Below are 57,671 nucleotides of genomic sequence, written 5' to 3'. Positions count from 1 at the left end.
TTGAGCGAGCATCCTTTTCAAGTTTGGATGAAGATTCAGGCTGAGCTCTTTCTCATGCACCATCAGGGCTCCGGCCGGATATTCAGGAGCTACGTGGGTGGGGCCACTGGTGTCACCGCCTTACTCGGGGTCGTGTTGTCGGTGGGGTCGAGCATGGCCTTGACCACGGCGCGAGTGCGGGTCGCGGCGAAGGCCTGCTCCCACTCGGTCAGGGCGAACACGCTCGCCAGCGGTCGAGGGTCGAATGCGCCGCGGGCCAGCAGCGCCAGCGCGGCGTCCCAGCTGGACCACGACGACGACAGGGAGAACGCGATGTCGGCGGCCCGGTTCATCGCCAGCCCCCACGGGACGCGTATCGGCTCGGGGCCGGGGACCCCGAGCACACACATCCGGCCCTGGCGGCGCAGCGCACCGATGCCCTCAGCGATGGCCTCGGCCGCCCCGCTGGTCTCCACCACCAGGTCCATTCCGCGCCCACCGGTGCGGGCGTAGGCGGTGTCGGGAACGTCGCAGCGGCTGGAGTCCCAGACCTCAACACCGAGATCGGCGGCCAGCGCGAGTCGGCCGGCCGAGGACGGGCGGCCGACAAGCACGACCTGGCCCGCGCCGACCGCGGTGGCGGTGAGCGCGGCCAGGATGCCGATCGGGCCCGGCCCGAGCACCAGCACGGTCCCGCCGGGGGGCACCGGGGTGCGCTCGAACGCGGTGATCACGATCGACAGCGGCTCGACCAGCCCAGCGGCGACGTCGTCGACGGTCTCGGGCACCCGGTGCAGCAGGTCCGCCGGGACCGTGACCTGCTCGGCGAACCCGCCGTCGATGCCCCAGCCCGGGGACCGTTTTTCCGAGCACAGGTGCGCCAGGCCACGCCGGCACAGGTGGCACCGCCCGCACGCTAGCGAGTGAGGCTCGCACACCACCCGCTGGCCCACCGTCCAGCCGGCGACTCCGTCACCGAGTTCGCGGATCGTCCCGGTGAATTCGTGCCCCAGTGTGACCGGCGGCCAACTGGCGAACTCGTCGGCCACGATGTGCAGGTCGGTGCCGCAAATCCCGGCTAGCCGCACGTCCAGCACCACCCAGCCGGGCCGCGGCCGCGGCGTGGGCACCCGCTCGAGGACCAGAGCGTGGACGCCCCTCGCAGGCTTGCGCAGCGCTCTCATCGTCTGCGCGGTCTTCGGGTCGGCGCTCATGACATGCCCTGCACGAGGACCTTCACCCCGACACCGCGCCGCAGCTCGGCTAACGCCCCCGGCGCCTGGTCGAGGGCGACCGTGCGGGTCAGGAATGGTTCGGGATCGAACCGGCCGGAGACGATCAGCTCGGTGGCCACCGCGATGTCCTGACGGGAATACACCCGGGTTCCCACCACGGACAGCTCAGCGAAGGTGACCGCCTGCAGGTCGAGTGCGGGTGGGTTGCCGTAAACCCCCACTACGACCACGGTCCCGCCGGGCACGGCCACGTCGGTGACCACAGCGGCCACGGCGGGGTGCGCGGCGGCGTCAAACACCACCTCGGCGCGCAGCCCGACCGCGTCCGCGACCGTCTGAATACCCAGCGAGGCGGCGAACTCGCGGCGGGTGGGTACCGGCTCGGCGAGCACGACCTGCCCGGCGCCGGCGTTGCGCGCGCACAGTGCGACCGCGACGCCGATCGGGCCGCCACCGATAACCACCACGTCCTGGCCCAGCTGCAGCCCGGAGCGACGCACGGCGCGCACCGCGACCGCGAGCGGCTCGGCGAAGGCGAGGTGCCGCAGATCGACCGGAGAGGTGACCGGGATCAGCCGGTCGGCGTCGACCGCGACCAGGCGGGTCGCCCCGCCGGGGACATCGATCCCCACCAGCCGCAGCCGCTCACAGGTCTGCGAGCGCCCGGCCCGGCAGGCACGGCACGCCCCACAGGCGATCAGCGGATCGACCACCACCGCGGTGCCGGCCGCCAGCCCGGCAACAGGCTCCGCCACGGTGCCGGCGATCTCGTGGCCGATCACCAGCCCGGGCTTGGCTCGGGGATGCTCGCCGGCGCAGATGTGCAGGTCGGTCCCGCACAGCCCGGTGTAGCCGACCTCGACGAGCGCCTGGCCTGGGCCGGGCGTGGGTTCGGGAACGTCGGCGATGGCGACCTCGCTGCCGCCAGCCCAGGTCAGTGCCATCATCGGGGCACCTCCGTCGGACTCGCCTCGGTCACGCCGCCGACCACGGGGCTATTCACTGGGCAGCGCGGTGACCGGCCGGCCAGCACCCGTACCGCCTCACGGGCAACCTCCGTCTTGAGCCGCACGAACGACTCCTCGGAGTACCAGGCGGCATGCGGGGACAGCACCACCCGCTCGTGCCGGGCCAACGCGTCGCGGACGGCAGGGTCGATGGGTTCGCTGTCGAGCACGTCCAGTGCGGCCCCGGCGATCTGGCCGGCATCAAGCGCGGCCAGCAGCGCCGGTGTGTCGACCAGGCCGCCGCGGGCGGTGTTCACCAGCACCGCGGAGTCCCGCATGGACGCCAGCGCCCGGGCGTCGATAAGCCGCGCAGAGCGGGAGTCCAGGGTGGCGTGCAGCGAAATCACATCGCTGGACGCGAGCAACTCGTCCAGGCCGACCCGGATGATCGGCGTACCAGCCAGGGACCGGTCCTGCATGGCCTCGAAGCCGAGCACCCGCATCCCGAACGCGGCGGCGCGGGCGGCTACGGCCTGGCCGATCGTGCCGCATCCGACGACGCCGAAGGTGCGGGTGTCCAGCCGATGCAGCGGCCGGGCGACCTGGTAATCCCAGACGCCGGCGCGAACCGAGCGGTCGTATCCGGTGACGCCGCGCAGCAGCGCCATGGCCAGGGCCATCGTGTGGTCGGCGACCTCAGTGGTGCCGTAGTCGGGCACGTTCGCCACCCACACCCCACGGCGGGTGGCGGCGTCCACGTCGACGGTCTCCACGCCGACGCCGTAGCGGACCACGAGGCGTACGTCGGGCAGGGCGTCGAGCACCTCGGCGGTGATCGGGGCGTACTGGTTGACCAGGACTTGGGCCCCGCCACATTGTGCGATCACGTCCTCGGCGGTGCGGCACTGCGCGCGGCGCAGCCCGATTCCGGCGGGGTCGAGCACGCTGTGCTCTGGGTCGAGGTTGGGGTGGTCGGAGTCGGTGACCACCACTGGCGCGCTGAGGTTCTGGTCGGTCATGCCTGGCTCCCGCCAATCCGGTGCGGACGCAGCGCGTCGAAGTCGAGGGTCAGCCCGTGTCCGGGCCGATCCGGCGCAACAGCCACCCCGTCGACGATCTCCAGCGGCTCGGCCAGGTAGCTGTCGAGTCCGAACCCGTGGGCCTCCATGTAGCTGCGGTTGGGCGTGGCGGCCATCAAATGCACGGTCAGGTCATGCGCGCCGTGCGAGGTCAGCGGCAGGTTGTGCGCTTCCGCCAGCGCCGCGACCTTGCGGAACACCGTCACCCCGCCGATGTTGCACACGTCCGGTTCCGGGAAGCTCACCGCCCCCGCGTCGATGAGCTGCGCGAACTCGTAGAGCGTGTGCAGGTTCTCCCCGTTGGCCACCGCCAGCCCGCCGGCGCGCAACACCCGGGCGTTGCCGGCCACGTCGTCGGGAATGGTCGGCTCCTCCAGCCAGACCAGGTCGAATTCCGCTAGCGCGCGGGCGACCTTGATCGCCTGGTCCACGGTCCAGCCCATGTTGGCGTCGACCATTAGCGGGAACTCGTCGCCGAGGTGTTCGCGCATCCGCGCCACCCGCTCGACGTCCTCACGCCAGTGCGGCCGACCAACCTTCATCTTGATAGCGCGAAACCCGGCCTTGCAGAACCGATCGGCCTGCGCAAGCAGCTCCTCGACCGGGAACTCCAGGTCGATGCCTCCGGCATACACGGGTACCCGCGGGTCGTAGCCGCCCAGGTACCGCCACAGCGGCTGCTTCGCCCGCCGGGCCCGCAGGTCCCACAGCGCGATGTCCACCGCGGAAATCGCGGAAGTAGCGTGCCCGCCGCGGCCCGCGTAATGCAGCCCCCACCACATCCGCTGCCAGATCTGCTCGGTACGGTCTACGTCCGCGCCACGCACCAGCGGCGCCAGATAACGGTCCACCAGCACCGCGAACGCCTCGGCACCCGAGTTGACCGCGTAGGTGTAACCCACCCCGGACGCTCCGTCGGAGTCCTCGACCCGCACCGTCACCAGCTCGAAATGGGTCATCTCCCCGTGCTTGGCATCGGTCAGCACCACCGGCAGCGGCACCCGGTAGAAGTCTGTCCGGATCGCAGTCACCTTCGCCATGCGCCACTCCCGTTTAGAAAATCGGTTTTCTGACGCAGACAGTGCCTCCTTCCCGACGTCGAGTCAACCCCTGACATCGAAAAATTCCCACCGGAAACCGGTTTCCTGCTAGGATTACCGCAGCCTAAACGCGGGGGGTTCTTTTGCCGGCACAAGATGGAGCCAGCGGACGCGACCAGCGAGTGCGGCTGATCGACGTCGCGACCGCCTCCGGAGTGACCAAGTCGGTGGCCTCGCGGGTACTCAACAACGACCCCACCCTCAACGTGCGCCCCGAGACCCACCAGCGAGTCTGGGACACCGCCGCCAAGCTCGGCTACCGCCCACACGCCGGAGCCCGGGCCCTGGCCGGCGCCGAGGCCCGCGCACTGGCCCTGCTCATCCCCGACCTGACCAACCCCGTCTACTCGCGAATCATCCGCGGTGCCTACCGGCAGGCTCGCCGGCACGGGTATGTCGTCCTGCTCGCCGAGGACACCACCGACGATCAGGCCGGCAAGTCGTTCACCGAACTGGTCGAGACCGGCCGCGTCGACGGGTTGCTCATCGCCTCCGCCCGCCCTCACCACCCGCTGATCGGATCCCTGGCGCGGGTTCCGCACGTGTTCGTCAACCGCGAAGTTCCCGGATCTGGTCGTAACGTGGGCATGGACCTCGCCGCGGCCAGTGCCACCGCGGTACGCCACCTACACCAGCTCGGCCACCACGTCATCGGCATGGTCAGCGGGCCAGTCGACCTCGAGCCGGCCCGGGCCCGCTACGCGGGATTCGTCGATCAGATGCGCGCACTTGGTCTCGACCCCGGTCTGGTCGAGCGGGGCGAATTCAGTGAGGCGGGCGGCGCCGACGCCGCCGCCCGGCTACTTAGGGCGCACCCCGGTATCACCGCGCTCTACACCAGCACCCTCAGCCAGGCCGTTGGCGCCATGCATGCGGTGCGCACCGCCGGACGGCGGATGCCCGAGGACCTGTCGATCATCGCCTACGACGACTTACCCCTCGCTGACTACCTCGCGCCCCCACTGACCACCATCGGCATGCCCCTGCAAGCCCTCGGCGCCGCCGCCGTCGACGCCGTCCTCGACCAACTCGCCGGCCGGCCAACCGCCGACCGCACCATCGACACCCAGCCCGTCGTCATCGAACGCGCCTCGACCATGCCCCACGCCGGGATGGACGGCGCATAACCTGGATCGCACAGCCGGGCCGGTTGGAAGGCGACCAGCCCGGCCAGCAGATCCTGCTGGCCGGGCTGCCAAAGAGAAACCCCGCGACGACCTTGCCGCCTGCTCAGACCTGCATGAGTACGCCGGAATCAATTACCCATTCCGCACCTGTAACTTGGCTTGCCAATGGAGAGACAAGATAGGCAATCACGCGAGCGACGTCCTCGGGTTCGCTTACCCGTTTCGACAGTTGCGGACGAACCGAAGTGGCCATGTAGTCGACAATGCCAGCAAATTCGATCCCGCGGAGTTTTGCCACTTTCTCCCCGAAACCGCCGGGGCTTTCATAGATTGCCGTCCTGGTCAATCCAGGAGTGACCACGTTTGATCTGACTCCTTTGCCGGTGAACTCGGCGGCCAAGGTTTTTGACAGGGACAACAGTGCCAGCTTGGCTGCCGCGTAGTCGGGATTCAGCATTGTCCCCAAATGCGCAGAAGAGCTGGATACATTGACGATCGCGCTGTTACCAGATGCGAGGAGTGCCGGTAGTGCGGCTCTGCTCATGCGCCGCGCGGCATGGAAGTTCAAGTCGAACATGTCTAGCCACTGTTCCTCGGTGATGTCGAGGAAGCCGCTTCGGAGGTCCAACCCACCGGCGTTGTTGACCAATCCATCGAGGCGGCCGTGGCGTTCCAGTACTGTTTCGACGATGCGATCACTTGCTTGCGGGTCGGTCACATCGGCGATGACGTGATCGATCTGTCGATCCGGGTCGCTCGGCCCCGGGTTGCGGCTCACGCCAACAACCGTGGCTCCCTCCACTGCGAGCAGTTCGGCAGTTGCCCGTCCGATGCCGGCAGATGCCCCAGTCACGAGTATTACTCGATCCTTCAGTTCAAGGTCCATTTGCCTGCTCTCAAGATGTGACGAGATAGGAACGTGGGTGGATGGTTCCGCGAGGACCGGATTCGGCACAGTGTCTGCGCGTGTCCACGAGCGCGGAGACCAGCACCCCGCTCACCCAGAGGATCGCTGGCTGGGTAAACCTGTCACAGGAGGTTTCTGCCCCCAGGCTGCGATGCTCGCGATGCACAGGTCATCGAACGAGGGGCTCTCGATCTGGTCGGCAAAAGCCGCGAGCTCGGTTGCGGTGATCCCGAAGTCTGTATTCAGGTCGGCCGCGATGTGTTCGGCAGTCAGCCGCCACGCGCGGCCCATCGGAGTGGCTCCAACACCGTGACTCGAGGCGTGGACACCAGTGTGGACCAGCCCGTTCGCGCGCAACTGAGACGGGAACGCTCGCGACCATTCGTAGTCGCTTCCCATTCGCTTGGTGGCGATCGACAGCACGGCCTTGCTGACCCTGCGGTACAACTCATTTGGCGATGAATCGAACGGGAACGGCCCGGTGTCCTCCAGAAGGAGCCAGCCACCTGGGGCCAGCCAGCGGACGGCCTTGGCGAGCACGGCGTCACGCTCTTCGAGGTGCTCGAACACAAACCTGGAATGAATCAGATTGAAGGTGCCCGCGGGGAAATCATCGACAGTCGCATCGTGCTCGATAGTCTGCAAATTCTGAATAGCACCCCCATTAGCATTAGGTGACTCGCCGACCGATAGGGTTGAAATCTTCAACTTTCCTGGTACTTCGGCAGTACACCACAGCGGGGCGAACGAGGGAAAAAGGCAGAATGGTTGCCCGTTCGACTCGATCCATGCCCGTCCGCGAGATCACCGCGCACGGCCTCGTCGAGGCTTCACGGCCCTGCGTGACCTCGCCGATCGGGCTCGGAAAGCCGTTCTCGCCGACGATTTGATCGGCTACCTCGGCATCGACCGACAGCTCCACCTGGCCCTGCTGGCGCACCTCGGCCACCCTCGGCTGGTGGATATCGTCGGCCAACCCCGCGACCAGACACGGCTCTGCGGTCTCGACCGTTTGGTCGGCACACAGGTACCGGTGGCATCCATCCGGGAACACGACGAACTCCTCGACGCCGTCGAAGCGGACCGGACCGAAGACGCGGTCGAAGTCATGAGGCGACACCTCAAGCATGCGCGTGGGCTCTGGGCAGGCCGGGCCGAGTCCAAGTCCGACGGCTGAAACAACGCCGTCACACCTCGGCAGGGTTCGTTGCGGCTCGTGCGCGCCGCCGACGGCCCGGTCCTCGGACCGCACCTGGTCGGCGAGCGCGTCGGCGAACTCGTCGGCGAAGCCCAGCTAATCTACAATTCGTGCACGCTCGCCCCCACCCAGACCGAAGCCCTCGGCGAGGCCCACCTCGCCCTGGCAAACCGCTGCACGCGCACGGCTGACCAGCCCGTAGATCACCTGCGTACTTGCGGCCGGTTTCTCACGAGCCGCCGAGCTAGGCTGGAACAGCTATGACCGACGTGTCCGCGCCGCGCTTGCAGGGAAAATGGCCGACCGAGCTCACCAGCTTCGTCGGCCGGCGCAAAGAGCTGAGCCAGGTCAGGCAGGCGCTGTCCTCCTCCCGGCTGGTCAGCCTGACCGGCGTGGGCGGCGTGGGCAAGACCAGGCTGGCCTCGCGCGCCGCGTGGAACATGCGGCGAGCCTTCCCCGACGGTGTCTGGCTGGTCGAACTCGCGGGCCTGGAAGACGAGGGGCTCGTTCCACAAGCGATCGTGTCCGCACTTGGCATTCACGATCAGTCCACACGCTGGACCGCCGAGACAGTAGCCGAGCATGTCGCGGACCGGCGTCTGCTGCTGGTGCTCGATAACTGCGAACATGTGCTTCATACCTGCGCGCTCACCGCGGCGGCCCTGCTCGAACGATGTCCTGAACTGCGGATCCTGGTCACCAGCCGTCAGGCACTCGGCATCGCCGGCGAGTCCATCCTGCCGGTCTCCGCCCTGCAATGCCCGGATGCCGACAGCGATGTTAGGCCCAGTGCGTTGGCCGGTTACGAAGCTATCGCGCTGTTTTCGGATCGTGCGAAAGCCGTCCTGCCGGACTTCGTCCTCGATGACCGCAACGGACATGTCGCCTCCGGCATCTGCCGACGACTGGACGGCATTCCCCTGGCAATCGAACTGGCGGCGGTGAGCCTGAAAGTGCTGTCCCCCGAGCAGGTCCTGCGACGGCTGGACGACCGGTTCAGCCTGCTCACCACCGGCAACAGGGCCGCGCTGCCGCGACATCAGACACTGCGCGCCCTGATCGAATGGAGTTGCGATCTGTGCTCCGGCAACGAGAAGGAGCTGTGGGCACGTACCTCTGTCTTCGCCGACAGCTTCGATCTCGACGGTGCCGAGGCGGTCTGCGCGGACGAAAACCTGACCCAAGCCGAGGTTCTAGACGCACTGGCAGGACTGGTGGACAAGTCGATCCTCTTCCGCGATGACCGTGGCGGCCAGGCCCGGTACCGGCTGCTGGAGATTATCCGGCAGTATGGCCGCGACATGCTGCGACATTCCGGCCAGGAGACGCCGGTTCGCCAACGGCACCGGGACTGGTGCCTGAACCTGGCCGAGCAGATGCAGCAGCACTGGTTCGGTCCCGATCAAGCCCGTTGGTTTGCACGCCTGCGAACCGAACACGCCAACATTCGCACCGCACTCGAATTCTGTCTGAACGAGCCGACAGGTACCGTCGCCGGAACGCGCATCGCCGACGCCCTCCACGACTACTGGCGCGTGAGCGGACTCACCAGTGAAGGCCGCCGCTGGTGCGACCGAATCCTTCAGCATGGCACCCAGAAAGACGGCTACCGGCTGCGTTTGCTTATTAGTGCCAGCTACCTCGCCCTTCTGCAAAGCGATGTTCCCGCAGCATCCACTCTCATCAGCGAGGCCCGCACGCTCACTGCCGATCACGACGCGGATACGGCCGCACTGCTCCGGGTTACCGAAGCCCTCAGGGCGGCACTGCAAGGCGATTTCTCAAATTCGATTAAGCTCTGTGAAGAAGTGATCCCCCGGCTGCGGTTTTCCGGGAATCTGCCCTGGTTTTCCACCGACCTAGTCGTCCTCGGCACCAGCGCTTCGCTGCACGGCGACTCAGAACGCGTCACCGCCGCATATGAGGAACTTCTCGCGCTCTCACGCAAATACGGCGAAAGCTGGCGCTGCTCCTACGCCCTCTGGGGCCTCGGCGTCGAGGCCTGGCGCCAAGGCCAGCCACAACAAGCCGCCACACTCGCCCGCGAAAGCCTCGACCTCCTGCAGGAATTCAACGACCACCACTGCACCGGACTGTGCGCCGAAACGCTCGCATGGGTAGCCACAAGCGAAAACCGTCACGACGATGCCGCCCAACTGTTCGGCACCGCCGAAACCATCCGCCGCGAAGCCGGCGCACCACTGCTGACCTTCTTCAGCCACTACCACGACGAATGCGAACAACGGACCCGCCACGCTCTCGGCGACGACCAGTACCGTCACCGCTACGCCCAAGGAGCGGACGTCAGCCTCGAACAAGCCATCGCGTACGCCCGCGGCAAACCGCCACGCACCGAGTCCGCTCCCCGGCAAGAGCCGCGCGCACGCCTCAGCCGACGCGAGCGGGAAATCGCCGAACTCGTGCGCCAAGGAATGAGCAACAAGCAAATCGCCAGCAACCTGGTCATTTCCCAGCGCACCGCCGAAGCCCACGTCGAGAACATTCTCGTCAAACTCGGCTTCACCTCACGCTCCCAAATCGCAGCCTGGGCCACCGAGCATGACAACACCCCGCACGCCAGCTAAGGCCTGTTTCGAAAGTGGTTTGCGTAGCGGTGCGGGTAGCGGAACCTCAGAGGCCTTCTCGCGCATGTGTTCCCGACATCATGAATGCCAATTCACCGCGTCGGGGCTGTCCTCGCCGAGAGCACTTCGGCGGGCACAGCCCCTGAGAACCCGCGGCTGTGCCCGTTGAGTCCCACACCGCAAGCGGCTGCCGCCGCTTATAAAACAAGCTAATTAGTGCCGAGGGCGGAATTGACCTCATGGTCACCCTGCCTCGGTAGCCCCCTCGGTGACCAGAGCGAGCACTCGAGTGTTCGCCGAGACGTGCCGGGGCCTCCGTCGGCGCGCCTACCCGCAGCGAGCGCAGCAGGCAAGCCGCGTCGGTGGGTTCTCGGGCAGCTCTCCGTCCGGGAGCTGTGCTTCGATCTCACCGAACAATGTGGCGTAGCCGTCGATCACCGTACGGGGCACTTGTTCGTAGCCCGGCCGAGCACCGCGCGGGTGAGGTTGGAGTGACAGTGGAAATCGAAGTCCTCCCCGGTGACCAACCGGTTGACGTACGGGTCGCACCGGGCGCCGAGTAGGTCGTGCACGCGGCCACCGTGCTCATCCGGGCCGTAGCCCTCGAGGCTGTCCCCTGTGATGGTGAGCAGTGGCCGCAGGTAAGGCAGCGTGGACCAGATACGGTCGTAGGTGGATACGTGCGCACGCTGCAACTGGCGGGTCCGCGACGCCCACATCCGCTCACTCGGGTTGTGCCGGTGCCACACGTTGAGTTCGCCGACCCGCGGGCCGTCGACGGCAACGATCCGGCAGACAGCGCCAGCCGGTACTTCCAGGCCCGCCCGGAGCACGGCGGAATGATAAACGACTCGACCTGGATCCGCTGATCCGGTGAGGCGTTGCCGATGCGCCCGGAGGTCCCGGTCGGCAGCGAACGTGGTGTTCGCACCGGGCTGGTATGCGGCAGGGTAGGTGACCGTGGTGCCCAGGCCCACGGCGGTGGCCCGGATTGCGGTGGGAAGAGCTCGTTGGGATAGATCCATTGCAGGATCGTCGGACCGCCGATGGCGAGCGCGTAGAGCACGAACAGCGTCACGATCACCGGGGTCGGAGCGGTGGGCATCAGGCCGAGGAGCAGCAGCGCGACGGTGGCCACAGCGAACGGCCAGATCAGCAATGTTCGCCGGTTGAGCCGGTTGGCCACCAGTGTTGCGATCATGCAGCCGACCAGGAAGAACACGCCTATGGCGGCCGAGCCGAGGTTGGCCTGCCTCGGGTCGTCGAGATTGAGCGCGCTGAGCAGAGCGGGGCCGAAGGCGTAGATGGCGCAGACGGGCCAGAGCGAGCAGGCCCAGAACACCGCGACGAAGACGGTCCGACGCAGGTAGCCCTTGGAGATCAAACCGCGCAGGCTGGTTTGGCCGGTTCGGCGGGCAACTCGTCCAGCTCCGCGTCCGGTCCGAGTGCTTTGCGCAGCGCCGGCCTTGGCTTCCTCGGTGCGCCCCTTGGACAGCAGCCAGCGGGGCGACTCGGGTGTGCCGAAGCAGGCCACCATCAGCACGGCTGCGGGGATCGCGGGAGACAGCAGCATCCACCGCCAGGCGTCCGGGCCGAGCTGGAGAAGCGCCTCGCCGACCAGGTACGCGATGGTGTTGCCTGCCGCCCACATGGTCGTCAGCCAGCCGAAGCGGTGCAGGACCAACGACCGTGAGCGTTTTTCGGTGCTACGGCGCCCAAAATCACTCACGGCCAGGTGGCGACCTCCGCCGCGGCGGCGCGTGGGGTCGGTAGCGGAAAGTCGCGGCCGCCGCCATCCTGGCCCTGCTGGACCGGTTGGAGCTGCCGCAGGTCGTCCTGGGCGGATGCTCGATGGGCGGCTCCGTCGCGATGGCGGTGCCGCGGGCCGCGCCGCAACAGGTCGCGCGTCTGCTTCTCGTCGACACCAGGGCTGTCGCCGACAACGACGAGAGCGTGCCCACCGCCTCAAGGTCGCGGATGCGGAACGCGAGGGCACCGCGCGCTGGCTCGCGGAGAGCACCCTGCCGAACCTGCTGGGAAGCACGACGCGCGAAACGACGGCCAGAGGTCGTCGCCAGCGTCCGAGTCCCTGTGCAGGCGGGAACAACGTGAACACCCTCCCGCAACAGGTCAACGTCGTGCCGGCAGCGGCAACCCTGACAGTCGACCTGCGCGCCCCGGAGGAGGCGGTGCTCGCGAAGGCCGAAAGCGCAATCCGCCATTTCGCCGAAGACGTCGCCCTGGCCTACGGCTGCGAGCTGACCACCTGCGAGCGAATGTCCCGAACCGCGCCCGCGACGTTCGATCCGGCCGTGGTGGACCGGGTGGCCGACCGGGTCGAGGCTCGCGGCCTGCCAGGGGCGCAGGCTCTGGTCCGGCGCCGGGCACGACGCGCAGCAACTCGCCACGATCTGCCCGACCGCGATGGTGTTCGTCGTAGCCAACGTGACGGTATCTCGCACTCCCCCGACGAGTGGTCACTGCCCGAGGACTGCACCCTCGGCGTACAGCTCATGGCCAAGGTGGCAATCGGCCTGCTCAACGACTGACCGGAAGCCACACGATCACCCAGTGCCTTCCGGGCACGGCATCACCCACGATCGGTGGTCACCCGGGGTGGGCGCAATTTCTCGCGAAATTGCACCCACCCCGGGTGAACGGATGCTGCGATGCGGACTCCTGCCGCCAGCGGCATCGTTCTCGGGGAGGAGGTTGGCTAGCGTGGTTGCTGGGTTGTCGTTGGTGGCGGGTTGGGAGGCTGTCGGATGCGGGACGCGGTCGTGGTGCGGCATGCGCCCATCGCCCAGGATTTCGACGAGTCCGCGGTCCTCGACGGAGCGTTGGACTGGCTCGGCGTGCATCTGGTGTGGTTCGAACCGGACACCTGGGACGCGTATTTCCCGCCCCGCGCGTTTCCCGGCACCACGATCCTGGAACTGCTGTTGTTGTGCCGGTCGTTGCGTCGAGGGCCGCAGGCCGCGCACCACGACGAGTTCGTCGAGGCGGCACTGGACATCGCGGATCGGGTCGTGCACCACGAGGAGTTCCGCACCGATCTGTCCCAAGTGGACATCCAGTTTCCGTACCGGCTCTGGCTACTCGGCCTGATGCATCGGCTGGGCCGAAGCCCGCGGGAGCCGCTCGCCGCGGCGCAAAAGCTGGTCGATGCCCTGGACGGCGATCCCGGCAGCGACATCGGTTCGGCGCGCGGTCGTCTCGAAGTGGGTTACGCCCTGGAGCTGTGCGAACTCCGCCATGCCATGCCGGAACGGGCCGAGCTCTACGGCGCGTGCGGCGTGGCCGATCTCGATCCGGCGTCCGTCACCGAGGAAGACGCCTACGAATTCACCCACATCCTGTTCCACGCCACCGACATGGCCGCGCGGAGTTTGCCCTTCCGTGACGCCGCCGAGCGGGACAAGCTGGCCGCGGCGGTGCACAGCATGCTGGCCGGTTTCCTGGCCGCCGAGCACTTCGACCTGACGGCCGAGTTGTTGCTGTGCGCGGAGATCGTGGGCATCTCCGACGCCGGGGTCGCTGCGCGAGCGGGCGCCGATCTGCGGCAAGCGGATTCTCGGCAGCGACGCCCCCAGCCACTCCCGCATATACCCAGTGGGTTGCCGCCTCTGCGCTGCCGCACACACCCACTCCCCGTAAGCCCCGGTGCGGGTGCCGTCAGTCCGCCCCCGACCGGTACCCGCACCGGAACCACGCCCCGAAACAACCGCCCGAACACGGCTATTGCGGCGCAAAGCCGCTCACAAGTTCGGTCCGGTGCTGTAGCCGCCGATCCCCTTCGAGGCAACGGACCGCGCCTGGCCAAGGCGCGACAACCCCGTACCGCTGCCTTGGCCAGGCATCCAAACCTGTCTGCCTGGGCCGCGGTGGACAACCGGTGGGTGACCAGGACCGTGGTGCGGCCCGGCGAGAGCCGGTCGTACGCGGCGAGCACTGCGGCCTCGGTCGCCTGGTCCAGCGCGGCGGTGGGTTCGTCCAGCAGCAGGATGTCCGGCCGCACCAGGGCGGCGCGGGCCAGCGCGATGAGCTGGCGCTGCCCGGTGGACACGCGCTGGCCGCGTTCGCCGACCTGGAACCGGAATCCGCCGGGCAGCGCGGCGACCACGTCCAGCGCGCCGACCTCCCGCACCGCCGCGGTCACCTCGGCGTCGCTGGCGCCGGGGCGGCCGTAGCGCACGTTTGCCGCCACGTCCCCGCTGAACAGGTGCGGCTCCTGCGGGACGAGACCGAGGCGGCCCCGGTAGTCGGTCATGTCGTACTCCCGCAGTTCGATCCCGTCGACGGTGATCGAGCCCTCGCTAGGGTCGTACATCCTGGCCAGTAGCTTCACCACTGTGGACTTCCCCGATCCGGTCGCGCCGACCAGCGCGATCCGCTCCCCCGGCCGCATCCGGAGATCCAGCCCGGACACGGCCGGGGCGGCCGAGCCCGGATAGCGGTAGCCACGCCGCGCAGGTCGATCTCGCCGCGCAACCGCCGTGGCACCGGGACGGCCTCCGGCGCCTGCGGCACCGAGGTCGGCGTGTCCAGCAGCTCGCCGACCCGCCGCACGCCGACCTTGGCCCGCTGATAGCTGTCGAACGCCATGGACAGCTGTTGGAACGGCGCGAAGAACAGCGTGAGGTAGAGCAGGAACGCGATCAGCACCCCCGGCGTCAGCGTGCCGGCGACGACGCCCGGATGGCCTTATGAGCCCTTATGATCTGACGAGTTGTCCCGTCAACGGTCTTGCACCTGCGGGAAAGATGGAGCGCACCTGGTGCCGCAGGACGAGGTCCGGGGCGGGAAACGTTGGTTGGCCGCCTCATTGGTTTTCTGACATCGGCGTGCTCACCGCACGTCACAGCGGTGACCGACGACCACCGAGACCGGGCCGTCCAGCGGCTCTGCGGAGCAATTCGTGAAGCCGACGTCGGTCATCCAGTCCACGCAGTCCGCGCCGCTGTAGTCGAAGCCACCCGGGCTCTCTAGCAGCATGTGCAGGCTGGTCAGCAGGCCGAATGTGTTGGTGCGCCGGTCGTCGTCGATCATCGACTCATACACCACCACCGCGCCGCCGGGGGGTAGCGCCTCGTATGCCTTCTTTAGCAGCATGCGCTTGGTGGCGAGGTCCCAGTCGTGCAGCACGCGGCCGAAGACGATGACCTCCGCGGACGGCAGTGGGTCGGTGAAGAAGCTGCCGGACACGAAGCGCATCCGCCCGGACAAGCCGGTGCGCTCCACGGTGCGGTCGAAGTTCGGCTGGACGGCCGGGCGGTCGAAACCGGTGCCGGACAGGTGTGGATGCGCGGTGAGGACCGTGTTGAGCAGGATGCCCTCGGCGCAGCCGATGTCGGCCACGAGCCGTATTTCTGCCACGGGAAGGCCCTGGCCAGGGCCTGGGAGGCGGCCAACGACCCGCCGGTCATCGCCTTCTGGAAGCGGCTCGCGAGTTCGGGGGCGGCGTAGAGGACGTCGAAGGGGTCGCCGTCGTCGGCGCTGAGGTTGTTCTGTGGCTCGCCGGTGCGCAGGGCCTCGGTGAGGTTGCTCCAGGACCGGTACCACTGTTCCTGGGCCATCTCCAGCAGGCCACCGATGTAGGTGTCCTTGGCCTGATCGAGGTAGCGGTCGGTGTCGGGGGTGTTGGCATAGACGCCGTATGTGCGCTCTAGCAGACCAAGGGCAACCTGGCTGTCGAAGAAGTCGCGGGCCCCGCGCGGGTGCAGGCCGAGACGTGCGGCCAACGTGGTGGCGTCCGTGGCCCGTCCGCGGCCAACACGGAGTACACCCCCAGCTCCACCGCGGTCAGCAGCACCTTGGCTGGCCAGAAACCGAGGCCGAGCTGCACGATCCGGTCCTGCGCGGTGCCGTTCGTCAGCTGGGGCTCTGTGCGGCTACTTCATCGGGCAGCCCGCCTCAACTCTCGATCAGGCGGTGCAAGAGGACAGTGTCGAAGATGTCCTCCATGCTGGTGGCCTTGCCCTCGCGCAGCGTCCAGGAGTGCACGAACTGGTGCGTCTCGGTGCGGCCGCCACGGGAGGTGATGTGGCGGACGCCGAAGACCACGATCCGGTCGCCGGACTCAATGATTTCGATTGGCTCCAGCCGCATCCCGCTGAGCACGGTGGGCACGTGCGCCAGGAACTCCCTGACACCCGCGTGGCCTTTCTTGGTGCCGCCAAGACCGTAGGTGTCCATCCCTTCGGGGTGTACCCAGGCGACGTCGGGGGCGAGGGTGGCCAGCAGCGCTTCAACGTCGTGGTCGTGGAAGGCCCGGTAGGCGGCCTGAACAGTCTCCACGTTGGTAGGGCTGGTGACCATGGTCGGTGAGCTCCTCGTAAGCAGTCGGGTACGCGGCTGGTGCCGCTGTCGGTAAGCGAGGCCGAAACCGCGGTTGCGGTGCCCGCAAGGTGACGGACACCTGTTCAGCCATCGGAGCCTGCCTGGACCAGTTCGGGGTACATCACCTGGAGGGTGCGGCGGATGCCGTCGCGCCAGCCGATTTCGCATGGCCCGGTCAGCTGACAGCGCAGGGTCGGGTCGAACTGGTAGGTCTCGCGGGTGACCTTGCTGGGCACCAACTGCGCGGTGACGCCGGTCAGTTCCTGCATGTGCCGGATGCAGTCGGTGATGCCCACCGACTCGTCACCGCCCCAGTTGACCAGAGTGGTCTCCACCGTGGCGGCGTCCCACAGCTTCGGCACCTGGCGCACCAGGTCGTCGGTGTAAAGCAGCGAGCACCAGTTCTGGCCCTCGACGGGCACCGGGATCGGCTCGCCGGCCAGCATCCGCTTGAAGTACAACATCGGCACGCCCCCGTAACTGCCAGGGCCGTAGGCGATGTTGAGTCGGGCGACCGTGGTGGGCAGGCCGAGCACCCGGCCGAAGGCGCGTACGGTGCCCTCGGTGGCGATCTTGCCGACCGGGTAAGCGGGCAGCCACTCAGCCTTGCCGTCGATCGGGTCGGTCTCGGTGTAGAGGTGGTCAAGCGTCTGCCGGGCGTAGATCGCACCGGTGGAAACGTACAAGAACGCCTCGGCGGTGCGGCAGTGGGTCATCAGCCGGCCCGCGGCGACCGAGTTGACGGTGACGGCGGCGGTGAAGTCACCGTCCTCGCCGCGGCGGACGGCAGAGTGGATGACATGGGTGAAGTCCTCGGGCAGGCCCTTAAGAGTGTCCGCGCCGAGGTCGTCCATGTCCCAGCGGAAGGTCTTGATCCCGCGGGCGGCGAGTTCGTCGGCGACGCCGAGGGTGCCGAAGCGGCCGAGGCACCAGACCTCGTTGTCCGCAGCGAGCGCTTCGGCGACCGGTCGGGCGACCTGCCCGGTACCGCCGGTGACCAGGATCTTTTTGCCCTGCATTACTTCGCCTCCATGGGGGTTGCGTCTCTTGCACCGGCTCCCTCGCCCATGGCCCGGTCCAGTTCCCGGCGCAGGATCGCCTGGAAGGTGGCCACATGTTGCGGGCCCATGAGGGTGTAGTGCTCGCCAGGGACGTCGATGTAGCGGGTGGGCTCGGTGGTGTAGTCGTCCCACCGACGCAGCTCGTTGGCGAGCCAATCCTCCTTGGTGCCGCGCAGCGGAACCGCGTAGAAGACCGTCATGGAGCGGACGGCACCGCTGGGTTGGTAGCTGCGGCCGAGGTCGGTGAGGCCGTCGGCGAGCTCCGCCCATGCCGCGAACTTCTCGACGGTCAGGTCGAGTTCGGCCAGCCGGTCAGCGGGGGCGATGTCGATGAAGTACTGGAGCTGCTCCTCGCGGCTGAGGCCGCGCAGCCGGGTGGGAAGTTCCAGCGACTGCTTCTTGTTAATCAGCGCCAGGAAGAAGGCGAGGTTGGCGGCGGTCTCGACGAAGTCGAGTTCGTCCATCCGGTATTTGATGTGCGGGGGCAGGTTAAAGCTGCCGACGAAATCCACTCGTTCGCCCTGGGACTCCAGCACTTTGGCGATCTCAAAGGCGACTGCGCCGCCGTAGGAGTAGCCGGCTACCGCGTACGGTCCGCGCGGCTGCTTGGCCCGGATGGCGGTCACGTAGCTGTCCACCATCTCGGCGAAGCTGGTGAAGGGCTTCTCTCCGCGGTTGAAGCCGCGGGCGCGCAGGGCGTAGAAGGGCCGGTCGCCGACGAAGTACTTGGCGAGGTTGACGAAGACCAGCACCTCGCCGACGCCTGGGTGCACGCAGAACAGCGGGGTCTTGGTGCCGCTGGTCTGCATCGGCACGATCGGGTCGTAAGGGAGCTCGTCGCTCCCGCCGACCCGCTCGGCGTCAATGTGGGCGGCCAGCGCGCACACGCTCGGTGCGGTCAGCACCGTGATGATCTGCAGATCGGCGCCAAAGGTCTGGGCGACGTTCAGTCGCAGCCGCAGGATGTCCAGGGAGGTGCCGCCAAGGTCGAAGAAACTCGCGGTGACGGAGATCTTGTCGACCTCGGTGTCGAACATCTCCGCGTAGATCGCGGCGAGCTGCCACTCAGTGTCGGTCCGCGGCGCGGTGTAGCCGCCGAGTTGACGCAACGTCAGCTGCTGCACGGCGGCGACCTGTACGTTGAAGTCGCCGGCCTCCAGGCGCTTGCGCATCAGAGCGCGCTGGATCTTGCCAAGGCTGGTCTTGGGGAAGGACTCGCGCGGCAGTGGCAGCACCAGCGCGGGCCGGAAACCCCAGTGCATGACCACAGTGCTGCGGACCGCGGTCAGCAGCCGGAACAGGCCGGGTTCGTCGTCGGCCAGCACCTCGGGGTGAAAGGCGATCACCAACTGCTCGGTGTCGGCGCCCTCGGCGCGGGTCGGGAACGCCGCGACGTAGGACGCGGCCACGCCGTCGAGCTGTTCAAGGGCGGTCTCGATGTCGTGGCTGTAGTAGTTGACGCCGTTGACGATGACGCTGTCCTTGCTGCGCCCGACCAGGGTGAGCCGGCCTTTGTCGATCCGGCCGAGGTCGCCGCTACGGAACCAACCGTCGGAAGTGAAAGCGTCGGTGGTCGCCTGCGGGTTGTTGTAGTAGCCGGAGGTGATCACCGGCCCGGACAGCTGAAGCTCGCCGGTCGCGCCTTCCGGCAGCGCCTGGTTGTTGTCGTCGGCCACCCGCATGGCAAGGCCCGCGACGGGCTCGCCGAGGTTGGCGAACTCCTGGCCCGCGTCGGTGGACGGGAAGCCGGTGGAGTAGATGCTGCCAGCGCAGGTCTCGGTCATCCCGAAGGCCGGCCACAGCGCAGTGGGGGCCAGGCCATAGGGGGCGAGCAGATCCAGGAACGCCTCGCCGGTGGTACGGACCACGGCCTCGCCGCCGCTGATGATGTGCCGCAGCCGGGACAGGTCCAGTTGCTCGGCGGCGGGGTCTGGCAGCGCGGAGACGGCGGTGTTGACCAGGCCGAGTAGGAAGTTCGGGGTGAAGGTCACGGTGACCTGGTGGTGACTGATCAGCCGCGGGAACTCCAGTGGCTCACCGAGCACCACCTGTGGCTCGACATGGACCTGCTGCGCCCCGGCGTACAGCGGGAGCAGGTGGCACTCCAACAGGGCCGCGACGTGGTCGAACGAAACCCAGTTCAGGGTGGTGTCCTCGGCGGTCAGCCGGTGGTAGCCGTTCTTGCCGGCCATCGAGGCCAGCAGGTTGGCGTGGCTGAGCATCACGGCCTTGGAGTTGCCGGTGGATCCGGAGGTGAGCACCAGCAGGGCGAGGTCGTCGGGCTCGGCGTCGTGCAGGTCGTCGGCAGGCGAGAGGTCGCGCAGTTCGTCCAGTGGCACCGCGGTCAGCGCGGCGCCCGCCGGCAATTCGGCGGCAAGCGTCTCGTCCGCGATCAGCAGCGGCTTGTTCAGCAACTCGTCGACATAGGCGAGTTGCGCCGACCAGCGCTCCGGGTCGCCGCGTAACGGCACCAGCGGGCACGGCACGAGGCCGCCGAGCAGGCACGCCCAGAACAGTTCGATGAACTCGCGCGGGTGCTCCACCAGCAACGCGACCTTGTCGCCGGGCTCGGCGCCCTGCGCGCGCAGCCCGGACAGCAGTCGACAGGCCTCGTCGAGCAATTCGGGATAGGACTGGAAGGAGTGAGGCGCGAGCACGCTTCCGTGACAGTAGCGCAGCCCAGCACCGGGCCAGGTGCTGGCGGCGCGGACCAGCAGACTGGCGATGGTGCCCATATCGCCGTCAGCGATGGTTGCGCCGGATACATCTACGTGCACGACATCACCTGACCTCACGAGACCAGTCACAGATCCTCCCGGATGTCTTGCTCGGTGCTGAGCCGGTAGGCGCCGGACTGGAGATCCGCTCGACGCTGACCAGCGTGTGCTCAAGAAACTAGTCGATCTTATGCACAAAAAATCTTGCGCATAAGAAAGAGAAACTTTTGGGCATAAAAAAGGGCCTTTAGGGACAAATAAAAGGACAGTCTTGCAATAATCACCGTGCCGAGTCATCCTCGAACGGCATGACCATCGCAGCAGGCCGTAGAGCATAAGCCGGTCACGATCAATCGTCACCAAGCTCCTTATCTCTTGATCAGCTCCTACTACTGATCACCGGCAGAACTTGGTGCAGTCAACAGAACGGTGCGTCCTCGTACTGCGGGCTCACTGCGGGCGTGGTGCCTGGTGCCGAAGACGTCCGAGAGTGTCAGCACGGACGGCATGAACCGCTGATCAGTGACACGCCACATGTCAGGGCTCAAGCGGTGCGCTCAGGGTGAGCGGCGGTGATGTCCGCATCGCGGTACCCGCGCTGAAGTTGACCAGCTCGATGTCGGTCTTGCCAACGCCTCGACGATGCACGGGAGAAAACCGTCCAGGAGATCGCCGAACTGTTCGCCGTGCCGCCGCCTGGCTGATCTCGAAAACAGGCTTGTTGGATAAATCGCCACGAATTGGCGGAATGCAACCCCAAGCAGAGCTACCACCGAAGTTAACCCACAGTCAACAGTAGTTGCGATTTCAATTTATTTTTCCCTTTCTGCTCAAAATCTTTCCCACAGGTGCAATGCCGTTGACGCGGCAACTCGTCAGCCCATAAGATCATCCGGCCAGTAGCCACTTCCCGGAAAACCGCAAGAGGATGGCTGAATGAAGCAATATTTACGCCATTTGCCGTCGGCGCGTCGTTTACGCCTCAACCGACTTTTTCGAAATAATCCACAAAGGACGTTGATCGTCCCGCTCGACCATCCACTCACCGATGGCCCCGGTGCGGGCCGCGGGGCCAGCCTGAACAATCTCGTCGGCCAGCTCGCCGCGAATGGCGCGGACGCCGTAGTCCTCCACAAAGGAAACGTGCGTTTCGTCGACCCGGCCTGGTTCAAGCAACTGTCTCTGATCGTGCACCTCAGCGCGAGCACAGTGCACGCGCCAGACCCGGACCACAAGGTGCTCGTCGGGACGGTCGAGGAGGCGCTGCGACTGGGTGCCGACTTGGTCAGCGTGCACGTGAACATCGGTTCCCGCGAGGAGGCGCGGCAGCTAGGGGATCTGGCGGCGGTGGCCGAGTCCTGCGACCGCTGGAACGTTCCGCTCCTGGCCATGATGTACCCCCGCGGTCCGCGGATCACCGATCCGCGGGACCCCGAGATCGTGGTGCACGCCGTAACTGTGGCGGCCGAGCTCGGAGCCGACATGGTGAAGACCTACTACGTCGGCTCGGACGATGCAATGGGCCGGATCACCTCAACGTCGCCGATTCCGATCGTGGTGGCTGGCGGGCTGCGCACCGCTGACGAGAAAGACCTGCTGGAGCTCGTCGATGGGGCGATGCGGGGCGGCGCGGCAGGGCTGGCCATGGGCCGCAACATTTTCCAGGCTCCGCATCCCGGAAATCTCACCCGGAAGCTTGCGCAGCGGGTGCACGGCGACATCGTGCCGGCCGCTCCGACCGAGCTGATTGCAGCCCAGCGGGACATGGCGTAAGCCGACTCGAATTCTTCCGCCCGAGCCCTTTGACAATTCCCTGTACATCCAAGGATGCAAATTTTATGAAGCTCACCTGGGTCGACGTGCGTACCTGCCCGACCAAGTCCGCCGTTCTGGAAGAGGCGCTCCACATCAAGGTGGATGGAATCCTATCGGATTCCGCCGCCGATTTCGACGGGTTGCCGCCGACGGTGCGGAAGATCCTGTTCCCGACCGGAAAGAGCTTGCCGGACGATTTCGGCCAAGCCGACGTGGTGATCGTCGTCCCCGACGAACACGGGCAGCTCGACGAGCTCGCCGCGGCGCATCCCGAAATTGAGTTCGGGCAGTACGTCGAGATCACCGACGCCGCGACGCTGGACGAGGCGTGCCGGTCGGCACGGAGCAACCAGTGGAGCCTGCTGTACTTCCGCGATCCCACGAAGATTCCGCTGGAGATCGTGATCGCCGCCGCCGCGGGCTCGTCCGGGAAGCTGGTCACCATCGCCCAGGACGTGACCGAGGCTGAAATCATCTTCGGCGTGCTGGAGCATGGCTCGGACGGCGTCATGCTGGCGCCCGCGGCGGTGGGTGACACGACGGCGCTGAAGGACGCAGCGGCGGACGGCAGTCCCGCACTGGACCTCGTCGAGCTGACCGTGACGGCGACCGAGCACGTCGGCATGGGCGAGCGTGCCTGCGTCGACACCTGCACCTATTTCCGCAAGGACGAGGGCATCCTGGTCGGCTCGCACTCCAAGGGCATGATCCTGTGCGTCAGCGAGACCCATCCGCTGCCCTACATGCCCACCCGGCCGTTCCGGGTCAACGCGGGCGCCATCCACTCGTACACCCTCTCCGCCGAGGGCCGCACCCACTACCTGAGCGAGCTGAAATCCGGCAGCAAGGTCATGGCGGTGGACACCTCCGGCCGGACCCGGATGGTCACCGTGGGCCGAGTCAAGATCGAGAGCCGCCCGCTGATCTCCGTGGACGCGGTGGCTCCGGACGGGCAGACGGTCAACCTGATCCTGCAGGACGACTGGCACGTGCGCGTGCTCGGCCCGGAAGGTGTGGTGCTCAACAGTACTGAGCTCAAGCCGGGAGACACGGTTCTCGGCTACCTCCCCACGCAGGACCGGCACGTGGGCTACCCCATCAACGAGTTCTGCCTGGAAAAGTGACGATGAGCGACACGAGACCACTGGAGGTCGCGGTCGTGGGGGCGGGCATCACCGGGCTCGCCCACGCGGCGGCTCTGCGGCGGGCGGGCATCGGCGTCGCGGTGTACGAGAAGGCGAACGCCTTCGGCGACATCGGCGCTGGCATCCAGCTCGCCCCGAACGCGGTGCGCCTGCTGCACCGCCTCGGGCTGGCGGACGGCCTGGCGGCCGTGGCGGTGCGTTCGACCGCCATCGAGATGCGTGACGGGCGCACCGGTCAGGTGCGGGGCCGCGTCCCGCTGGACGACTGCGAGAACCGGTACGGCGCGCCGTACTACCTGCTCGCCCGCTTCGATCTGCACGCGCTGCTGGCGTCCCTGCTTCCCGACGGCGTGGTCGAGCTGGGCAAAGCCTGCGAGTCGGTGGCCGAGCACGACTCGGCCGTGCAGTGCCGGTTCGCCGACGGCACTGCCGTCGGCGCCGACGTGCTGGTCGGCGCCGACGGCATCCGGTCTGCCGTGCGCCGGGCCAGGGTGGACGACCAGCCCGTGTACTCGGGTTTCAGCGTCTACCGTGGCCTAGTCGACGCCAGCGGGTTGCCCGCCTCGTTCACCGAGCCCCGGTCGATCGTCTGGACCGGGGAGGGCAGGCATTTCGTGTGCTACCCGGTGGCCGGCGGCAGGCTGGTCAACTTCGTCGCGACCCTGTCCGCCGAGGAGTGGGGCGCGGAGTCCTGGTCGGAGCCGGGAAAGGCCCAGGATGTGCTCGACGCCTTCGCCGACTGGGACAACGTGCATCCCCTGGTCGAGGCCGCGGAAACGGTCACCCGCTGGGGCCTGCACGTCCGCGAGGACGGCCCGGCCTGGACCACCGCCCGGACCGCGCTGGCGGGCGATGCCGCGCACCCGATGCTGCCTTTCACCGCTCAGGGCGCGGGTCAGGGCATCGAAGACGCCGTTGCCCTGGCCGGTGCACTGGCACGCCACGGAGACGACGTCTCGGTGGCGTTGCGGACCTACGAGCAGGTGCGCCGCCCGCGGGCGATGAAGGTCCAGCAGCTCTCAGGTGACATGGGGCGCAACCTCCACCGGGATGCCTCCGAATCCCAGCAGCGTCCCGATGCCCACCCGATCGGCGACACCCTCGACTGGCTTTTCGACCACGACGCGGAGGCACTGTGACGACTGCCGAGATGACCGCCGAGCACAGAGGACACCACGATATGCTGCCAGCCCTCGCTGACCACTACGTCGACGCCTACCTGGCGCGAATCGGCGCTGACCGCCCGGAACGCCCGGACCTGGAGACTCTACGGCACCTCCAGGAACGCCACGTGTTGTCGATCCCGTTCGAGACAATCGCGGTACACACGGGGGAACCGGTGCCGCATACGCTCGACGCCGTGCGGAAGATCGTGGAGCAGCAGCGGGGCGGGTGCTGCGTGGAGCTCAACTCCGCGTTCGGCATGCTGTTGGGCGCGTTCGGTTACCGGGTGGAACTGTTGTGTGGCCGGAGCTACCGGAAATCGGTGCTCGCCAAGAGCAGCAGCCACATGGCACTGAGGGTCACATTTCCGCAGTCCGAGCAGGACGAGGTGTCCTGGCTCGTCGACGTCGGCCAGGGAAACAACAGCAGGCACCCGCTGCGGATCGACCTGCGCGAACCGCAACCCGATCCGCACGGCACCTACTTGCTGACCACCGCGCCCGACGGCGACATCGACGTATCGATAAACGGTAATTTGCTGTACCGGCTGGAAACCAGGCACCGCGACGTGGAGTACTGGCACCCGTTTCTGTGGTGGTATCGCACGTCGCCGCGCTCGCCGTTCGCGGCAGCGCCGATTTCCATCGCTCGCACCGAGCGGGGGAAGCGAACGCTGCGAGGGAACGATCTGATGGAGGAGTACGACGGGCGGCGTACCCTGCGGCGGCTCGACACCGACGAGGCACTGCTGAAGACGTACCGCGAGTACTTCGGAATCGAGCTGGATCGGGTGCCCTCCGCGCAGGAACGGGTGTCCACCGCGATAGCCACCGAGAGGAATGCCGCGTCGGCCAAGAAGCGGTAATCAGCGGGCTGTGACAATCCGATCGGTGCGTCCTCGTGCTGCTGGACGCCGACCCCGCTGATGACGCCGCCGGGGGCGGGCGACGCCAAGGGGGCCGTAACACCACGCCGGTCGGTCACCGTCACTGGCGGCCTCGATGACCAGCCGGTCATGCCGCGATTACGGCGTGCCGACTACCTTCTTCGACAAGCAAGGGAAAGACTCACTGTCCTCGAAGGACGATCGGACAGCGGGATCCGGTCCACGCCGGGTCCCGCTTCGCCGACACGATCGACGCATCGTTTGTTTATGCAGACCGACGGCCTGCTCGACGCCGGAGCCGCGATCGCAGCAGCCACCTGGGCCGAAGCGGGCATCACCGGTGCCCGGCGGAGCCGGGTGCGGACAGGGCCGGGATGTCCGGGTGGTCGAGCAGCGTCTCGACGACGGCGTCCACGGCCGCGCGCTGCGCTGCCACCCGGCGCCGCACGATCGCGACGTTGCGGTGCACCGGCGTGCTGAGCTCGCGGGTGACGACCGGGATTCCGGGTGGGACGGCCAGCGCGGGCAGCATCGCCACCGACCGGCCGGACTCGACGTGCTGGAGCAGCAGCAGGTAGTTGCTGAACCGGCAGGCCACCCGGGGTTCGAAGCCGGACTCGCGGCATAGCCGCTGGGTCAGCTCGGCCATGTACGAGCCCGGCCGGTCGCACGCCCAGGTCTCCTCCGCGCACGCGGCGAGGTCGATCACCCGGCGCCGCGCGAGCGGATGGTCCGGCGGCAGGACCAGCACCACCGGGTCGGTCCCCAGCGGGACGACTTCGAGGTCCCGGTCCCACGGGAACTTGACATAGTCCGTGGTCGTGACGATCACCTCCACCTCGCCGGTGCGCAGCGCGGCCCCGCTCTCGTGCGGTTCGGACTCGATCAGCTCCACGTGCAGATGCGGATGCGAGTCCGCCAGCCGGGCCGCCGCCGGTACGGCGAGCGTGTATATCGCGCTCTGGAACACCCCGAGCCGGACGGTGCCGATCGGCTCGTCGTTGAGGGCGCGCAACTCGGCCTCCGCCTCGGCCATCTGATCCAGGATCTCGCGGCCCCGGCGGGCGAGGACGATCCCGGTTCGGGTCAGCCGCACCCGACGCCCGGACCGCTCCAGGAGCCGGCTGCGCGTCTCCGTCTCGAGCACCGCGAGCTGCTGGGACACCGTTGATGGGCTCAGGTGCAGCGTCTCGGCCACCGCGCGGACGGTGCCGAGGCTGTCGAGCAGGCCGAGCAGGCGCAGACGCCACGGGTTAAGCATGCCACCATTGTGCGGCTCCATCGAACAGCATCGTCGAGATCGTGTGATGGACGCGAAGCAGCGTCCTTCGTAGCGTCGGGCCCATGCTGGACGACATCGCGCGCACCGCACCAGAAACCCACCTGGTCCGCTACTCGGGTCGCGGCGCCTTCAGTCCCGGGATCATCGCCCGCGCCGAGGGCAGTTCGGTGTTCACCGAGGACGGGCGCGAGCTGCTCGACTTCACCTCGGGGCAGATGAGCGCGATCCTCGGACACGCCCACCCGGAGATCGTCGCGACCGTTCGCGAGCAGGTCGCCCGGCTCGACCACCTCTACAGCGGGATGCTGAGCCGCCCGGTGCTCGACCTCGCCCAGCGGCTAGCGGGGACGTTGCCGGAGCCGCTGGACAAGGCCATGTTCTTGACCACCGGTGCCGAGGCGAACGAGGCCGCGTTGCGGATGGCCAAGCTCGTCACCCGCGGGCACGAGGTCGTCTCGTTCGCCCGGTCCTGGCACGGCATGACCCAGGCAGCGGCGAACGCCACCTACAGCGCCGGGCGGGTCGGGTACGGGCCCGCCGCCCCGGGGAACTTCGCCCTGCCGGTGCCCGACCGGTTCCGGCCCGGCATCGTCGACGCCGACGGGAACCTGGACTGGCGCCGGCAGCTCGACCTCGGCTTCGACCTGATCGACGCCCAGTCGGTCGGCAGCCTCGCGGCCTGCCTTGTCGAGCCCGTGCTGAGCTCGGGTGGCGTCGTCGACCTCCCGCCTGGCTACCTGGCGGCGCTGCGGGACAAGTGCCGGGAGCGGGGCATGCTGCTGATCCTGGACGAGGCCCAGACCGGACTGTGCCGCACCGGTGACTGGTACGCCTTCGAGCGCGACGGCGTCGTCCCGGACATCCTCACCCTGTCCAAGACCCTCGGCGCCGGGTTGCCCCTCGCGGCCGTGCTGACCAGCACCGAGATCGAGCAGGAAGCCCACGACCGCGGGTTCTTGTTCTTCACCACGCACGTCAACGACCCGCTTCCAGCGGCCGTTGGCAACACAGTCTTGGACGTGCTGAGCCGCGAGCGCCTCGACGCGCGCGCCCGCGAGCTGGGCATGCGGTTGCGCGGCGGTCTGGCGGAGCTCGCCGGGCGGTATCCGGTGATCGGCGACGTGCGCGGGCGCGGTCTGCTGATCGGGCTGGAGCTGGTCGACGGGCCGGGTGGCGAGGACGCCGACAAGCTCGGCGCCGCCGTCACCAGGCGATGCGCTGAGCTCGGCCTACACATGAACATCGTGCAGCTGCCCGGCATGGGCGGGACGTTCCGCATCGCCCCGCCGCTGACCGCCACCGACGCCGAGATCGATCGCGGCCTGGCGATCCTCGACACCGCCCTAGCCGAGACCGGCGGTCGATGACGGGCTGCCGGGGGTGATCGCGGTGCCGCGGTCCGGTCACGCCTGCAGGCAGCACGGGAGTGCCCGGCACCGGGCCTGGCCCACGGGAGTTCCTCGGTACCCACCCGCCCGCAGCCCCGGCAGTCGATGCGGTGGATATCGGCTTCTATCCATACCTGGCAGACACCGAAGTCCAGATGCCGCCACCGGCGGCGGGAGGTGTCGTCGGCCGCGCTGCTTACGGCCGCACGGGCAGACCAGCAGCCGACGGCGCCGCCGCAGCCCCAGCACGATTCCCTGATCTGTGAACGACACCGACTCCACAGACGCCCCTGGCAAGGCCAGGATCGGTTGAATACAGTAGTAACGCGCACGTGAGCCTTCGGGTACGGATGGTATAGGCAACCTCCGAACCTAGCCGCTCACGTGCGCCCTTATTCCCGCAGGTCACACCTGCGCATTCCGTTACCAAGCAATGACAATCCGTCTACTCCTCGCCGATTTACACCCACAGAAAGCCGAGGAGAGGAACACCAGTTCGCACGTCTTTTATGGTCGCTTGATCAGGTGAAACACCCGGCCCGAAACCCAAAACCCAACCCGCGCGGAAGCGAAACACCGGAATCCACTACGCAGCAACGAAAACCAGGGCACGACGAAGGCGACACCCGACGACCACCACACCACCAGCACGACCATCGTGAGCGGTTTCAGGCGCTATAGCAACGAAAACCACGCACGGGCCACCCCGGAAAGCAGCGATCACCACCGCCCCCACCGCGGGCGCAAAGCGTGGGCACCATCAGGACACCGACGCCGCTGTGGGGTGCGGCGTGCCGTTCTGGGGTGATGGCGCCGTCGTCGACGAGGAACGACACGAACCAGTCCCGGCCGTCGCGGGACACTGTCGCGGACCGCACGGCACCGCCGAGCTGGCGGGTCATGCGGAACTGCACCCACCCCAGCTTCGGGAGCTTCGCCCGTCCCCACCGCTTGTTCAGCCGCTCGACCTCGATGAGCTTGCCCATCGGGAACCGCAACGACGGGTTCCAACGCTGCTTGCCGCGCCACTTAACCCGGAACGTGCCGTGGTCGCGGCACGCCCGGTCCAGGTCCTTCAACGCCTGCTGGAGGATGTGCGACGGCGCGGTCTGCAACCAGTCGTGCTCGGTTTTCGCGTCGGCGAGCTGTCCGGCTTGCTCGTTGTAGTTCATCCACGCCCCCCGCCGCCGGTACTCGCGGCGTTGTTCCAGGGCGGTGTTCCACACTGCCCGGCAGATATTGCCGAACTCCTCGCACTGGGCGGCCTGCGCGGTGGTGAGCTTCAAGCGGTAGCGACGTCCCGTCAGCATCGGCTCACCGGGCCTTCTGCTGTTCGACGTAGCGCTTGATGACCGACAGCGGTGCGCCGCCGACCGTCGCGACGAAGTAGCTGTTGGTTCACAGCGTCGGAAGCTTCGACCGCAACCACGGGAACTCTTCCCGCAACACACGCGACGAACGTCCCTTAATCGCCTTGACCAGCTTGTGCACCCCGTACTGCGGGTCGACTTCGACGAGAACGTGGTCCGGCATCGTTTCCAGCTCCACCAGCCACGCCCCCTTCTCCTCGACGACTTCCCGGATGAGCTGCTTCAAGCGTTCCTCCATCCGGCCACCGATGACCCGGCGCCGGTATTTCGGGCACCACACGACGCGGAACGCGCACTGAAAGGTGATGTTCGCGTTCGATCGCAGCGTGACGGCCATACCCAGAACTATACAGCACCGAACTATCTAACGTTGGCAGGGTTACCGCTGGGCACGTCAGGATCGGACTTGACGTGCTAACCCCACAGATAAATCCGGGGGTCTGCGCACTACCTCTACCTGATCAGCGCCCCGAGCACCGGTCCCCGGCCACCGAACAAGCTCGTGCCGCCGAGCACCACCGCTCGCGCAAGCTCGGCCGTTCGTCGGCCTCCTGCGCGGGCGACGTCGCCACTTGTGGCCCCAGCAATTCTGCTCACCCCAGGCGACGTTGACGATCCGCTCACCATGACTGGTGACGGCGAGGTCCTTCACACCAAGGTCCACCCCGACGGCATGCCCGGTTTTCGGCATGGGTTCGGGGTCGGCGGTGTCGACCTGGAACGTCACGTACCAACGACTGCCCGCATCACGACAGACCACGACCATTGTCGACCATTGTGGGATCCCCGCACTACATTCCTTCGGTGAACCACTCCGTCTACCTGCGCGGGACGAACGCGTTCGCCGTACTGGTCAACGCGAACTCCTTGCCCGCGGCGGCCCCGGTAGACCACTGCACCTCAATCCGGAACCTAGCCCTCAGCACGGGTGTCAGCTTCGATGATGCACGCGAGTCGGTGACCCGTCCCATCAACGCGCTTCTGTCAAGGTGCTAATACATATTAGTCCTGCAGGACAAAATTCGGCCAGGGGCTTGATCCACGGGAATACGGCGTTCAGTCTCGGTGTCTGATCCGCGTTCTCGACGAGGAGGTTACTGCAGTGGCAGCGGGGCTCAGCATGCGACAGGCGGGCATCGCCGGAGTCGCGACCACAGGAGACTTCTCCATGCTTGCCTGCACGAGGGTGGTTGCGGCAATCTGTCGACTCCGGACCGAGGTTCACCTGTGATCGTCACGTCTGATGGTGTCCGCCTTGAGACCGCCTGGCATCAGGGCGGTGCGGATGCTGTGGTGCTGGCCCACGGCATCACCGCTGACCTCGCAGAGCAAGGACTGTTCCCGGTCCTGGCGGATCGGCTTGCGGCTGCGGGATTCTCGGTGCTGCGGTTCTCTTTCCGCGGGCACGGCCGCAGCGAGGGCAGGCCACGCGACATGACGATCGCGGGAGAACGGTTGGACTTGCGGGCGGCCGTGGAGTCCGTGGGACGCCCGGTTTCGGTGGTGGCGTCGAGCTTCGGTGCAGTGAGCACCACGCTCTCCTTGGGCGAGTTGCCCATCGACTCGGTAGCGCTGTGGCAGCCAGTGCTCGACCTACGGCGAACCTTCCTGGAACCGGAGCTGCCGCGCGGGCGGCAGCTCTACTGCGACCTGAGTTCCTTGCGACAGCGGGGTTTTCTCGATATCGAGGGACGGTTCGAACTGGGCGCGCGGCTCTTCGAAGAATTCGCGGAGCTCGACCCGCGAGCTGCCTTTCTCGCCAGCGACATCCCCGCGCTCGTCGTGCATGGCGACGTGGATGAGCACGTCTCCTACGAGGTAGCCCATGAGGTGGCAGCCCGGCGGCCGCGCACGAACTGGCACCGCGTACGAGGCGGCGGACACGGCTTCCAGGACGTGGAGCGCGAGGTCATCGACGTGACAGTGTCGTGGCTTCTCGACCAGGCTGACGTCTCGGCAGCACAATCCCAGCCTCCAGCATGACGCAATCGTGACCGTGGCAGTCGGTTAATACGCTCCTGCTCCCGACACGCGGCGTGGCACTCAGGACTCCGCTGCCAGGCGCCCCCTCTCCAGGATCCGCTGCAGAGCTGGTGCCACCCAGTTCGCGGGTGCGCGGACTCCCGACGCCTGATTTCAGCGGGAATTTGCTATTCAGCCCATTTCACCGACGTCGCCAGCGGACAGCGCGCCACCCGCGTGGTCGGTGGTCTGGTTCCCTTGCCGACACGCAGGACCGCCAGTACGGCGTTGTCGCCGGAGGCGTCTCTGGTCGAAGGGGTCCCGAGTCCGCCGAATTCTCCCAGCAACGGTTGAGCCGCGTATCCCTGCTCAACCAGGGACAGCCACAGTTGCATCAACGTCTCGCCCGCGCTGATGCGGTCAGCTACGGTCTGACGAGGGCCACGCAGCACGAGTACCGCGCCGCAATTGCGCAACTGCCGGGCACGCCCGTGCTCGACGACCCCTGCCAGTACGTGGCGTTTGGCCACGACCGGGATCGCAGATCCCGCCAGAGCCGATGCAAGACGTCCGGCTAAACCGGAGATTCCGAGCAGGTCGTGAGGTTTGCCGAACCAACTGAGGCCGAACTCGGTATCGGCGCGCTTGCGCACCCACGCCCACAGTTCGTCCTCGTTGCCGATCAACGTGGACCTATCGCGTGCGGTCCGGCCGAGGAGACTGCTTCGAGCTTGCGAACCTTTCATCGTCTCCAGGCTGACATTTCGGTCGGTACACAGTTTTTCAACCTGCTTCAGGGTCGTGCGGTCGATCGGGGTGGACAGCATGTCGCCTCGGTACGTCGAACGTGCCCCCAAAACGCCCTGGCGGGTCAAGAAGTCGTCACGCAGGCGATCGAGGCGGAATCGGCCTGCGGACCAGTTCTGGTCCGTGAGCGCACCTTCGTGCGCTACCCATTCGCCGTGCGCGAGGTACGAAAGAGCTCCCAGCGCGCATCCGAGGTTCTCGGCCCAGCCCAACTGGTCCGGATGCGCTGTCGGCCAGCGTGCCCCGTTGAGCGCGAGCTGGACGGTGTGGTTGCCGACGATTCCGAAACGCCACGGCTGGGAGTTGTACGCGGAGGGAGCGAGACGGGCGCCGCCCAGCACGGCGGTGAGTTCCGGGGGCAGTTCGCGCTCCCGTTGCCCGCTCCGCACTGGCCGGGACCGCCTTTTCTCGTCACCTGACGAATGGTCCACAGAGTTCGGGCGAGTTCCAGCGGCATACGCGCCCGGTGTGCTAACGCCGCGGCTCTCGGCATGGCCGCAGCATGGAGGTCCACCGTCACTACGGATTTGACCCGTCGGTTCATCAGCAAGTTGAGCACAACCCTGCTGCCGAGCGCGCCGAGACCCATCACGCAGTAGGAAATCTGCGGCCAGGTACCGCCGTTGGCCAGCCGGTCGGACATGACGGGGAGGTAGTCGCTGGGGAAGTGCGTCCTGCCGAACCAGCGCACGGAGTCCCACAGACGGTTGTCCCGGTGCGCTTCCGCGGTCGCCTTCCCGTGGAACGGCAGCGGGTTGCGGCGGTAGTCGAAGACGAACAGGGCCGGTTTTCCGCCCCAGTCGACTCCGGCGACGACGGGAATGCCGCGACGGGCGGCGCGTTCGTGCAGCTGGTACTTGACCCACGCGGACATCGCGGGATCGATCGCGTCGAAGGCGACGTGCGCGCCGTCGAGCGCCTCGTCGAGGTTTTCCAGGGTGAGACCGCCCGGGTAGGTGCGCACCTCGGCGGTGGGACTGATCGCGACTACCCGGCGGGCGAGCACCTCGGGTTTCGGCAGGCCGACATCAGCGACCACGCACGCCTGCCGGTTGAGGTTCGACACGTCGAATCTGTCCGGGTCGGCGAGCCGGAAACGGGTGACGCCCATTCGCGCCAGCGGTTCGACCACGGCACCACCCACGCTGCCGCAGCCGGCCACCAGCACGGTCGCGGCCCGGAGTACCGCTTGTTCACGCTCGGTGAGAATGTCCAGGTTGCGGCTCACGGCCTCCGCACCGAAACTCGCCGTCCCCGTTGAGAGCGGATCAGGACCTCTGAAATCCGAATGCACGATTTTTCTCCAACGGTCGCCTGAAGTTCACCTTCCGTATTTCCTGAAGTTTCGCCGTTACGTAGCGGTAGCTTTGCTGGTCTGGACGGTCTCGTTGAATAGGATGGGGGTGGCTTGAGCTGCGGTGGCTTCGGTTATCCGAGCGCGCCGAGGACGAGGATCGTCAGGTTCGCCAGGCCGAGGGGTGTGGCATCAGTTTCTGCAAATTGTCCCAAGATCGGTACGACAGCAGGCAGTTACGGACGGAGTCCGCTACCCGCTGTGGGTCGCGCTCTTGAAGCGCACCGGGAGGCTCCTGAGGCAGCGCACTTTCCCCTGACGCCATTGCAACTCGCGGGGGTGGACTGCAAGTTCGATGTTGATCGGTGCGTGTAGCAGCGCAGTCACGACGGTCTGTGTCAACAATGTGGCGAGCGGGGCGCCGGGACACCGGTGGATTCCATGGCCGAACCCGAGGTGGTGGTTGGGGTGTCTGTCTATAAGGACAGTGTCGGGTTGTGTGAAGCGTCGCTCGTCCCGGTTGGCGCTGGCCAGGCACAGAAAGACGTGATCGCCCTCTTTGATGGTGTTGTCTCCCAAGGTGAGTTCTTCGGTTGCCACACGGTGGACGGGGGTCAGGGCCGGGCCCTCGTAGCGCAGTATTTCCTCTATCGCTTTGGGTATCGTGCCCGGAGATTGGTAGAGGAGTCGGCGGCGGTCTGCGTGACACAGAAGATGCAGGAGGGTGCTGGAGATCAGGCTGATGCTGGTATCATGGCCTGCAACAAGAAGCAGCATCACCATGGTCAGGATCTCGGTCGCGTGTAGTCGGTTGGTATCGGCGGCCAGGAGTTTGCCGATTAGTCCGTCGGTCGTTGCTTGTTCGGGGTTCTGCAGGAGCCAGGCGGTGTATTCGCGCAGCGCTTTATGGCCATTGGCGCTGACGCGGCGCGCGTTATCGTCCAGTTGCTCGGTCATGAGGTCATGGGACCAACGCACGGTCTTGTCTAGATCGGCCTTGGGCACGCCGAGAAGTTTGCCGATAGTCAAGGCGGAGATCGGTTCCGCGATCTCCGCTACGGCATCGACCACCCCGCGCTTCGTGACGGTGCTGATCAGTGAGCGCGTTGTGTGGTCGATGAACGGGCGCATGAGTTCGGCTTGGCGGTGGGTCAAGTAGCGGGCGACGCTCTTGCGCAGGCGAGTGTGCTTGGGCGGATCCGTTGTGAACAGACTCTGGGGGAACGCGACGCGCGAAATGTGCTGCAGTAGGTCGGGGTCGGCTGGGCACCTGCCCTTGGAGGGGTCGCTGCTGAGCCGAGTGTCTGTGAGGGCCTGTACGGTTTCTCGATACCGGGCTACAAACCAGGTGCTGTCGGAGATCCGGTTCACAGCGCCTGTGCTGCGTATTTCGGACAGCAACTGGTGGGGGTCACGGAGTTGTGTGAGGCCCTGGGGGAACCCTGCAGGAAAAAGGTTTCTGTGCTCGGATTGTGGAGGCCTGTCGGATGGGTGTTGCAGCATCGGTTGTTCACTCCGTCATGGCAGCATGGGATAGGGGAGATGACGCCACAGCGTGCTATATGGGCTCCTTGAGAGTGGGCGTGGTGTTACCAGGTGACGGGTAGTGAGGTGGGGGCGCGTAGGATCGATCCGGAGCGCCAGGTCACTTCTTGATCCGGGACTGCCTTTTGGAGGCCCGGTATGCCCTCGATGAGCGTTTTGAGAGCGACCTGGATTACCATGCGTGCCAGGCTGGCACCGACGCAATGGTGTGGCCCGTGGCCAAACGCGAGATGGTGGTTGTCTGGCCTCGTGAGGTTGAGGGTCTCCGGGGCGGCGAAAACCGCTTCGTCGCGGTTGGCCGACGGAATGGAGACCAGCACGGCGTCGCCCTTGCGGATGAGCACGCCGCCCAGCGAGACGTCTTCCGTGGCGACGCGGGCGAAATCGGCTCCGTTACTGAGGGGGGTGTATCGCAGTAGTTCTTCGACCGCTTTCGGGGTGGCTTCTGGGTGTGCCAAGAGCCAGTGCATGTGCTCGGGGTAGGTAATGAGGAGGTAGACGAAGTTGGCGATCTGGCACGTCGTCGTCTCCCAGCCCACGACCAGGAGGGCCGTTGTGATGTCGAGTAGCTCGGCGTCGGTGAGTCGCTCGCCGGCTTCGTGCGCGCTGACGAGCGTGCCCAGGAGATCGTCGGTTGGGTTTTCGCGGCGGGCGGCGATGTGCTGATTGATGACTTGAGCCAGGTCCTGACGCGCCCGGGTTACGTCCTCTGCTGTATGGGAGGTGCTGGACATCACCACGTCGGCAGCAGCTACCAGGCGGTGGGTGTCTTCGATGGTGACACCGAGTAGTTTCAGCAGGACGTTGATGGGGAGGGGGACAGCGAAGTCTGCGACGATGTCGCAGGGCGGGCCGTCGGCCACCATGGCGGCCACGAGTTCTTGAGCGATTTTCTTCGTATGCGCGCGGAGTTGCTCGGTACGTCGCTTGGTGAGACTGGGGGCGATCAGTCGCCTCAGTTGAGTGTGCTCGGGCGGGTCCATAGCGATGATCGAGGTCTCTTTGGCAGGCTGCGGTCGCATGCGGGGTATGTCTTTGCCTGCGGCGGCCGCACGACTGAACCGGGGATCACAGAAGACCAGTTTCGCGTCCTCATAGCGGGTGACCAGCCATCCCCTTCCTCCGTAAGGCATCTGCACCTCGACCACGGGCTGCGTGGATCGCAGCGACGCGTACTGGGGTGGGACTGCGAGCGCGGGGGGTGGCTCGAACGGGTAACGCAGTACATGCTCGGTGTTCATCGGGTGGCCTCTTCCACCCACGGATGGATGATCGTGCGTTCCGTGTCAATGGTGACCAGGCCACCACCGATCTCTGACCAGTCGTGGTCAACGCCGTGGTACCGCGGGGAGCATCGCGTATAGAAAGCGGTTCCGGACGCGATGTCTCCCAGGCACTCCAGGTAGCGCAGTAGGCCACTCGTGAGCTCCGGATGTGTTGCGATGAACTGTTCGCGGCAGGCGATGAACTCTTCTTCTGCCGATTCCACCAGACCCACTACCTTGCGGACCGCGTCACTGATCCGCACATGCTCCATGTTGCACTGCGCCGCGATGGAGTTGGTGAGATCCTTGCCTGCCATATACTCCTTCCGGAAGGAGTACAAGTCGTTCACGAGGGAGGTATATCGGCGAAGGATTCGCCATATTTTGGAGAAGGCATCGGCGTGGGCTTCGAGTTCACTGTGGAGATCTATTCCCAGCATGAACTCAAGGACGGGGAAGTCGACGTCGATCCCTACGTTGACATCCCTGCGCTCGAGAGTCTCATCCAGAGTCAGACATCTGCCGCTGCCCCTGTCAGACGCCTCGGCCTTCCAAGATTCCATGGTCCCTTGCAGTGCACGGGCGATGCGCGCGCGGATCGAGGGCGGTGCCAAACGGCACAGGCGGTACCAGACGTCTGACAGGCAGCGTCCCAGGACAAGCACATCGGCTGTGTCGGGCGATGGCTGGTTCCTGTCGAACTCCTGCCCGTCTCCGTTCAGAATTTCAATGGCCCGGTCCAAAGCCCGATTACGCGTGGCGTCATCGGCGTCCCGGAACGGCCCTGGCGCGCTGTGAACATCGTCGGTCATCACCATCCAGCCGCCCAGGTCACAGATGATTCTGAATGTATCTACGTTTCCGCACGTGAATTGGTGAGAAGTCCACACATCTGCGAAGCCCTGCGCCAGCCACAAGTCGATATCCCCTCGCGGCGCACAGAAAGGGGCCCAATTCCGAATTTCCGGGAACCCTTTGATCCATGCCCTCGTCTCGCCCAGGGTGCGCGCAACGCCTGAGTGCTGCCGCAGGGGAAGCCGTGTCTTGAGGTCGGGAAGGTAGTACTGGTCCTCGCCGCAGTCGAAGAGGGTCGTCCTGGCCATTTTTTTCCTTGTCTTATTCATTTTCACCGTGTCGAGCTTTTCTTCGCCGACGAGCAGGAAACTGCCCGTCCAGGGGGCTCGTCTTATGGGTCCACCCGCTCGTCGAGCAGCCGGACAATCTTGCCGCTGCGGGGATTCACCTTGATCATGTCTGCCGGGACGAACTCTACCACCAGCGGGTTAATCAGTCCGGCGCGCACGTGTTCGCCGAACATCGGGCGTAACTCGTCAAACCGCGCGGATATCGCTTCGGCAAGCGGCTGCGGATCGTTGATCTCTCCACCGATCCGCAGCACGAGTTCGTCCTTGGAGTCCCGTCGACGTTGCACCGCCTGGAATCCCGCGGTGGGCTGGTCGCCGGTCAGTTCCTCGATCACCACACGCAGGTCCTCCAGGTAGACGGTGACCGGACCGACCCTGGCTCCGTCGTCGGCGCGGCCCAGCAGGCGGAACCGGCGATCGTCGTAGTCGACCCACGCGGCGCGGTCACCGACCGGATACCGGATGAGCGGCATCAGCCGCCGGACGAGGTCCGTGGCCAGCAGCCTGCCGGGGCGACCTGGTTCCCTGATCGGATCGCCGGTTTCGTCGTCGACGATCTCCATCAGTTTTTGGAGCCGGTGGACGCGATGCACGCGCGCGTCCGGCTCGTCCTGGACGGGCGCGGCCAGCACCCCCGCGTCCACCGAGGCGTATCCCAGCAAGCGGACAACGGCGTTGGGGAACGCGTCGGTGATCAGTCTGCGCTGATCCGCGTAGAATGCCTCCCCGCCGAAGAGGAAGAGGTGGACCGCGGGCGCCGAGTCGCCTCGCGCGGTCAGTCGCGATGCGACCTGGCTGGCCGTGGTGGGCGTGGCCAGCAGCACGGTCGCCTCCTGCTCGATGATCAGGTCCGCCATGACCTCAGGCGGCGGGCTTCCCGCGATCGGCAGGTGTACCACGGGGACGCACGTCTCCTGCAGGCACAGGACGTTGAACAGGAAACTGGCGTACAACTCCCCGGCGTAGAAGAGGTTTGCAACCCGGTCACCGGTCCGCAGTCCCGCGGCCGCGTAGCCGTCTCCCTGCAGCCGGGCCATGGCGTGCAGTTCTGCCCTGGTGTAAACGGTCAGTTTGGGGCTGTTGGTTGTCCCACCGGTTTTGAACACGACACCGTCATCGTGGCGACTCGTCAGCACCCGGTTGTCCTTTACCGTGTTCGCCTCCCAGAAGCCGGTGTGCTCGACGATCGGCAGGTCCTCCGCCCGGATCGGTCCGTCGGTGGCAACACCGGCGTACAGGTCCCGGTAGTAGGGAGCAACGGGGCCACAAGGCGGGCCTGCACGACATGCAGAGAATGGTATTAGGTACTCCTCACCCTCCGCGTCCGGTAACATTTCCCGTTTCGGCCTGCGGAAATCGGTCCATCCTGGATGTTGCAGCTGGGTTTCAGATTCGGCCGCCAATCGGAGCAAATGTCCTTAATCGCAATTTTCGTGGCAAAATTCTGACTCTTTGCCGCCAGGGACGACAGCGTTTGATCATGACTCTGCCCGTATGGTCATCAATACGTGTACATTCGGGCGGACGCGGTCGTCGAAGTCGGTCTGGCTGGTCACGGCAGCCCTCATAGGCAGGCAGAAACGCCGAAAGGATCAGACCGGCGAGCGCCGAGGACCGCCGCGCGAGGCAGGAGGACGCAAGCATGACCGCCGTCACCGTCCTTGAAGCATACGGTGACCAGCACTTAGCTAGTGAAGGGCGGATTTGCGTGTGTCACCCCAGTGCATATCAGTAAGCCACGGTATGGGGTTGCCGGGCGGGACGGCAAGAGTCTTAATGGCGTAATGCGCGCCTACACAGGTGCCCCGAGCGCATAGGATATGGCCTGGTGGTGGGTGAGGTTGTTCCCGTCCTCGAAAGCAGCGTCGAATGCCTGCGGGCCGAGAACTCTGCGGGCCTGTTCCTCGCTTGCCCGATGCCGGGCCACGTACGGCGCGAAGCCGAACAGCGGCCTGCCTATCTCGCGCCACAAGGTGTGGCTGGCCCCAAGCAACCGAGCGGCGCATTCAGCGTCCTGGTTGACCGCGGACCAGGCGAGCAGCTCGATGGCTATGGCCATTCCGACCAGGTCGTTGAGCTGCTGCTTGAGCCGCAGGCATTCTCGAGCGTATGAGCTGGCTTGCTGTGCGTTGCCTTCCATCCAGGCCGCGACGCCCAGCACCCACAGCGCCCAGGAGCTCGACCAGGGAACGCTGTACGAGTCACGCATCGCCAGGCACTCTTCGCAGAGAGCACGAGCCCGCTCGCAGTCACCGAGAAGCAGCACAGTACTCGCCAGAATTGGGCGGCTCACCACGGTCACTGCGCTGGGCTGTCCCCCGGCGTGCTCCCTCGCCAGGGCTTCTTCCAGATACGCCACCGCACGTCGCTGGTTGTCGCGCACGTGCTCGGCGTAGCCGGACACGCACAATGCGGAGGTCAGCTCCACGTCGTCTCCAATGCTGCGTGCCAGCTCACGAGATTCGTCGAGCATGATCAGCGCAGGGCCGACATCCCCCTGCAAGGTGGCGATCCATGCGTTGGTCCACAACGCCTTCGCCCTCTCCTCGCTCGGTTCCGTCGCTCGCGGAAGCAGGTGATCAAGCCAGTAGCGACCCTCCGCGACCCGACCGCCGCCGACCCAGCAGAACCACAGCGCCCCGGCCAACCTCAAGCCGGTCCGCGCCTCTCCGGACTCGGTGAGGCAGAACTCCAGTGCGATTCGCAGGTTCGCATGCTCGGAGGACATGCGTTCATTCCAGGCCACCTGCTCGGGACCGAACCACTTCGCCTCGGCCCGCTCGGCCAACCAGCTGTAGTGGTCCCGATGCCGCCGCCGCAGGAGGTCTCCCTCCCCTGACTCGCGAAGCCGCTGCCTCCCGTACTGACGGGTCGGGTCGAGCAACCGGTAACGGGTGCGCCCGGCATGGTCCTGCCGGCTGAGGATGGACTTGTCCACCAGCCCGACGACCAGCTCCAGCACGTCCGCTTGCAGCAGCACCTCGTCGGAGCAAACTGCTTCCGCCGTCTCCAGGTCGAAATCCGCGAACACCGAGGACCGCGCCCATAGCCTCCGCTCGGCCGGGCTGCACAGCTCGAAGCTCCAGTCGAAGATCGCCGGCAACGTCTCGTGGTGGCGCCCCGGTTGGACGCCAGGCCCAGGTAACCCGGCCGCGCCGGTCTCGGGCCATTCGTCCAACGCTGCGAGGATCTCTTCGACCGACATCGTCCGGAGCCATTTCGCGACCAGCTCGATCGCCAGCGGTAGCCCCTCCAACCGACCGCAAATCTCGGCCACCGCGTCGCAGTTGGCAACGTCCACGGTGAAGCCCGGGGCAAGTTCCGCAGCACGCTCGGCGAACAATTTCACCGATGCGCAGTCCTGCGCCGGCTCCATCGAGAACATCTCTGCGGCGCTGTCCGGAACCGGCAACGGCGGGATCGTTACCACGTGCTCGCCGTCGGTGCCCAGCACCTGGCGGCTGGTGATCAGGATGCGCAGCCTGGGCGCCTTCCTGAGCAGCGCGTTCGCCAGATCCGCGCAGTCCTGAACGAGATGCTCGCAGTTGTCCAGAACGAGCAGCAACCGCCGAGACACCAAGTACTCCGACAATGCGTCGATCGGCCGTCCCAACGACCAGTCGCCGACTCCGAGGATGCTCATCACGGTGTGTGGCAGGAGTGCGCCGTCATCCAGCTCCGCCAGTCTCACCAGCCACACCCCGTCAGGAAATCTTCGGCGCACCTGTGCGGCAACGCGCAGGCCCACGCGCGACTTGCCCACCCCGGGAGGCCCCGTGATGGTCACCAACCGTGCCCTGGACAGTGCCCGTTTGCCCCCGGCCACCTCGTGTTGGCGTCCGACGAAGCTGCTGCTCTCACCCGGCAAGTTTCCCGCCTGCCGCCCGGCACGCATGCTCCTCACCCCCGAAATCGCCAAGGGTCTCCTGCAGTCCGTGCGCCAGCGCCGAGCGGTCGTCCAAAAACGGCCTCGGGGCCGCGCACGGGCTGCTCACGCAACCCCAACTCCACCGCGACCGTGGTAGCCGTGGGCGATTGCAATTTGGCCGACTCGACCAGGCACACCCCGTCACGGAACGCCCGTTGCACTCCCCTGGTCACTCGCAAGGCCAACCGGGACTTGCCCACTCCGCCCACGCCGGTCAGCGTCGTCAGCCGCGACGCCATCAACACACACCTGACCTGAGCGATCGCCTGCCGACGCCCGACGAAACTCGCGACATCCGCCGGATGGCCACACGGCGTTCCGGGCGACGACTTGCCCACGTCTCCACTCTACGACCGACGCCCTCAGCCGCATCTCAAACCGGCTTCGACCGTCGAGGCGCTGATCGCTGGGCCGCGGGCGGGGCCGTCTCATCGAGATTCCGCCAGGAACGCCCCTTGGAGCGAAGACTCCTCGCGCTGACAGGTGAGTCACTGTGCCCCAGACGGGGTAGTCATAGACCGAATAGTTTTCCATCTTTGGCGGTGAGAGCCGTGTTGCCGCGCACTCAATCGGACGACTGCGTCCTTTTCGACGGCAATTGGGAGGACATCGTCCTCAAAGCGGAGGCGGCGGGCGGCGTCGCCGCGCAGGAACTCGCACTTCTACGCCACACGAACGAACCAGAACACCGATGCCGGGTTGAAGTCGAAGTGGGCCCGCCCGGAAGCCCCTTGGCAGCCTGGCTCCTGTGCACACGGCGAGCCACTCGCTCCGACGTCGGCACGGCCTTGGTCGACATTGATGCACCAGGAACGGATATCAACTCGGCGGCATCACTTCACGTGCGGGCGGCGTATGCGGCCGCGTACTGCACCGTGCTGGCTGAGGAAGTCGGCGCCATAGCTGAGCGGCGTGTCCTGCCCACAACCACACCGCCGGTTGCCATACCAAGACCCCGTGCAGAACCGGATACTCACGCCCCAAGCGACCGTCTAGTCCCCACCTTTCCGGTGCAGCTCCGAGGCGTTCGGTGAACCTCGATCGGGGAGCACTATTGTGCCGACACCGACCAAGACTGCACCCCGTAGTGGCAGTTACTGATGGCAGTGCCGCCGCACGATGGCCTGCCACCCACTCGCGGCGGCCGCCGATGCCCAGGTGAATGAAGCGAACGGACTGTTCGGGCACGCCGCACGAGGCGAACAGGCCGTTCGCTTCGCGACGCAGCCCGCCTTTTCAGAGACCGAGGCCGATGTACTTGGTTTCGAGGTACTCCTCAATGCCGTGGCTGCTGCCTTCGCGCCCCAAGCCGGATTCCTTGATGCCGCCGAACGGCGCCGCCGGGTTGCTGATCACTCCTCGGTTGATCCCGGTCATCCCGCTGTCCAGCGCTTCGGCCACCCGCATCGCACGGGACAGGTTCTGGCTGAACAGGTACGACGCCAGCCCGAACGGAGTGTCGTTGGCGGCAGCGATCGCCTCGTCCTCGGTGTCGAACGGATAGATCGCCGCCACGGGCCCGAAGATCTCCTCGGTGCGCAGCTCCGCTTCGTGCGGAACGCCTCGCAGCACCGTCGGCGGGTAGAAGTAGCCCTTCCCCGTTGGCACTTCGCCGCCAAGCAGCAGTTCGGCGCCCTTGGCGACCGCGTCGTCGACGAGTCCGGCGACCTTGGCCCGCTGCCGGTCGTCGATCAGCGGGCCCAGCGTGCTCGCCGGGTTCAGTCCAGGCCCGGGGCGGAACGACGCCATATGCTCGGTGAGCTTGCGGGTGAACTCCTCGACCACCCCGGACTGCACGTGGATCCTGTTCGCGGCGACGCAGGATTCGCCGCCGTTGCGGAGCTTGGCCACCACGGCACCCTCCACCGCGGTGTCGACGTCGGCGTCGTCGAAGACCAGCAGCGGAGCGTTGCCGCCGAGCTCCATCGAGCTCCGCAGAACGTGGTCGGCGGCCTGGCCGAGCAGCAGCTTGCCGACCCGGGTCGAGCCGGTAAAGGAGATCTTGCGCAGCCGGGGATCTGCCATCACCGGCCGCACGAGTCCGGCCGCGTCGGTCGTGATGACCACGTTGACCACTCCGTCGGGCAGCCCGACCTCGCGCAGCACCTCCGCCAGCAGCAACGTCGTCAGCGGGGTCTGCTCGGCGGGTTTGATGACCACGGTGCAGCCCGCGGCGAGGGCGGCACCGATCTTGCGGGTGCCCATGGCCAGCGGGAAGTTCCAGGGCGTGACGAGCAACGTCGGGCCGACCGGTCGCTTCGTCGTGACGATCCGGTACTGGCCACCCGGCTCGACGCCGTAGCCGCCGTCGAGGTGCAGGCGGGTCGCGCTTTCGGAGAACCAGCGGAAGAAGCCCGCCCCGTAGTCCACCTCGCCGCGGGCTTCGGCCAGCGGCTTGCCCATCTCCAGGGTGATCAGCGCGGCGATCTCTTCCCGGCGCTCGATCAGCGCGTCGTAGGCGGCGCGCAGGACATCGGCGCGGGCCTGAGGTGGCGTGGCGGCCCAGTCCGCGGCGGCGTCGACGGCCGCGTCCAGTGCCGCGATTCCGTCCGCTGGGCCCGCGTCAGCGACCCGGAGCAGGAGTTCCTCGCTGGCCGGATCGACCACCTCGAAGGTCGCGCCGCTGCGCGACGAGACCCACTTGCCACCGATGAACAGCTCAGTCGGCACGGCCTGCAGCAGCCGTGCCCGGTCGAAGTCGACCATGCGCGCTCTCCCAATCCTCGACACGTGAACAACGGGAAAACCGGGCGCTAACCCTTGTCCCCGATAACGTATTCACTGTATACAGTCCGCATGGCTGCTGACCACACCCTGCGGAGAGGTTCCCCGCGCAACCCCAACGACATAGCCGACGAGCTGCGCGCGGCCATCGTCAACGGTGTCTTCCCGCCCGGACACCGGCTGGTCCACGAGGAGCTCGCGGCCCGCTTCGGGGTCAGCCGGATCCCGCTGCGGGAAGCCATCCGGACCCTGGTCGGCGAGGGCCTGGTACAGAGCCCGCCCGGGCGCGGCACCTTCGTCACCGAACTGGACCTCGCCGAGATCGACGAGATCTACGACCTGCGAAAGCTCGTCGAGCCCAGCTTCGCCGAGCACGTGGTGCAGCGCTGCTCGCGCGCAGACGTCGACCGGCTGCGGTCGATGACCGAGCAGATGGACCGCATCGACGAGCTCGGCAGCGAAGGCTGGTCGAGGGTGAACTTCGCGTTCCACCTCGACATGTACAGGCTGGCCGGATTGCCGATGCGCTACGAAGTGATCTCCCGGCTCTACCACCAGCTGGAGCCCTACTCCCGCTTCTACGTGCACAGCACCCACGCTCTCGACCGCGTGCAGGCCGAGCACAACGCGATGGTCGCCGCGCTCGCCGACGGCGACGCCACCGCGCTCGCCGGCCAGATCCACGCCCACATCGACGGTGGCCAGCAGGGCCTGCGCAGCGCCTGGCACGACCGGGCCGAACACCCCGAATCCGTCCTGGAGCAACACCAATGACCCACGCATTCGCCCGCCCGGCAGACCGCTTGGCGGCCATCAAGCCTTCGCCGATCAGGGCGATCTTCGACCGCGCCGCGAAGCTGGAAGCCGACGGGCACAAGATCTACCACTTCGAGATCGGCCGCCCCGACTTCGACAGCCCGGCCGTGGCCAAGCAGGCGACGATCGACGCGTTGGAGAGCGGCAAGGTGCATTACGCGCCGAACGCCGGCACCGCGGACCTGCGCGCCGCGATCTCCGAATACCTCGCGGACAAACGCCACACCCAGTACCAGCCCAACGGCGAGATCATCGTCACCGTAGGCGCCAACGAAGCGGTGTTCCTCGCGATCATGGCGTTCTGCGGGCCCGGTGATGAGGTCGTGGTGCCCGTACCGGCCTGGGCCCACTACCAGTCCTGCATCCGGTTGGCCGGTGCCACACCGGTCGAGGTGCCGCTCGACGCCGCCAACGGTTACCAGCTCGACCTGGAGGCGCTGAGCGCCGCGATCGGCGACCGCACCCGCATGGTCGTGCTGTGCACGCCGAACAACCCGACCGGAACCGTGGCCAGTAAGTCCGATATGGACGCCATCGCTGAGATGCTGCGTCCCACCGACGCCCTGCTGCTGTCCGACGAGATCTACGCCGACCTCACCTACGATGTCGGCCACACCTCCCCCGCGTCCTACGAACAACTCCGCCCGCGCACGCTGTCGGTCGGCGGGTTCGCCAAGGCGTTCGCGATGGACGGCTGGCGGTTGGGCTGGCTGGCCGGCCCGGCCGAGCTGATCGCACCCGCCCTGCGGGTCCGGCAGTACACCACCGTCTGCTCCACCACGTTCATCCAGGACGGCGGCGCTGCGGCGCTGCGCTCGGCCCGCGACGAGGCCGAATCCATGCGCCAGTCCTTCGAGGCCCGGCGCAACGCGGCGCTGCGGGTGATCTCCGGTACCGACAAGTTGCGCGTGGCCTCCCCCGACGGCGCCTTCTACCTCTACCTCAGCTACGACCCGGAAACCGCCGAACCGGCCGAAGAACTCGCGGTGCGCCTGCTCGAAGAACACCACGTCGCCGTGGTTCCCGGGACCGCCTTCGACCCGCACGGCGGGACGCACTCGTTCCGCGTGTCCTACGCGTGCCCGCTGGAAGACCTGGCCGAAGGCCTCCGGCGCATCATCGCCGCACTGTAACGGCGGCCGACCCGGCGCAGGTCGCACCAGTGCCGCGGTCGCCGGTCCGCCACGCCCACCCCCGACCTCGAGAGAAAGCAGCCGCATGAGTACGACGACGCAACAACGCCACAAGAACGTGGTCGAAGCGGTGCTCGGGATGGACCCCGACGCCGTGGCCTACGTGCCCAGCAACAGCATCGCCGGAATCATCAACGGGCTCATCGACAACGCCGGCCCGGACACGCGTGTTTTCCCCGTGTCGCGGGAGGAAGAGGCTGTCGGCGTCATCGGCGCGCTCCCGCTGGCCGGCAAGTTCGGCGTGATCGTGGTGCAGGACAACGGGTTCGGCAACGCGCTCACCGCGCTGACCACCTTCGCCACGTCCTACCACCTGCCGGTGCTCATCCTGGCCAACACCCGCGGCGGGCTCGGCGAGTACAACTCGATGATCCACTCGATCTCTGCTCCAGTGCCCGACATGCTGCGCGCCGCGAACATCCCCGTTTTCGGACTCGACCGGCGCAACTCCCCGGAGGACTGGCAGGCGACCGTGACCGAGGCCGGCAAGCACGCCCGGATGACCTACCGCCCCGTCGTGGTCCTGATGGAATTCTTCGACTTCAACGACAAGGAGAGCCGCGCATGAAGCGCATCGAAGCCCTGCGCGTGATCACCGACCGGACCCCCGACCTCGCGGTGACCGCGACCTGCGCGGCCACCAGCCGGGAACTGGCCGCCGTGGCCGACCGGGACAATCACCTCTACCTGCTGGACGCCATGGGACTCACGGTGTCCGTGGGCACCGGCGTCGCGCTGGGAATCGCCGGTACCAAGGTGTCGCGCAGCGTGGTGATCGACGGGGACGGGTCGCTACTGATGAACCTCGGCGCGGCGGCCACCGCCGGCTACCTCGCCCCGGACAACCTCGTGATCCTGTTGCTGGACAACGGGGTCTACGCGTCGACGGCCGGTATCCCCACCCAGGCGGAGAAGCTGGACCTGGGCGCGATCGCGGAATCGGTGAGGCTGCAGGTCCTGCGGGCCGCGGACACCACCGAACTGGGCAACGCGCTGCAGCGAGCGCTGGCCGAGCCGGGCCCGTGGTTCGTGCACGTGCGCATCGAGCCGGGCAACGAACCGGGCACACCACTGCTGCTCATCGATCCCGTCGTCCACGCCGACCGCTTCCGCCGCTGGCTGACCAACCGAATCGCGGCATGACCGAGATCGCGGTCAACACCGACATCGGGGAAGGCTTCGGCGTCTGGCAGTTCACCGACGACGAAGCACTCCTCGGGCTGGTCAGCGCGGCCAACGTGGCCTGCGGTTTCCACGCCGGCGACCCCGACATCCTGCGCCGCACCTGCGAACTGGCGGTGCGGCGCGGTGTGGCCATCGGCGCCCAGGTGTCCTACCGGGACCTCGCCGGTTTCGGCCGGCGGTTCCTGGACGTGCCGCGAGCGAGCCTGGTCAACGACCTGCTGTACCAGATGGGCGCGCTGCGGGCATTCGCCGAACTCGCAGGCGGTCGAGTCGGCTACGTCAAGGCGCACGGAGCCTTGTACAACGCCTCGGCTCGTCATCGCGAGCACGCGGCCGCGATCGTGGAGGCAGTCGCCTCATTCGACCGATCGATCCCGCTGTTGTGCCAGCCCGGCACGGAGACATGGCGGCTGGCGGCGGAAGCCGGGATCCGGCCGCTGGCCGAAGGCTTCATCGACCGCGGCTACACAGCCGAAGGGCTGCTGGTGCCGCGCGGCCAACCTGGCGCGCTGGTGACCGATCCCGGGGAAGCCGCGACACGTGCGGTGCGGATGGCCACGGAAGGCAAGGTAACCGCAGTGACCGGGGAGGACGTCGAGCTGTCCCCGGGCACGCTGTGCCTCCACAGCGACACCGCAGGTGCCGTGGAAATCGCCGCTGCGGTCACCGCCGCGCTGCGCGCCGCAGACGTTTCACTGGCCCCCATTCGATGAGGTGACATGCTTCAGCGCATCCCCGCGCCGACCACGGCCCGCCTGCTGCGCGCCGGCGACCGCGGCTGGCTGGTGGAACTGCCCTCCGGCGGCGCCACCTCGATCGCCGCGGCCGTCCACGATCAGCCGTGGGCGGCACAGGTCGCCGAGGTCGTCCCGGCCGCGAAGACCGTCCTGGTCACCGCGATCGACTGCGCCTGGACAGACGCGCTGGGCAGCGCTTTGGTTTCACTGCTGGAAGAGGCTCTCGATCGCCCGGGGCCCGGCCGGCGTCCCCGGACGATCGAGATCCCGGTGCACTACGACGGCCCGGACCTCATCGAGGTCGCCGATGCTCTCGGCCTCGGCGTCGCTGACGTCGCTCGCGAACACGCCGCCGCCGAACACGTCGTCGGTTTCTTCGGTTTCGCACCGGGATTCGCCTACATCGACGGCTGCCCAGACGTCCTGGCGCTACCGCGCCGAACCAGCCCGCGCACCCGGATCGAGGCCGGGTACGTGGCGATCGCCGGCAACCAGACCGTCGTGTACCCGGGCGGTACGCCGGGTGGCTGGCACCTGATCGGTCACACCGAACAGCGGTTGTGGAACCCAGGCAACAACCCGCCGAACCGGCTGGAAGTCGGCGATCGAGTGGCCTTCCGGGTGGTGACGAGGTGTTGACAGCTGCCCGATCCACGCCGGTCCCACCCAAGAACGACACCGCGCGGTTGTCCGTCATCTCGCCAGGCCCCCTCACCACCGTGCAGGACCAGGGACGGACCGGTTACGCGCACCTCGGGGTGAGCCCATCCGGTGCCGCCGACCGGACCAGCTTCGCACTGGCCAACCGATTGGTCGGCAATTTCCCCGCAACCCCTGCCCTGGAATGCACCCTCGGCGGGTTGAGCATCCGGCTGGACGCGGCCCGGGTGGTCGCGCTGACCGGCGCGCCGGTGCCCGCTCTGGTCAACGGCCGCCCGGTGGCGGATCCGACGCGCTTCCGGCTCACCGCCGGAGACGTGCTGTCGCTGGGACGCCCCAACGCCGGCCTGCGCACCTACCTCGCGATCTCCGGTGGTCTGCTGGTCGAACCCGTGCTCGGCGGTGCCGGGCACGACGTGCTGGCCGGACACGGACCGCACCCGCTTCGCGCTGGTGATGAGTTCGCCGTCGGTGCGGCCAGCCCGTGCCCGCAGGTTCCCGTCGAGTTGGCGATCAGCCGACTCCCACAGGCCACCACGACCGTGCGATTCCGGTGGGGTCCGCGACACGAACTCTTCGACCGGTCCGATCGACAACGGCTCACCACCACCCGGTGGCGGGTCTCCGCGGATTCGAATCGGGTCGGGGTCCGGCTGCAGGGCGATCCCCTGCAAATCGGCAAGATTCACCTGGCCAGCGAGGGCATGGTGCGCGGCGCGATCCAGGTGCCGCCCTCAGGCGAGCCCATCGTGTTCCTGGCAGACCATCCGGTCACCGGCGGATATCCGGTGATCGGCGCGGTCGTCGAGCGCGATCTGGACCTGGTGGCGCAGGCTCCACCAGGTATCGGGTTGCGCTTCCAACCCATTTCCAGCGGAGGTCGCGCCATGAAATTGGCTTCCCGGCAACGAATTACAACCAGATCTTGATCCCGCAGGCGCCGCGACGCGCGGCTGCCGGGATCAAAGCACATCGCTAGGGCACGAAAGAATCCAACCAGCCCTTCCTCGGTCGTCGAGCGGTGGCCATCTCCGCTCACGGCACCGGCACAGCTCGCCGAATCAGTTCCCGATCTGCCCGAGCATCCCCTGAAAACGCTGGAGTGATCGATGTCCACCTCCGCCGGAGTCCACACCCCACATATCGGCAGCAGCCGACAGACCACGCGCAAAGCCGCGATCGCCGCGATGACCGGAACCGCAATCGAGTACTACGAGTTCGGGGTCTACGGATACCTCGCGGTCACCATCAGCCCACTGTTCTTCCCCAGCAACAACCCGACGGCGGCGCTGCTGTCCACCCTGGCCGTCTTCGGCAGCTCGTTCCTGGTCCGCCCGCTCGGCGGAATCCTCCTCGGACGGCTCGGTGACCGGATCGGCCGCAAGGCAGTCCTGCTGCTCACCGTCATCGGCATGGGCAGCGCCACCGCAATCACCGGCCTGCTGCCCACGCACGCCTCCGCCGGGTTGCTCGCACCGATCGCATTGCTCGTCGTCCGCCTGCTGCAAGGATTCTTCGCCGGCGGCGAGGTCACCGGCGCAGCCGCATACGTCGCCGAATCCGCACCGACCGGCCGACGTGGCTTCTTCGGCGGCTTCACCCCGATGGGCGTCGCAATGGGCGGTGCAGCAGCAGCCACCGTCGCAGGTGTGGTGTCGATTGTGCTGACGCCAGAACAGATGTCGGCCTGGGGCTGGCGAATCCCGTTCCTGTGCTCGATCCCGCTGATCGTGCTGTCGCTGGTGCTGCGGAAGAAGATCGAAGACACCCACGCGTTCGAATCCGCCAAGGAGAACCAGGAACTGGTCAAGGCACCGCTGCGGGAAGTCCTGACCGGACACTTGCCGGCGGTGGCCAAGGTCGTCGGGCTGTCGTTCGGACAGAATGCCGGCTACTGGGTCGGCCTGGTGTTCATGAACATCTACCTCACCAAGAACCTCGGCTACAACCAGACCGCGGTCTTCTGGATCATCATGGCAGTCAACCTCAGCATGGGACTGCTGATGCCCCTCTACGGCGGCCTGTCCGACCGCAAGGGCCGAAAGTTCGTCCTCACCATCGGATTCGTCGGTTACATGGTCCTGGTGACGCCGATGATGCTGGTGATGAACCACAACAACATCTGGCTCGCGTTTCTCGCGATGGTGGTAGCCGCGATCCCCTTCCCCATCGTCCAGTCCGTCGGCTACCCCACCTACGCCGAGCAGTTCCCCACCCGCGTGCGCTACACCGGTCTGTCGCTGAGCTTCAACATCGGCACCATCCTCGGCGGCGGCCTGATGCCCTACGCCGCCACCTGGCTGATCTCGACCACCGACAACCTCCTCGCCCCCGGCTGGCTGCTCATCGGCGCGTGCGCCATCGCGCTGCTGTCCCTGCTCGCGGTCCGCGAAACCGCACGATCGGAGCTCGCCGCATGAGTGCCCCCGCCAGCCCGCGGGAGCTCCGTCGGTTGATCGCCGCCGGCAGCTGGACCGGCCCCACCGCCGGAGTCCTCGACGGCTACCAGCAGGCCAACCTCGCCGTCGTCCCACGGGAGCTGGCCTTCGACTTCCTGTTGTACTGCAACCGGAATCCCAAGCCTTGTCCGGTGATCGCGGTGACCGACCCGGGAGACCCGGTCATCCGGCTCGGCCGGACCGAAGCCGACCTGCGCACCACGCTGCCACGCTACCGGGTGTGGCAACGCGGCGAACTCGTCGCCGAACCGACTGACATCACCGCATACTGGCGGGACGACTCCGTCGGCTTCCTCCTGGGCTGCAGCCACACCTGGGAGGGGCCGTTGCGCACCGCAGGAGTCCCGGTGCCACACGCGGCGGATTCGATGGCACCACCGGTGTACGTGACCGACCGGCCCACCCACCCGGCCGGCCGCCTGTCGGGTCCGCTCGTGGTGAGCATGCGGGCGCTCCCGAGCCATCTGGTGGCGCGCGCGGTAGAGGTGACCTCCCGTTACCCCACCGGTCACGGGGCCCCAGTGCACATCGGAGACCCAGCAGGCCTCGGCATCGCGGATCTGTCCACACCGGACTTCGGACCACCGCCACGACTCGAACCCGGCACCGTCCCGATGTTCTGGGCATGCGGAGTCACCCCACAGCTGGTGCTGCCCGACTCCGGTGCCGAGTACGTGATCACCCACTACGCAGGCCACATGTTCATCTTCGACCACCACGTCGACGAAACCCCGTGAGCAGCGATCGACCGGAGGTGAGCGCCCGGTGGTCACTGTGCACACGGCCCAGGCAGGGGTGCGACGGGTCCATCGCGCGGGAAGGTCGGTCCGACGAAGGGATCGTCCGCGCTGCGGCTCCGTAGGTGCTCCCTTTTACGAGTGCGCGGTCCGCGTCAGAGCCGGATCCCGCCGTTCACGTCGAGGACCGCGCCGGTCATGAACGACGACGCGGACGACCACAGGTAGAGGACGGCGTTGGCGATCTCCTCGGGCCGCGCCAAACGCCCGACGAGTGCCCGCTCGGCGAGCTCGGCGTGGAGCGCGGGGTCGTCGCCGAGCATCGCCGTCGTGGTGCAGCCGGGAGCGACGCAGTTCACCCGGATCTGCCGGGACGCCAGTTCGCGCGCCGCGCCCTTCGTCAGGCTGATCACCGCGCCTTTGGAGGCCCCGTACACGGGACCCCCGACGTACCCACCGCCGGTGTAGGCGGCCACCGAGGCGCAGAGGACGATCGAGGCGCCGGGAGCGAGATGAGGTGCGGCGGCCTGGATCGTGTTGACCGAGCCCAGCACGTTGACCAGCAGACACCGCTCGGCTTCTTCGAAGCTGACCTCAAGTAGCGGGGTCTGTAGCACAATGCCGGCTGGGACGAAGACACCCGTGACCGGGCCGTTCTCAGCAGCGGCGGCGAACCCCTTATCAAGCGACTCCCGGTCGAGGACGTCGGCCTTGTGGTAGGCCGCGCCCGGGAACGCCTCGGCCACCTCCGGGGCGTGCTCGGGAAGGTCGAGCACCGTCATCGAGTCGACGCGGTCGGCAGCGAGACCGACCGCGGCCAGGCCGATGCCGCGGGCGCCGCCCACGACGACGGCGTTGCCGCCGACCCGGAGTTCTTTGTTGGAGGGAGCAGTCATCGGTCCTCCGATGTGGTAGGTAACGGGTGTTGGCGTCGGTGTCGCCGGTCAGCGGTCCAGGACCAGCCGCCCTGGACCATCGTCCACCGAGACGATCAATTCACACCAGCCAGTTCACGATCAATACACCCCCGAATTGGGCAACAGAGTCCTTCCGGCGGGGAGCAGTCAATCGACCCGGGCAGCAGGACAGCCGTGGCACGCCGTGCAGCATCAGCCGAAGCGGAACGAGCCGATCACGCCCAGCCCGCTGAATGGCCAAGCAGTTCGCCGCCGTGCTGCGCTAGCGAACCCATTCGCGCCGCACCCGCGGTCGACCTCGCGGGCATCTGCTTCTTCCCCCACCCTGGAGATGTGGGATGCAGCGGGCTTGGCTCCGGTTGCCGTTGACGCCAACCTGGGCTGCCGGCGCCACCGAAGGATGGTATCCAGCGATGACGTTCGCACGCCCGATAGTCCAGATCCTGTTCAGGAGTGGCTCACCGCGATTTGGCCGGCGCGGTGGTTTCGCCGTGGTGGCCTACGCGTTCACGGTAACCATGATCGGGACCACCCTGCCGACACCGCTGTACCCGATCTACCGAAGCGAGTTCGGTTTCTCCGAGCTGATGGTGACCGTGATCTTCGCGACGTACGCGGTCGGGGTCATCGCCGCGCTCCTGCTCTTCGGTCACCTGTCCGACCAGATCGGTCGGCGGCGTGTGCTGCTGGCAGGGCTTGCGCTGTCCGCGTTGAGCGCCGTGGTGTTCCTCGTCGCCGACGGCCTCTGGCTGCTGCTGGTGGGCCGCATACTCTCGGGCTTGTCGGCGGGAATCTTCACGGGCACGGCGACGGCGACCCTCGCTGACCTGGTGCCGCGGAGCTCGGCCGGGCGCGCGACCGTGGTCGCCACATCGGCCAACATCGGGGGCTTGGGCTGCGGCCCGCTGATGGCCGGCCTGCTCGCGCAGTTCGCCGTCGCACCGCTGCGGCTGCCGTTCGGGGTGGATCTCGCTCTGGTCATCCCCGCGATTGTGGTCGTGTGGTTCATCCCGGAGCCGGTGCAGGCCGAAGGCCGCGTTCGCCTGCGCCCGCAACGTCTGCGGGTTCCTCCGCAGGCACGACCGGCCTTCGTGCGGGCCGGCTTGGCGGCTTTCGCCGGTTTCGCCGTGCTGGGCCTGTTCACGGCGGTGGCACCGGATTTCCTCGGTGAGGTGCTCGGCATCGACGACCACGCAATAGTCGGTCTGGTCGTATTCGCCGTGTTCGCGGCATCGACAGCCGGTCAGACCGCGCTGGTGGCGGTCTTCAGGGCAGGCCCGCTCGTCATCGGCTGCGTGGGTTTGATCGCGGGTATGGGCCTGCTCGCTCTCGGCCTCGCGCTGCCTTCGCTGGTCTTGGTGATCGCCGGGGCGGTGGTGGCCGGACTCGGCCAGGGGCTGAGCTTCCGCACCGGGCTGGCGGCGGTCAACCAGGCCGCGCCGCCGAGGCAGCGGGCGGAGGTCGCCTCCAGCTTCTTCGTCGTGGCGTACGTGGCGATCTCCGTGCCGGTCGTGGCCTGCGGCCTCATCACCCAACTGCGAGGTGTGCAAGTGGCCGGGCTGATCCTCGCCGCCATGGTGGCGGTGCTGGCATCGACCGTCCTGGGGCTGCTGGCCCGCAAGTCCCCAGCCGCCAGGTGAGGAACACCCCGTGGCCACGCGGGCGACCGGCAGCGGCGCCTCAAGCAGAAGGCCCTGACCGGCGGTGTAGCCGGCCAGGGCCTTCTTGGCGATCAGCCCACGTCAGCCGTCGGACTCCGACGACGGAATGTAGGCGCCCGGCACGTCGGCCGGCGCGTAGACCTTGTCCTCACCCGGGTAGGGCTGCGTCCACCCGTGCGCCTGGTACCACGTGAAGTGGTTCATCTGCGCGGGGTTCGCGAAGTCGGGCTTGGCGTCGGGCCCGGACAGGTGCTGCTGCGTCAGCCACTCGTCCCACTGGGCCGCGACCTGCTGCTTTTCCGCCGGCACCGTGTCCGACGGCACGGCCGCGGCCGCGACGTTCTGCGGCGCGGGGGTGTCCGCACCACAGGCAGGCTGGGCCTTCAGGCCCGCGGTCAGCGAGGTCCGGTTGGGCAAAGCGGTGAACGGCGTGTAGTCGGGCGCCGGGGTGAACGCCCCACGCATCGGGGTGGCCGCACTGTCCTTCTGGTTCATCGGGTGGACCCCGAGGATCTGCTCGATGGTCCGGATCATCGTGATCTGCGAGTAGTAGTGGCTGTCGACGGCGCCGTGCTTGGCCCAGGGGCTGATGATCTGGATCGGGGCGCGGTGGCCGTCGACGTGGTCGAGACCGGCCTGGGAGTCATCCTCGACCACGAAGATCGCCGAGTCCTTCCAGTACTGGCTGTGCGAGATCGTGTCGACCATCTTGCCGACCGCGAGGTCGTTGTCCGCGACCTGGGCGGCCCCGTTCGGCGGACCACCGGTGTGGTCGCTGGAGAGCCAGAACATGTTCAGGTTCGCCGGTCCGTTCTTCTCGAAGTCGCGCTTCCAGATCTCGTACCGGTAGAGGTCCGGGACGCTGGTGTCGAACTTCGGGAAGCCGTGCACCGACACGTCGTTGAGCGACGGGATCGGCGAGGACGAGACCATCGGGTAGGCGGTGTCCTGGCCGGTCGCCGCCATGTTCTTGGTGTCGCAGTACAGGTTCTGCCAGGTCGCACCGGCGGGCTTGGTCAGGAACTGCTGGAACTCACCGAAGTTCCGCACGCTCTTGCCGGCCGCCTGCGCACCGCTCCAGAGGAAGCCCGTGCGCTGGTGGCCGAGCGCGTCGTCCTCGGTGTCGTAGCTGCGCTTGTACTCACCGGCCGACGACTCGGTGTACTCCGGGTTGTTGGCCTGCATCAGCCAGTTGTGCCCCTCGGCGGAGTTCGTGCCGATGTCGTAGGTGTTGTCGTACAGCCCGAACTGCCGGGCCATCGCGTGCTGGTTCGGCGTCACGTTCTCGCCGAACTGCGCCAGCGCCGGGTCGCCGTTGCCACGCTGGTCGTCACCGAAGACCTGGTCGTAGGTCCGGTTTTCCTTGACGATCAGGAAGACGTGCTTGATCGTCGAGGGGTCGCCGAGGCGCTGCGGGACCGGCACCGGCTTCGCGTCGCCCTTGCCCTCGGACAACGTGATCGAGCTGCCGTTCCAGCCGTTCTGGGTGAAGACCTTGCCGGTCTCGCCCTTGATGGCACCGTCGTCCGGCAGCGTGAACCGCTGCAGGCTCGACGTCGTGTCGTGGGTACCGTGCCCGGCGGCATTGGTGGGGCGGCGGGCGTCGATGCCACGGGTGTTGGAGACCAGCACGTCGTTGCCGACGGTGGTGATCTCCGCGGGGAAGTAGTCCGTCGGGAGCAGGCCGACGTAGCTGACCGGCTCCAGCGGGCTCGTGTACCGGTAGACGGCGACCGCGTTGGCGCGGCCGAGGGTAACCAGCAGGTGACCGTCGTCGGTGAGCGTCACCGCGTCGGGCTCGTAGCCGACCGACGCCTCCGGCCACGGCTGGGTGGCGATGGTCTGCACGACCTTGTTGCTGGCGGTGTCGATGACCGACACGTCGTTGGTGGCGGTGTTGGTGACGAACAACGCCCCGTTCTTGGCGTACAGGGCGGTCGGGTGCAGACCGACGTCGATGCTCGCGGCGGCAGCGGCCGGGTTCGCCAGGTCGATGACGCTGACCGTGCCGGTGGTGGTGGCACCGGTGGAGGGGTCGGCCGGAACCTGGGTGTTGTAGGAGTTCAGCGTGGTGTCGCCGGGTGCCGCCGGGCGCCCGCCCTCGTTGCTGACGTAGAGCTTGGAGCCGACCTGGACCATGTCACGCGGGGCGTTGCCCACGGCCCAGCTCTGCCGGATGGCGCCGGTCCCCGCGTCGATGGCGACCACGCGGTTCTGGCCGTTGACGGCGGAGTACACGGTCGAGCCGTCGGGCGAGAACGCCGCCTCGCCAACCAGCGCGTGCTTGGGACCGTCCGCCGGGATCGAGACGAAGGCCGGGTTGCCGACGGTGCCGTCCGGGTTCACGGTGAACTTGCGGTAGCCGTCGATCTGACCAAGCCACAGCTGCGAACCGTCGGGCGAGTACGTGGGGCCTTCCTGACCCACGTCGTTGCCGCTGATGCGCAGGTCCGCCGACGCGGAGTTGCCGACGAGCTGCTGCACCTTCCAGTTCTTCAGGTCCACGATGGACAGCGCCATCCCACCGTCGGTGACCGAGGCCGCGAGGTGGGTGCCGTCCGGGCTGACCGAGGAGGACATGATCTTGCCGTTGTTGATGACGAGGCGGTCACCGATCGGGGCGATGTACTGGTCGGCGGAGACGACCTGACCCTGATCGGTGGTCTGCCCCACCTGGTCGGTGCCGAACTGGTGCGTCTGGGCGAAACCAGTGCCGGCAACGGCCACGGCGATGACGGTGGTGCCTGCCGTTACCAGGGGGATGCGGCGGCCGATGCGTCGACCGAGAAGACCGGAGAGGCCTTTCTCGATGCGCCGCCTACGGCGTGTTACCTGCATTTTGCAGTTATCCCTTCGGGGTGGTGGGTAGCAGCTCGACGTTGCCGTCGAACTGCCAGAGCGGGTTCGGTGCGTCCCCGGCCGGGGTTCGCACCTGGAAGTAGCCGTTCACTTCCTTCGGTCCGTCGCCGTCGGCGACGAACCGCCCGTCTGCGGTGACGTCGAGCTGGTAGATGGCCGTCCCTGCGGCCTCGACGTCGGGGAGATGCCAGGAAACGACGCAGCGCCAGTCATTGCCCGGCCCCTCGGGCGCGACCTGGCCGTCGCCCTTGTTGCACGCCGCGGTGGCCCTCAACTGCGCCTCGGTGACGTCGGGTCGGTTCAGCTGCCTGGTCTGCAGGCGGTAGAGGTGGGCGAAGGCCGTGGCGACCGAGCTCTGCACTTTGTCCTGCTCGATCCCGGAGCCGGTGGCTCCGGTGGCCGTGGGCACGACTGCGGCGGTCACGGCGAACAGCCCGACGAGCGGCAGGAGGC

45 protein-coding genes and 5 pseudogenes (1 of these 50 running past the window's edge) are annotated in these 57,671 nt (G+C 67.1%); 23 read left to right on the top strand and 27 right to left on the bottom strand.

The annotated features are described in order from the left end of the window. Positions 1-89 precede the first annotated feature (89 nt). The 4 genes from FDZ84_RS27235 to FDZ84_RS27220 are packed head-to-tail and all read right to left on the bottom strand — an operon-like array spanning position 90 to position 4,280. Complete coding sequence (locus FDZ84_RS27235) at positions 90-1,193, bottom strand: zinc-binding dehydrogenase (protein WP_168588196.1); 1,104 nt, start codon at positions 1,191-1,193, stop codon at positions 90-92. Next, on the bottom strand, positions 1,190-2,161 hold the full coding sequence (locus FDZ84_RS27230; RefSeq protein WP_168588195.1) for a zinc-binding dehydrogenase: 972 nt from the start codon (positions 2,159-2,161) through the stop codon (positions 1,190-1,192). Before FDZ84_RS27230 ends, FDZ84_RS27235 begins: the two co-directional genes overlap by 4 nt. Beyond that, positions 2,158-3,180, bottom strand: coding sequence for a C-terminal binding protein (locus FDZ84_RS27225; protein WP_168588194.1), 1,023 nt, complete (start codon positions 3,178-3,180; stop codon positions 2,158-2,160). Before FDZ84_RS27225 ends, FDZ84_RS27230 begins: the two co-directional genes overlap by 4 nt. After that, positions 3,177-4,280 (bottom strand): mandelate racemase/muconate lactonizing enzyme family protein, encoded by a 1,104-nt coding sequence (locus FDZ84_RS27220; protein WP_168588193.1) that lies wholly within the window; start codon positions 4,278-4,280, stop codon positions 3,177-3,179. The genes FDZ84_RS27225 and FDZ84_RS27220 overlap by 4 nt, the downstream gene beginning before the upstream one ends. Before the next feature lie 182 nt (positions 4,281-4,462). Here FDZ84_RS27220 and FDZ84_RS27215 point away from each other — a divergent pair, with 182 nt between their 5' ends. Next, positions 4,463-5,467: a LacI family DNA-binding transcriptional regulator gene (locus tag FDZ84_RS27215; RefSeq protein WP_210435134.1), complete on the top strand. Its 1,005-nt coding sequence runs from the start codon at positions 4,463-4,465 to the stop codon at positions 5,465-5,467. Between the two features lie 103 nt (positions 5,468-5,570). Here FDZ84_RS27215 and FDZ84_RS27210 read toward each other — a convergent pair whose 3' ends face one another. Together FDZ84_RS27210 and FDZ84_RS27205 are read right to left on the bottom strand one after the other, a co-directional pair. Then, positions 5,571-6,353 carry an SDR family NAD(P)-dependent oxidoreductase gene (locus FDZ84_RS27210; protein ID WP_168588192.1) on the bottom strand — a complete coding sequence of 261 codons (783 nt, stop codon included), beginning with the start codon at positions 6,351-6,353 and terminating at the stop codon, positions 5,571-5,573. 111 nt (positions 6,354-6,464) lie between these two features. After that, on the bottom strand, positions 6,465-7,019 hold the full coding sequence (locus FDZ84_RS27205; protein ID WP_210435133.1) for a methyltransferase domain-containing protein: 555 nt from the start codon (positions 7,017-7,019) through the stop codon (positions 6,465-6,467). A 7-nt stretch (positions 7,020-7,026) separates the two neighbouring features. On the opposite strand from FDZ84_RS27205, the gene FDZ84_RS41065 reads away from it, so the two are divergent. From FDZ84_RS41065 to FDZ84_RS27190, 3 genes and pseudogenes are all read left to right on the top strand, one after another. Continuing rightward, the gene (locus tag FDZ84_RS41065; protein WP_210435765.1) at positions 7,027-7,551 is read left to right on the top strand and encodes an FCD domain-containing protein; all 525 of its coding nucleotides are present in this window, start codon (positions 7,027-7,029) and stop codon (positions 7,549-7,551) included. A 24-nt stretch (positions 7,552-7,575) separates the two neighbouring features. Continuing rightward, a pseudogene (locus FDZ84_RS39390) lies at positions 7,576-7,763 on the top strand (dihydrolipoyl dehydrogenase); the annotation flags it as partial. Between the two features lie 69 nt (positions 7,764-7,832). Then, a complete protein-coding gene (locus tag FDZ84_RS27190) occupies positions 7,833-10,157 on the top strand; it encodes a LuxR C-terminal-related transcriptional regulator (protein WP_168588190.1) in 2,325 nt (774 codons plus the stop codon). Positions 10,158-10,591: 434 nt separating this feature from the next. Here the strand turns inward: FDZ84_RS27190 and FDZ84_RS27185 are convergent, their stop codons facing one another. Together FDZ84_RS27185 and FDZ84_RS41060 are read right to left on the bottom strand one after the other, a co-directional pair. Then, on the bottom strand, positions 10,592-11,182 hold the full coding sequence (locus FDZ84_RS27185) for an urea carboxylase-associated family protein (protein WP_168588189.1): 591 nt from the start codon (positions 11,180-11,182) through the stop codon (positions 10,592-10,594). Positions 11,183-11,208: 26 nt separating this feature from the next. Then, positions 11,209-11,808, bottom strand: a pseudogene (locus tag FDZ84_RS41060) (MFS transporter); the annotation flags it as partial. A gap of 164 nt (positions 11,809-11,972) precedes the next feature. On the opposite strand from FDZ84_RS41060, the gene FDZ84_RS41055 reads away from it, so the two are divergent. From FDZ84_RS41055 to FDZ84_RS41050, 3 genes and pseudogenes are all read left to right on the top strand, one after another. After that, complete coding sequence (locus tag FDZ84_RS41055; RefSeq protein ID WP_371812689.1) at positions 11,973-12,269, top strand: alpha/beta fold hydrolase; 297 nt, start codon at positions 11,973-11,975, stop codon at positions 12,267-12,269. Then, positions 12,266-12,706 carry a hypothetical protein gene (locus tag FDZ84_RS38065; RefSeq protein ID WP_210435826.1) on the top strand — a complete coding sequence of 147 codons (441 nt, stop codon included), beginning with the start codon at positions 12,266-12,268 and terminating at the stop codon, positions 12,704-12,706. Before FDZ84_RS41055 ends, FDZ84_RS38065 begins: the two co-directional genes overlap by 4 nt. Before the next feature lie 216 nt (positions 12,707-12,922). Then, positions 12,923-13,717, top strand: a pseudogene (locus tag FDZ84_RS41050) (hypothetical protein); the annotation flags it as partial. Positions 13,718-14,022: 305 nt separating this feature from the next. Here the strand turns inward: FDZ84_RS41050 and FDZ84_RS39385 are convergent. From FDZ84_RS39385 to FDZ84_RS27145, 5 genes and pseudogenes are all read right to left on the bottom strand, one after another. Further along, positions 14,023-14,849 (bottom strand): annotated as a pseudogene (locus tag FDZ84_RS39385) (ABC transporter ATP-binding protein); the annotation flags it as partial. 156 nt (positions 14,850-15,005) lie between these two features. Continuing rightward, positions 15,006-15,533, bottom strand: coding sequence for a methyltransferase (locus FDZ84_RS39380; RefSeq protein ID WP_246868459.1), 528 nt, complete (start codon positions 15,531-15,533; stop codon positions 15,006-15,008). A 537-nt stretch (positions 15,534-16,070) separates the two neighbouring features. Then, positions 16,071-16,475, bottom strand: coding sequence for a nuclear transport factor 2 family protein (locus FDZ84_RS27155; protein WP_168588187.1), 405 nt, complete (start codon positions 16,473-16,475; stop codon positions 16,071-16,073). 104 nt (positions 16,476-16,579) lie between these two features. Further along, positions 16,580-17,515 (bottom strand): NAD(P)-dependent oxidoreductase, encoded by a 936-nt coding sequence (locus tag FDZ84_RS27150; protein ID WP_168588186.1) that lies wholly within the window; start codon positions 17,513-17,515, stop codon positions 16,580-16,582. Further along, positions 17,515-20,334, bottom strand: coding sequence for a non-ribosomal peptide synthetase (locus tag FDZ84_RS27145; protein WP_210435132.1), 2,820 nt, complete (start codon positions 20,332-20,334; stop codon positions 17,515-17,517). Before FDZ84_RS27145 ends, FDZ84_RS27150 begins: the two co-directional genes overlap by 1 nt. Before the next feature lie 876 nt (positions 20,335-21,210). Between FDZ84_RS27145 and FDZ84_RS27140 the strand changes: the two genes are divergently transcribed. From FDZ84_RS27140 to FDZ84_RS27125, 4 genes are all read left to right on the top strand, one after another. Continuing rightward, positions 21,211-22,047 (top strand): 2-amino-3,7-dideoxy-D-threo-hept-6-ulosonate synthase, encoded by an 837-nt coding sequence (locus FDZ84_RS27140; RefSeq protein ID WP_168588185.1) that lies wholly within the window; start codon positions 21,211-21,213, stop codon positions 22,045-22,047. Between the two features lie 65 nt (positions 22,048-22,112). Then, a complete protein-coding gene (locus tag FDZ84_RS27135) occupies positions 22,113-23,213 on the top strand; it encodes a 3-dehydroquinate synthase II (RefSeq protein ID WP_168588184.1) in 1,101 nt (366 codons plus the stop codon). Between the two features lie 2 nt (positions 23,214-23,215). Beyond that, the gene (locus tag FDZ84_RS27130; RefSeq protein ID WP_168588183.1) at positions 23,216-24,373 is read left to right on the top strand and encodes an FAD-dependent monooxygenase; all 1,158 of its coding nucleotides are present in this window, start codon (positions 23,216-23,218) and stop codon (positions 24,371-24,373) included. Continuing rightward, positions 24,370-25,263 carry an arylamine N-acetyltransferase gene (locus FDZ84_RS27125; RefSeq protein ID WP_168588182.1) on the top strand — a complete coding sequence of 298 codons (894 nt, stop codon included), beginning with the start codon at positions 24,370-24,372 and terminating at the stop codon, positions 25,261-25,263. The genes FDZ84_RS27130 and FDZ84_RS27125 overlap by 4 nt, the downstream gene beginning before the upstream one ends. Positions 25,264-25,618: 355 nt before the next feature. On the opposite strand, the gene FDZ84_RS27120 is transcribed toward FDZ84_RS27125, so the two are convergent. Beyond that, positions 25,619-26,545 carry a LysR substrate-binding domain-containing protein gene (locus FDZ84_RS27120; protein WP_168590384.1) on the bottom strand — a complete coding sequence of 309 codons (927 nt, stop codon included), beginning with the start codon at positions 26,543-26,545 and terminating at the stop codon, positions 25,619-25,621. 83 nt (positions 26,546-26,628) lie between these two features. On the opposite strand from FDZ84_RS27120, the gene FDZ84_RS27115 reads away from it, so the two are divergent. After that, a complete protein-coding gene (locus FDZ84_RS27115; protein ID WP_168588181.1) occupies positions 26,629-27,933 on the top strand; it encodes an aspartate aminotransferase family protein in 1,305 nt (434 codons plus the stop codon). A 689-nt stretch (positions 27,934-28,622) separates the two neighbouring features. Here FDZ84_RS27115 and FDZ84_RS27110 read toward each other — a convergent pair. Both FDZ84_RS27110 and tnpA read right to left on the bottom strand, forming a co-directional pair. Then, the gene (locus tag FDZ84_RS27110) at positions 28,623-29,264 is read right to left on the bottom strand and encodes a helix-turn-helix domain-containing protein (RefSeq protein ID WP_246868458.1); all 642 of its coding nucleotides are present in this window, start codon (positions 29,262-29,264) and stop codon (positions 28,623-28,625) included. Between the two features lie 4 nt (positions 29,265-29,268). After that, positions 29,269-29,661: pseudogene (gene tnpA, locus FDZ84_RS27105) on the bottom strand (IS200/IS605 family transposase). An 890-nt stretch (positions 29,662-30,551) separates the two neighbouring features. Between tnpA and FDZ84_RS27100 the strand changes: the two are divergent. Then, positions 30,552-31,307 carry an alpha/beta hydrolase gene (locus FDZ84_RS27100; protein WP_168588180.1) on the top strand — a complete coding sequence of 252 codons (756 nt, stop codon included), beginning with the start codon at positions 30,552-30,554 and terminating at the stop codon, positions 31,305-31,307. Positions 31,308-31,474: 167 nt separating this feature from the next. Here FDZ84_RS27100 and FDZ84_RS38060 read toward each other — a convergent pair whose 3' ends face one another. The 8 genes from FDZ84_RS38060 to FDZ84_RS27065 all read right to left on the bottom strand — a co-directional run bounded on the left by FDZ84_RS38060 (position 31,475) and on the right by FDZ84_RS27065 (position 43,976). Further along, positions 31,475-32,113: a hypothetical protein gene (locus tag FDZ84_RS38060; protein ID WP_210435131.1), complete on the bottom strand. Its 639-nt coding sequence runs from the start codon at positions 32,111-32,113 to the stop codon at positions 31,475-31,477. A gap of 122 nt (positions 32,114-32,235) precedes the next feature. Beyond that, on the bottom strand, positions 32,236-33,321 hold the full coding sequence (locus FDZ84_RS38055; protein ID WP_210435130.1) for a ThiF family adenylyltransferase: 1,086 nt from the start codon (positions 33,319-33,321) through the stop codon (positions 32,236-32,238). 318 nt (positions 33,322-33,639) lie between these two features. Continuing rightward, positions 33,640-34,518 (bottom strand): cytochrome P450, encoded by an 879-nt coding sequence (locus FDZ84_RS27090; RefSeq protein ID WP_168588179.1) that lies wholly within the window; start codon positions 34,516-34,518, stop codon positions 33,640-33,642. Between the two features lie 458 nt (positions 34,519-34,976). Next, entirely contained in the window at positions 34,977-36,173 is a 1,197-nt protein-coding gene (locus tag FDZ84_RS27085; RefSeq protein ID WP_168588178.1) for a cytochrome P450, read from the bottom strand. Then, positions 36,170-37,300, bottom strand: coding sequence for a terpene synthase family protein (locus FDZ84_RS27080; protein WP_168588177.1), 1,131 nt, complete (start codon positions 37,298-37,300; stop codon positions 36,170-36,172). Before FDZ84_RS27080 ends, FDZ84_RS27085 begins: the two co-directional genes overlap by 4 nt. A gap of 83 nt (positions 37,301-37,383) precedes the next feature. Then, on the bottom strand, positions 37,384-38,676 hold the full coding sequence (locus FDZ84_RS27075; protein ID WP_246868457.1) for a phenylacetate--CoA ligase family protein: 1,293 nt from the start codon (positions 38,674-38,676) through the stop codon (positions 37,384-37,386). Between the two features lie 458 nt (positions 38,677-39,134). Next, a complete protein-coding gene (locus FDZ84_RS27070; protein WP_168588176.1) occupies positions 39,135-41,237 on the bottom strand; it encodes an AAA family ATPase in 2,103 nt (700 codons plus the stop codon). 1,269 nt (positions 41,238-42,506) lie between these two features. Beyond that, entirely contained in the window at positions 42,507-43,976 is a 1,470-nt protein-coding gene (locus FDZ84_RS27065; protein WP_168588175.1) for an NAD-dependent succinate-semialdehyde dehydrogenase, read from the bottom strand. 90 nt (positions 43,977-44,066) lie between these two features. On the opposite strand from FDZ84_RS27065, the gene FDZ84_RS27060 reads away from it, so the two are divergent. From FDZ84_RS27060 to FDZ84_RS27020, 9 genes are all read left to right on the top strand, one after another. Further along, complete coding sequence (locus FDZ84_RS27060) at positions 44,067-44,768, top strand: GntR family transcriptional regulator (RefSeq protein ID WP_168588174.1); 702 nt, start codon at positions 44,067-44,069, stop codon at positions 44,766-44,768. Beyond that, positions 44,765-45,943, top strand: a complete 1,179-nt coding sequence (locus FDZ84_RS27055; RefSeq protein WP_168588173.1) for a pyridoxal phosphate-dependent aminotransferase — start codon at positions 44,765-44,767, stop codon at positions 45,941-45,943. The genes FDZ84_RS27060 and FDZ84_RS27055 overlap by 4 nt, the downstream gene beginning before the upstream one ends. Before the next feature lie 85 nt (positions 45,944-46,028). Further along, complete coding sequence (locus FDZ84_RS27050) at positions 46,029-46,571, top strand: thiamine pyrophosphate-binding protein (RefSeq protein ID WP_168588172.1); 543 nt, start codon at positions 46,029-46,031, stop codon at positions 46,569-46,571. Next, positions 46,568-47,146, top strand: coding sequence for a thiamine pyrophosphate-dependent enzyme (locus FDZ84_RS27045; protein ID WP_168588171.1), 579 nt, complete (start codon positions 46,568-46,570; stop codon positions 47,144-47,146). The genes FDZ84_RS27050 and FDZ84_RS27045 overlap by 4 nt, the downstream gene beginning before the upstream one ends. Then, positions 47,143-47,901 carry a LamB/YcsF family protein gene (locus tag FDZ84_RS27040; RefSeq protein ID WP_168588170.1) on the top strand — a complete coding sequence of 253 codons (759 nt, stop codon included), beginning with the start codon at positions 47,143-47,145 and terminating at the stop codon, positions 47,899-47,901. The genes FDZ84_RS27045 and FDZ84_RS27040 overlap by 4 nt, the downstream gene beginning before the upstream one ends. 6 nt (positions 47,902-47,907) lie before the next feature. Beyond that, positions 47,908-48,564 carry an allophanate hydrolase subunit 1 gene (locus tag FDZ84_RS27035; RefSeq protein ID WP_168588169.1) on the top strand — a complete coding sequence of 219 codons (657 nt, stop codon included), beginning with the start codon at positions 47,908-47,910 and terminating at the stop codon, positions 48,562-48,564. Next, the gene (locus FDZ84_RS27030; protein ID WP_371812687.1) at positions 48,558-49,514 is read left to right on the top strand and encodes a biotin-dependent carboxyltransferase family protein; all 957 of its coding nucleotides are present in this window, start codon (positions 48,558-48,560) and stop codon (positions 49,512-49,514) included. Before FDZ84_RS27035 ends, FDZ84_RS27030 begins: the two co-directional genes overlap by 7 nt. 180 nt (positions 49,515-49,694) lie before the next feature. After that, positions 49,695-51,005 carry an MFS transporter gene (locus FDZ84_RS27025; protein WP_168588167.1) on the top strand — a complete coding sequence of 437 codons (1,311 nt, stop codon included), beginning with the start codon at positions 49,695-49,697 and terminating at the stop codon, positions 51,003-51,005. Further along, complete coding sequence (locus FDZ84_RS27020; RefSeq protein ID WP_168588166.1) at positions 51,002-51,781, top strand: putative hydro-lyase; 780 nt, start codon at positions 51,002-51,004, stop codon at positions 51,779-51,781. The genes FDZ84_RS27025 and FDZ84_RS27020 overlap by 4 nt, the downstream gene beginning before the upstream one ends. 155 nt (positions 51,782-51,936) lie before the next feature. On the opposite strand, the gene FDZ84_RS27015 is transcribed toward FDZ84_RS27020, so the two are convergent. Next, on the bottom strand, positions 51,937-52,677 hold the full coding sequence (locus tag FDZ84_RS27015) for an SDR family NAD(P)-dependent oxidoreductase (RefSeq protein ID WP_168588165.1): 741 nt from the start codon (positions 52,675-52,677) through the stop codon (positions 51,937-51,939). A gap of 434 nt (positions 52,678-53,111) precedes the next feature. On the opposite strand from FDZ84_RS27015, the gene FDZ84_RS27010 reads away from it, so the two are divergent. Then, the gene (locus tag FDZ84_RS27010) at positions 53,112-54,338 is read left to right on the top strand and encodes an MFS transporter (protein WP_168588164.1); all 1,227 of its coding nucleotides are present in this window, start codon (positions 53,112-53,114) and stop codon (positions 54,336-54,338) included. A gap of 102 nt (positions 54,339-54,440) precedes the next feature. On the opposite strand, the gene FDZ84_RS27005 is transcribed toward FDZ84_RS27010, so the two are convergent. After that, positions 54,441-57,197, bottom strand: a complete 2,757-nt coding sequence (locus FDZ84_RS27005; protein ID WP_168588163.1) for a bifunctional YncE family protein/alkaline phosphatase family protein — start codon at positions 57,195-57,197, stop codon at positions 54,441-54,443. Between the two features lie 7 nt (positions 57,198-57,204). Then, positions 57,205-57,671, bottom strand: the end of a protein-coding gene (locus FDZ84_RS27000) for an ABC transporter permease (RefSeq protein WP_168588162.1). 892 nt of this gene lie beyond the right edge of the window; the window shows 467 of its 1,359 coding nt (coding positions 893-1,359); the start codon falls outside the window, past its right edge; the stop codon is at positions 57,205-57,207.

Source organism: Saccharopolyspora sp. ASAGF58 (assembly GCF_012277335.1).
GTDB lineage: Bacteria > Actinomycetota > Actinomycetes > Mycobacteriales > Pseudonocardiaceae > Saccharopolyspora > Saccharopolyspora hattusasensis.
The sequence above is the reverse complement of the archived record's forward strand: the minus strand, read 5'-3'. Positions and strand labels throughout refer to the sequence as shown.

Bases quoted from the DNA above. Each gene is read 5' to 3' on its own strand.
- FDZ84_RS27010 (WP_168588164.1), top strand. From the start codon at position 53,112: ATGACGTTCGCACGCCCGATAGTCCAGATCCTGTTCAGGAGTGGCTCA.
- FDZ84_RS27015 (WP_168588165.1), bottom strand. From the start codon at position 52,677: ATGACTGCTCCCTCCAACAAAGAACTCCGGGTCGGCGGCAACGCCGTC.
- FDZ84_RS27075 (WP_246868457.1), bottom strand. From the start codon at position 38,676: ATGTTACCGGACGCGGAGGGTGAGGAGTACCTAATACCATTCTCTGCA.
- FDZ84_RS27070 (WP_168588176.1), bottom strand. From the start codon at position 41,237: ATGCGTGCCGGGCGGCAGGCGGGAAACTTGCCGGGTGAGAGCAGCAGC.
- FDZ84_RS27150 (WP_168588186.1), bottom strand. From the start codon at position 17,515: ATGCAGGGCAAAAAGATCCTGGTCACCGGCGGTACCGGGCAGGTCGCC.
- FDZ84_RS27110 (WP_246868458.1), bottom strand. From the start codon at position 29,264: ATGCTGACGGGACGTCGCTACCGCTTGAAGCTCACCACCGCGCAGGCC.
- FDZ84_RS27230 (WP_168588195.1), bottom strand. From the start codon at position 2,161: ATGATGGCACTGACCTGGGCTGGCGGCAGCGAGGTCGCCATCGCCGAC.
- FDZ84_RS27005 (WP_168588163.1), bottom strand. From the start codon at position 57,197: ATGCAGGTAACACGCCGTAGGCGGCGCATCGAGAAAGGCCTCTCCGGT.
- FDZ84_RS27130 (WP_168588183.1), top strand. From the start codon at position 23,216: ATGAGCGACACGAGACCACTGGAGGTCGCGGTCGTGGGGGCGGGCATC.
- FDZ84_RS27155 (WP_168588187.1), bottom strand. From the start codon at position 16,475: ATGGTCACCAGCCCTACCAACGTGGAGACTGTTCAGGCCGCCTACCGG.
- FDZ84_RS27090 (WP_168588179.1), bottom strand. From the start codon at position 34,518: ATGCGCCCGTTCATCGACCACACAACGCGCTCACTGATCAGCACCGTC.
- FDZ84_RS27045 (WP_168588171.1), top strand. From the start codon at position 46,568: ATGAAGCGCATCGAAGCCCTGCGCGTGATCACCGACCGGACCCCCGAC.
- FDZ84_RS27120 (WP_168590384.1), bottom strand. From the start codon at position 26,545: ATGCTTAACCCGTGGCGTCTGCGCCTGCTCGGCCTGCTCGACAGCCTC.
- FDZ84_RS27025 (WP_168588167.1), top strand. From the start codon at position 49,695: ATGTCCACCTCCGCCGGAGTCCACACCCCACATATCGGCAGCAGCCGA.
- FDZ84_RS27235 (WP_168588196.1), bottom strand. From the start codon at position 1,193: ATGAGCGCCGACCCGAAGACCGCGCAGACGATGAGAGCGCTGCGCAAG.
- FDZ84_RS27225 (WP_168588194.1), bottom strand. From the start codon at position 3,180: ATGACCGACCAGAACCTCAGCGCGCCAGTGGTGGTCACCGACTCCGAC.
- FDZ84_RS27140 (WP_168588185.1), top strand. From the start codon at position 21,211: ATGAAGCAATATTTACGCCATTTGCCGTCGGCGCGTCGTTTACGCCTC.
- FDZ84_RS27055 (WP_168588173.1), top strand. From the start codon at position 44,765: ATGACCCACGCATTCGCCCGCCCGGCAGACCGCTTGGCGGCCATCAAG.
- FDZ84_RS27185 (WP_168588189.1), bottom strand. From the start codon at position 11,182: ATGGATCTATCCCAACGAGCTCTTCCCACCGCAATCCGGGCCACCGCC.
- FDZ84_RS27035 (WP_168588169.1), top strand. From the start codon at position 47,908: ATGCTTCAGCGCATCCCCGCGCCGACCACGGCCCGCCTGCTGCGCGCC.
- FDZ84_RS38060 (WP_210435131.1), bottom strand. From the start codon at position 32,113: ATGCTGTCCACCCCGATCGACCGCACGACCCTGAAGCAGGTTGAAAAA.
- FDZ84_RS27115 (WP_168588181.1), top strand. From the start codon at position 26,629: ATGCTGGACGACATCGCGCGCACCGCACCAGAAACCCACCTGGTCCGC.
- FDZ84_RS27060 (WP_168588174.1), top strand. From the start codon at position 44,067: ATGGCTGCTGACCACACCCTGCGGAGAGGTTCCCCGCGCAACCCCAAC.
- FDZ84_RS27065 (WP_168588175.1), bottom strand. From the start codon at position 43,976: ATGGTCGACTTCGACCGGGCACGGCTGCTGCAGGCCGTGCCGACTGAG.
- FDZ84_RS27080 (WP_168588177.1), bottom strand. From the start codon at position 37,300: ATGGCCAGGACGACCCTCTTCGACTGCGGCGAGGACCAGTACTACCTT.
- FDZ84_RS27135 (WP_168588184.1), top strand. From the start codon at position 22,113: ATGAAGCTCACCTGGGTCGACGTGCGTACCTGCCCGACCAAGTCCGCC.
- FDZ84_RS27020 (WP_168588166.1), top strand. From the start codon at position 51,002: ATGAGTGCCCCCGCCAGCCCGCGGGAGCTCCGTCGGTTGATCGCCGCC.
- FDZ84_RS27190 (WP_168588190.1), top strand. From the start codon at position 7,833: ATGACCGACGTGTCCGCGCCGCGCTTGCAGGGAAAATGGCCGACCGAG.
- FDZ84_RS27040 (WP_168588170.1), top strand. From the start codon at position 47,143: ATGACCGAGATCGCGGTCAACACCGACATCGGGGAAGGCTTCGGCGTC.
- FDZ84_RS27050 (WP_168588172.1), top strand. From the start codon at position 46,029: ATGAGTACGACGACGCAACAACGCCACAAGAACGTGGTCGAAGCGGTG.
- FDZ84_RS27220 (WP_168588193.1), bottom strand. From the start codon at position 4,280: ATGGCGAAGGTGACTGCGATCCGGACAGACTTCTACCGGGTGCCGCTG.
- FDZ84_RS27210 (WP_168588192.1), bottom strand. From the start codon at position 6,353: ATGGACCTTGAACTGAAGGATCGAGTAATACTCGTGACTGGGGCATCT.
- FDZ84_RS27085 (WP_168588178.1), bottom strand. From the start codon at position 36,173: ATGAACACCGAGCATGTACTGCGTTACCCGTTCGAGCCACCCCCCGCG.